At 50.5% G+C, this 54,477-nt stretch carries 62 protein-coding genes, 10 tRNA genes and 1 pseudogene (2 of these 73 running past the window's edge); 52 read left to right on the forward strand and 21 right to left on the reverse strand.

The features are described from left to right. The 11 genes from JW499_RS09040 to JW499_RS09090 form a co-directional block, all read left to right on the forward strand. Positions 1-200, forward strand: the 3' portion of a protein-coding gene (locus JW499_RS09040) for a HigA family addiction module antitoxin (protein WP_205210296.1). It extends 67 nt beyond the left edge of the window; the window shows 200 of its 267 coding nt (coding positions 68-267); its start codon lies off the left edge, out of view; it ends in the stop codon at positions 198-200. A gap of 201 nt (positions 201-401) precedes the next feature. Then, the gene (locus JW499_RS09045) at positions 402-1,064 is read left to right on the forward strand and encodes a HyaD/HybD family hydrogenase maturation endopeptidase (RefSeq protein WP_205210297.1); all 663 of its coding nucleotides are present in this window, start codon (positions 402-404) and stop codon (positions 1,062-1,064) included. Then, a complete protein-coding gene (locus JW499_RS09050; RefSeq protein ID WP_205210298.1) occupies positions 1,064-1,378 on the forward strand; it encodes a HypC/HybG/HupF family hydrogenase formation chaperone in 315 nt (104 codons plus the stop codon). The genes JW499_RS09045 and JW499_RS09050 overlap by 1 nt, the downstream gene beginning before the upstream one ends. Before the next feature lie 4 nt (positions 1,379-1,382). Further along, positions 1,383-1,811, forward strand: coding sequence for a thioredoxin domain-containing protein (locus tag JW499_RS09055; protein WP_205210299.1), 429 nt, complete (start codon positions 1,383-1,385; stop codon positions 1,809-1,811). A gap of 58 nt (positions 1,812-1,869) precedes the next feature. After that, a complete protein-coding gene (locus tag JW499_RS09060; protein WP_205210300.1) occupies positions 1,870-2,745 on the forward strand; it encodes a hydrogenase expression/formation protein in 876 nt (291 codons plus the stop codon). Further along, positions 2,745-2,975 carry a rubredoxin gene (locus tag JW499_RS09065; protein WP_205210301.1) on the forward strand — a complete coding sequence of 77 codons (231 nt, stop codon included), beginning with the start codon at positions 2,745-2,747 and terminating at the stop codon, positions 2,973-2,975. Before JW499_RS09060 ends, JW499_RS09065 begins: the two co-directional genes overlap by 1 nt. A gap of 12 nt (positions 2,976-2,987) precedes the next feature. After that, positions 2,988-3,572 (forward strand): [NiFe]-hydrogenase assembly chaperone HybE, encoded by a 585-nt coding sequence (hybE, locus tag JW499_RS09070; protein WP_205210302.1) that lies wholly within the window; start codon positions 2,988-2,990, stop codon positions 3,570-3,572. Further along, positions 3,565-4,782, forward strand: coding sequence for a nickel-dependent hydrogenase large subunit (locus JW499_RS09075; RefSeq protein WP_205210303.1), 1,218 nt, complete (start codon positions 3,565-3,567; stop codon positions 4,780-4,782). Before hybE ends, JW499_RS09075 begins: the two co-directional genes overlap by 8 nt. Next, complete coding sequence (gene hypA / locus JW499_RS09080; protein ID WP_175483463.1) at positions 4,783-5,124, forward strand: hydrogenase maturation nickel metallochaperone HypA; 342 nt, start codon at positions 4,783-4,785, stop codon at positions 5,122-5,124. A 2-nt stretch (positions 5,125-5,126) separates the two neighbouring features. After that, complete coding sequence (hypB, locus tag JW499_RS09085) at positions 5,127-6,056, forward strand: hydrogenase nickel incorporation protein HypB (protein ID WP_205210304.1); 930 nt, start codon at positions 5,127-5,129, stop codon at positions 6,054-6,056. Between the two features lie 2 nt (positions 6,057-6,058). Then, a complete protein-coding gene (locus JW499_RS09090; RefSeq protein WP_205210305.1) occupies positions 6,059-7,537 on the forward strand; it encodes a sigma-54-dependent transcriptional regulator in 1,479 nt (492 codons plus the stop codon). Between the two features lie 80 nt (positions 7,538-7,617). Here the strand turns inward: JW499_RS09090 and rimK are convergent, their stop codons facing one another. The 6 genes and pseudogenes from rimK to JW499_RS09120 form a co-directional block, all read right to left on the reverse strand. Then, the gene (gene rimK, locus JW499_RS09095; RefSeq protein ID WP_205210356.1) at positions 7,618-8,535 is read right to left on the reverse strand and encodes a 30S ribosomal protein S6--L-glutamate ligase; all 918 of its coding nucleotides are present in this window, start codon (positions 8,533-8,535) and stop codon (positions 7,618-7,620) included. Between the two features lie 75 nt (positions 8,536-8,610). Next, positions 8,611-9,021: pseudogene (locus tag JW499_RS09100) on the reverse strand (ATP-dependent zinc protease family protein); the annotation flags it as partial. A gap of 155 nt (positions 9,022-9,176) precedes the next feature. Beyond that, the gene (locus tag JW499_RS09105) at positions 9,177-9,482 is read right to left on the reverse strand and encodes a hypothetical protein (RefSeq protein ID WP_205210306.1); all 306 of its coding nucleotides are present in this window, start codon (positions 9,480-9,482) and stop codon (positions 9,177-9,179) included. Positions 9,483-9,663: 181 nt separating this feature from the next. Beyond that, positions 9,664-9,972 (reverse strand): hypothetical protein, encoded by a 309-nt coding sequence (locus tag JW499_RS09110; protein WP_205210307.1) that lies wholly within the window; start codon positions 9,970-9,972, stop codon positions 9,664-9,666. Between the two features lie 243 nt (positions 9,973-10,215). Further along, positions 10,216-11,283, reverse strand: a complete 1,068-nt coding sequence (locus JW499_RS09115) for a nucleoid-associated protein (RefSeq protein ID WP_205210308.1) — start codon at positions 11,281-11,283, stop codon at positions 10,216-10,218. A gap of 97 nt (positions 11,284-11,380) precedes the next feature. Next, positions 11,381-11,641 (reverse strand): YkgJ family cysteine cluster protein, encoded by a 261-nt coding sequence (locus tag JW499_RS09120; RefSeq protein WP_091355932.1) that lies wholly within the window; start codon positions 11,639-11,641, stop codon positions 11,381-11,383. 79 nt (positions 11,642-11,720) lie between these two features. Between JW499_RS09120 and JW499_RS09125 the strand changes: the two genes are divergently transcribed. After that, on the forward strand, positions 11,721-12,254 hold the full coding sequence (locus JW499_RS09125; RefSeq protein WP_205210309.1) for a YaeQ family protein: 534 nt from the start codon (positions 11,721-11,723) through the stop codon (positions 12,252-12,254). 294 nt (positions 12,255-12,548) lie between these two features. Here the strand turns inward: JW499_RS09125 and JW499_RS09130 are convergent, their stop codons facing one another. Next, complete coding sequence (locus tag JW499_RS09130) at positions 12,549-13,355, reverse strand: ferritin-like domain-containing protein (RefSeq protein ID WP_205210310.1); 807 nt, start codon at positions 13,353-13,355, stop codon at positions 12,549-12,551. 387 nt (positions 13,356-13,742) lie between these two features. Here JW499_RS09130 and JW499_RS09135 point away from each other — a divergent pair, with 387 nt between their 5' ends. Continuing rightward, on the forward strand, positions 13,743-13,913 hold the full coding sequence (locus JW499_RS09135; RefSeq protein ID WP_205210311.1) for a hypothetical protein: 171 nt from the start codon (positions 13,743-13,745) through the stop codon (positions 13,911-13,913). Between the two features lie 236 nt (positions 13,914-14,149). On the opposite strand, the gene JW499_RS09140 is transcribed toward JW499_RS09135, so the two are convergent. The 3 genes from JW499_RS09140 to JW499_RS09150 form a co-directional block, all read right to left on the reverse strand. After that, a complete protein-coding gene (locus tag JW499_RS09140; RefSeq protein ID WP_205210312.1) occupies positions 14,150-15,121 on the reverse strand; it encodes a hypothetical protein in 972 nt (323 codons plus the stop codon). 88 nt (positions 15,122-15,209) lie between these two features. After that, positions 15,210-15,698, reverse strand: a complete 489-nt coding sequence (locus JW499_RS09145; protein ID WP_205210313.1) for a thioesterase family protein — start codon at positions 15,696-15,698, stop codon at positions 15,210-15,212. A 19-nt stretch (positions 15,699-15,717) separates the two neighbouring features. Beyond that, entirely contained in the window at positions 15,718-15,921 is a 204-nt protein-coding gene (locus JW499_RS09150; RefSeq protein WP_205210314.1) for an oxidoreductase-like domain-containing protein, read from the reverse strand. A gap of 180 nt (positions 15,922-16,101) precedes the next feature. On the opposite strand from JW499_RS09150, the gene JW499_RS09155 reads away from it, so the two are divergent. Further along, on the forward strand, positions 16,102-18,357 hold the full coding sequence (locus JW499_RS09155; RefSeq protein ID WP_205210315.1) for a YgiQ family radical SAM protein: 2,256 nt from the start codon (positions 16,102-16,104) through the stop codon (positions 18,355-18,357). A 29-nt stretch (positions 18,358-18,386) separates the two neighbouring features. Here JW499_RS09155 and JW499_RS09160 read toward each other — a convergent pair whose 3' ends face one another. The 3 genes from JW499_RS09160 to htpX all read right to left on the reverse strand — a co-directional run bounded on the left by JW499_RS09160 (position 18,387) and on the right by htpX (position 20,192). Further along, positions 18,387-18,581, reverse strand: a complete 195-nt coding sequence (locus JW499_RS09160; protein ID WP_205210316.1) for a PA3496 family putative envelope integrity protein — start codon at positions 18,579-18,581, stop codon at positions 18,387-18,389. A gap of 198 nt (positions 18,582-18,779) precedes the next feature. Then, on the reverse strand, positions 18,780-18,965 hold the full coding sequence (locus tag JW499_RS09165; RefSeq protein ID WP_091355909.1) for a PA3496 family putative envelope integrity protein: 186 nt from the start codon (positions 18,963-18,965) through the stop codon (positions 18,780-18,782). Positions 18,966-19,307: 342 nt separating this feature from the next. Further along, positions 19,308-20,192, reverse strand: coding sequence for a protease HtpX (gene htpX / locus JW499_RS09170; RefSeq protein WP_205210317.1), 885 nt, complete (start codon positions 20,190-20,192; stop codon positions 19,308-19,310). A 162-nt stretch (positions 20,193-20,354) separates the two neighbouring features. On the opposite strand from htpX, the gene JW499_RS09175 reads away from it, so the two are divergent. Together JW499_RS09175 and JW499_RS09180 are read left to right on the forward strand one after the other, a co-directional pair. After that, positions 20,355-21,275, forward strand: a complete 921-nt coding sequence (locus tag JW499_RS09175) for a class I SAM-dependent methyltransferase (RefSeq protein ID WP_205210318.1) — start codon at positions 20,355-20,357, stop codon at positions 21,273-21,275. A gap of 42 nt (positions 21,276-21,317) precedes the next feature. Further along, a complete protein-coding gene (locus tag JW499_RS09180; protein WP_205210319.1) occupies positions 21,318-21,794 on the forward strand; it encodes a 3'-5' exonuclease family protein in 477 nt (158 codons plus the stop codon). Positions 21,795-21,890: 96 nt separating this feature from the next. On the opposite strand, the gene JW499_RS09185 is transcribed toward JW499_RS09180, so the two are convergent. The 3 genes from JW499_RS09185 to JW499_RS09195 form a co-directional block, all read right to left on the reverse strand. Further along, on the reverse strand, positions 21,891-22,715 hold the full coding sequence (locus JW499_RS09185; RefSeq protein ID WP_205210320.1) for an HDOD domain-containing protein: 825 nt from the start codon (positions 22,713-22,715) through the stop codon (positions 21,891-21,893). Between the two features lie 168 nt (positions 22,716-22,883). Beyond that, the gene (locus tag JW499_RS09190) at positions 22,884-23,252 is read right to left on the reverse strand and encodes a hypothetical protein (RefSeq protein WP_091355896.1); all 369 of its coding nucleotides are present in this window, start codon (positions 23,250-23,252) and stop codon (positions 22,884-22,886) included. 229 nt (positions 23,253-23,481) lie between these two features. Continuing rightward, a complete protein-coding gene (locus JW499_RS09195) occupies positions 23,482-24,699 on the reverse strand; it encodes a pyridoxal phosphate-dependent aminotransferase (RefSeq protein ID WP_205210321.1) in 1,218 nt (405 codons plus the stop codon). Between the two features lie 164 nt (positions 24,700-24,863). On the opposite strand from JW499_RS09195, the gene msrB reads away from it, so the two are divergent. Together msrB and JW499_RS09205 are read left to right on the forward strand one after the other, a co-directional pair. Then, a complete protein-coding gene (gene msrB / locus JW499_RS09200; protein WP_205210322.1) occupies positions 24,864-25,274 on the forward strand; it encodes a peptide-methionine (R)-S-oxide reductase MsrB in 411 nt (136 codons plus the stop codon). Positions 25,275-25,277: 3 nt separating this feature from the next. Continuing rightward, positions 25,278-25,946: a DNA-3-methyladenine glycosylase I gene (locus tag JW499_RS09205; protein WP_205210323.1), complete on the forward strand. Its 669-nt coding sequence runs from the start codon at positions 25,278-25,280 to the stop codon at positions 25,944-25,946. Positions 25,947-25,952: 6 nt separating this feature from the next. Here the strand turns inward: JW499_RS09205 and JW499_RS09210 are convergent, their stop codons facing one another. Together JW499_RS09210 and syd are read right to left on the reverse strand one after the other, a co-directional pair. Beyond that, on the reverse strand, positions 25,953-26,525 hold the full coding sequence (locus JW499_RS09210) for a YajG family lipoprotein (RefSeq protein WP_205210324.1): 573 nt from the start codon (positions 26,523-26,525) through the stop codon (positions 25,953-25,955). Between the two features lie 2 nt (positions 26,526-26,527). Then, a complete protein-coding gene (gene syd, locus JW499_RS09215) occupies positions 26,528-27,115 on the reverse strand; it encodes a SecY-interacting protein (protein WP_205210325.1) in 588 nt (195 codons plus the stop codon). Positions 27,116-27,327: 212 nt separating this feature from the next. Here syd and JW499_RS09220 point away from each other — a divergent pair. From JW499_RS09220 to JW499_RS09325, 22 genes are all read left to right on the forward strand, one after another. Beyond that, positions 27,328-27,403: transfer RNA gene (locus JW499_RS09220), tRNA-Val, on the forward strand. A 169-nt stretch (positions 27,404-27,572) separates the two neighbouring features. Beyond that, positions 27,573-27,649 (forward strand) — tRNA-Asp (locus tag JW499_RS09225). A 108-nt stretch (positions 27,650-27,757) separates the two neighbouring features. Then, positions 27,758-27,833 (forward strand) — tRNA-Val (locus JW499_RS09230). 214 nt (positions 27,834-28,047) lie between these two features. Continuing rightward, positions 28,048-28,124 (forward strand) — tRNA-Asp (locus JW499_RS09235). A gap of 107 nt (positions 28,125-28,231) precedes the next feature. Next, positions 28,232-28,307, forward strand: a tRNA-Val gene (locus tag JW499_RS09240). A gap of 188 nt (positions 28,308-28,495) precedes the next feature. Beyond that, a tRNA-Asp gene (locus JW499_RS09245) sits at positions 28,496-28,572 on the forward strand. Between the two features lie 108 nt (positions 28,573-28,680). Then, positions 28,681-28,756, forward strand: a tRNA-Val gene (locus JW499_RS09250). 214 nt (positions 28,757-28,970) lie between these two features. Then, positions 28,971-29,047, forward strand: a tRNA-Asp gene (locus tag JW499_RS09255). Positions 29,048-29,270: 223 nt separating this feature from the next. Next, a tRNA-Val gene (locus tag JW499_RS09260) sits at positions 29,271-29,346 on the forward strand. Between the two features lie 214 nt (positions 29,347-29,560). Next, positions 29,561-29,637: transfer RNA gene (locus tag JW499_RS09265), tRNA-Asp, on the forward strand. 644 nt (positions 29,638-30,281) lie between these two features. After that, positions 30,282-31,190 carry a sensor domain-containing diguanylate cyclase gene (locus JW499_RS09270; RefSeq protein WP_205210326.1) on the forward strand — a complete coding sequence of 303 codons (909 nt, stop codon included), beginning with the start codon at positions 30,282-30,284 and terminating at the stop codon, positions 31,188-31,190. Positions 31,191-31,388: 198 nt separating this feature from the next. Beyond that, positions 31,389-32,327, forward strand: a complete 939-nt coding sequence (locus JW499_RS09275; RefSeq protein ID WP_205210327.1) for a 1-aminocyclopropane-1-carboxylate deaminase/D-cysteine desulfhydrase — start codon at positions 31,389-31,391, stop codon at positions 32,325-32,327. Between the two features lie 129 nt (positions 32,328-32,456). Further along, complete coding sequence (locus JW499_RS09280; protein ID WP_205210328.1) at positions 32,457-33,338, forward strand: NAD(+) kinase; 882 nt, start codon at positions 32,457-32,459, stop codon at positions 33,336-33,338. A gap of 11 nt (positions 33,339-33,349) precedes the next feature. After that, positions 33,350-34,324 carry a metallophosphoesterase gene (locus tag JW499_RS09285; protein ID WP_205210329.1) on the forward strand — a complete coding sequence of 325 codons (975 nt, stop codon included), beginning with the start codon at positions 33,350-33,352 and terminating at the stop codon, positions 34,322-34,324. Between the two features lie 27 nt (positions 34,325-34,351). Further along, on the forward strand, positions 34,352-35,188 hold the full coding sequence (locus JW499_RS09290) for a rhomboid family intramembrane serine protease (RefSeq protein WP_205210330.1): 837 nt from the start codon (positions 34,352-34,354) through the stop codon (positions 35,186-35,188). A 75-nt stretch (positions 35,189-35,263) separates the two neighbouring features. Continuing rightward, positions 35,264-35,530: a YeaC family protein gene (locus JW499_RS09295; RefSeq protein ID WP_091355870.1), complete on the forward strand. Its 267-nt coding sequence runs from the start codon at positions 35,264-35,266 to the stop codon at positions 35,528-35,530. After that, positions 35,530-36,357, forward strand: a complete 828-nt coding sequence (locus JW499_RS09300; protein ID WP_205210331.1) for a DUF2797 domain-containing protein — start codon at positions 35,530-35,532, stop codon at positions 36,355-36,357. Before JW499_RS09295 ends, JW499_RS09300 begins: the two co-directional genes overlap by 1 nt. Before the next feature lie 100 nt (positions 36,358-36,457). Continuing rightward, a complete protein-coding gene (gene pepN, locus JW499_RS09305) occupies positions 36,458-39,103 on the forward strand; it encodes an aminopeptidase N (protein ID WP_205210332.1) in 2,646 nt (881 codons plus the stop codon). A gap of 44 nt (positions 39,104-39,147) precedes the next feature. Then, the gene (locus JW499_RS09310; RefSeq protein ID WP_205210333.1) at positions 39,148-39,534 is read left to right on the forward strand and encodes a hypothetical protein; all 387 of its coding nucleotides are present in this window, start codon (positions 39,148-39,150) and stop codon (positions 39,532-39,534) included. Between the two features lie 12 nt (positions 39,535-39,546). Next, the gene (locus JW499_RS09315; protein WP_205210334.1) at positions 39,547-40,362 is read left to right on the forward strand and encodes an AlbA family DNA-binding domain-containing protein; all 816 of its coding nucleotides are present in this window, start codon (positions 39,547-39,549) and stop codon (positions 40,360-40,362) included. Next, entirely contained in the window at positions 40,359-40,961 is a 603-nt protein-coding gene (locus JW499_RS09320) for an HAD family hydrolase (RefSeq protein ID WP_205210335.1), read from the forward strand. Before JW499_RS09315 ends, JW499_RS09320 begins: the two co-directional genes overlap by 4 nt. A gap of 77 nt (positions 40,962-41,038) precedes the next feature. Then, entirely contained in the window at positions 41,039-41,587 is a 549-nt protein-coding gene (locus tag JW499_RS09325; protein WP_091355849.1) for a hemerythrin domain-containing protein, read from the forward strand. Between the two features lie 16 nt (positions 41,588-41,603). Here the strand turns inward: JW499_RS09325 and JW499_RS09330 are convergent, their stop codons facing one another. Both JW499_RS09330 and JW499_RS09335 read right to left on the reverse strand, forming a co-directional pair. After that, positions 41,604-42,746: a DUF484 family protein gene (locus tag JW499_RS09330; protein WP_205210336.1), complete on the reverse strand. Its 1,143-nt coding sequence runs from the start codon at positions 42,744-42,746 to the stop codon at positions 41,604-41,606. Positions 42,747-42,955: 209 nt separating this feature from the next. Then, entirely contained in the window at positions 42,956-43,237 is a 282-nt protein-coding gene (locus JW499_RS09335) for a hypothetical protein (RefSeq protein ID WP_205210337.1), read from the reverse strand. A gap of 530 nt (positions 43,238-43,767) precedes the next feature. Here JW499_RS09335 and JW499_RS09340 point away from each other — a divergent pair. Beyond that, positions 43,768-44,145, forward strand: coding sequence for a hypothetical protein (locus JW499_RS09340; RefSeq protein ID WP_205210338.1), 378 nt, complete (start codon positions 43,768-43,770; stop codon positions 44,143-44,145). A gap of 4 nt (positions 44,146-44,149) precedes the next feature. Here the strand turns inward: JW499_RS09340 and JW499_RS09345 are convergent, their stop codons facing one another. Further along, positions 44,150-45,310 (reverse strand): GNAT family N-acetyltransferase, encoded by a 1,161-nt coding sequence (locus JW499_RS09345; RefSeq protein ID WP_205210339.1) that lies wholly within the window; start codon positions 45,308-45,310, stop codon positions 44,150-44,152. A gap of 141 nt (positions 45,311-45,451) precedes the next feature. Between JW499_RS09345 and JW499_RS09350 the strand changes: the two genes are divergently transcribed. The 11 genes from JW499_RS09350 to tolB form a co-directional block, all read left to right on the forward strand. Next, the gene (locus JW499_RS09350; RefSeq protein WP_205210340.1) at positions 45,452-45,907 is read left to right on the forward strand and encodes an HIT domain-containing protein; all 456 of its coding nucleotides are present in this window, start codon (positions 45,452-45,454) and stop codon (positions 45,905-45,907) included. 169 nt (positions 45,908-46,076) lie between these two features. Beyond that, the gene (locus JW499_RS09355) at positions 46,077-46,304 is read left to right on the forward strand and encodes an FmdB family zinc ribbon protein (RefSeq protein WP_205210341.1); all 228 of its coding nucleotides are present in this window, start codon (positions 46,077-46,079) and stop codon (positions 46,302-46,304) included. 58 nt (positions 46,305-46,362) lie between these two features. Further along, the gene (gene aspS / locus JW499_RS09360; RefSeq protein ID WP_205210342.1) at positions 46,363-48,126 is read left to right on the forward strand and encodes an aspartate--tRNA ligase; all 1,764 of its coding nucleotides are present in this window, start codon (positions 46,363-46,365) and stop codon (positions 48,124-48,126) included. A 111-nt stretch (positions 48,127-48,237) separates the two neighbouring features. Continuing rightward, positions 48,238-48,753 (forward strand): crossover junction endodeoxyribonuclease RuvC, encoded by a 516-nt coding sequence (ruvC, locus tag JW499_RS09365; RefSeq protein WP_091355829.1) that lies wholly within the window; start codon positions 48,238-48,240, stop codon positions 48,751-48,753. A gap of 118 nt (positions 48,754-48,871) precedes the next feature. Then, positions 48,872-49,498 carry a Holliday junction branch migration protein RuvA gene (gene ruvA, locus JW499_RS09370; RefSeq protein WP_205210343.1) on the forward strand — a complete coding sequence of 209 codons (627 nt, stop codon included), beginning with the start codon at positions 48,872-48,874 and terminating at the stop codon, positions 49,496-49,498. A gap of 30 nt (positions 49,499-49,528) precedes the next feature. After that, positions 49,529-50,545: a Holliday junction branch migration DNA helicase RuvB gene (ruvB, locus tag JW499_RS09375; protein ID WP_091355824.1), complete on the forward strand. Its 1,017-nt coding sequence runs from the start codon at positions 49,529-49,531 to the stop codon at positions 50,543-50,545. Positions 50,546-50,652: 107 nt separating this feature from the next. Then, positions 50,653-51,063 carry a TraR/DksA family transcriptional regulator gene (locus tag JW499_RS09380; protein WP_205210344.1) on the forward strand — a complete coding sequence of 137 codons (411 nt, stop codon included), beginning with the start codon at positions 50,653-50,655 and terminating at the stop codon, positions 51,061-51,063. A gap of 251 nt (positions 51,064-51,314) precedes the next feature. Next, positions 51,315-51,995 (forward strand): protein TolQ, encoded by a 681-nt coding sequence (tolQ, locus tag JW499_RS09385; protein ID WP_332873953.1) that lies wholly within the window; start codon positions 51,315-51,317, stop codon positions 51,993-51,995. A 19-nt stretch (positions 51,996-52,014) separates the two neighbouring features. Then, a complete protein-coding gene (tolR, locus tag JW499_RS09390) occupies positions 52,015-52,431 on the forward strand; it encodes a protein TolR (RefSeq protein ID WP_205210345.1) in 417 nt (138 codons plus the stop codon). A 7-nt stretch (positions 52,432-52,438) separates the two neighbouring features. Further along, a complete protein-coding gene (gene tolA / locus JW499_RS09395; RefSeq protein WP_205210346.1) occupies positions 52,439-53,380 on the forward strand; it encodes a cell envelope integrity protein TolA in 942 nt (313 codons plus the stop codon). A gap of 6 nt (positions 53,381-53,386) precedes the next feature. Further along, a protein-coding gene (gene tolB / locus JW499_RS09400; protein WP_205210347.1) for a Tol-Pal system beta propeller repeat protein TolB crosses the window boundary here: on the forward strand, positions 53,387-54,477 show its 5' portion. 196 nt of this gene lie beyond the right edge of the window; 1,091 of the gene's 1,287 nt are visible here — the first part of the coding sequence; its start codon is at positions 53,387-53,389; its stop codon lies beyond the right edge, outside the window.

The raw sequence follows: 54,477 nt of genomic DNA on the forward strand, positions 1-54,477 counted from the left end.
TTAATCCGTTAAAAATCAGTCAGTCTCAACTGGCAAAAGAGCTGGGGATCTCCCGGCGAAGAGTTAACGAGATAGTTAACGGACAAAGAGCGATTACCGCAGATACCGCTTTACGTCTGGCGCACTTTTTTCATACCTCTCCGATGTTCTGGCTGGAGAAGCAGCAGCTTTGGGAGCTCTATCAGGTCGGCCGGGACTAGATTGAGCTGATTTAACCACTTAATTCAATAACTGGAAGTTTACTTTTCACTTTGCTTGCTGCTTACCACTGTAACCCCCTCTGTAACACCCCTGATATGGCGCTTAGCCGTAAGACTCTGAGTTGGCATAAAGCTTGTAGTTCTAAAGTCAGTCCCGCTTAACCGTGGACACTTCTAAAACAGTAATGATGTGAGGGACAGATGTCTGAATCGATATCCCGGACGGAATCTGAGCTGAGAGTGATGATCCTCGGAATCGGTAACCTGCTTTGGGCCGATGAGGGGTTTGGTATCCGTGTTGTTGAGACTCTGCATGAACGTTATCGCTTCCCTGAGAATGTCGAACTGATGGATGGTGGCACTCAGGGGATCTATCTGGTGCAGCATGTGCAGCGCTGTGATCTGCTGCTGGTGTTTGATGCAATCGACTATGGTCTTGAGCCGGGAGCCATGAAGGTCATTCATGGCGACGATGTGCCCAAATTTATGGGGGCAAAGAAGATGAGCCTGCATCAGACCGGTTTTCAGGAAGTACTGGCGATGGCGGAGTTCACCGGTGATTATCCGCAGCATCTGCTGCTGATCGGGGTGCAGCCCGTTGAACTGGAGGATTTCGGCGGTAGTTTGCGGCCCGCGGTTCAGGCGCAGGTCGACCCCGCTATCCGTATCGCACTCGATTATCTTGACTCATTTGGTATCCATCCTAAGAAGCGCGATCAGCCGTTGCCACCGCAGGAACAATTAGCGCCCTCCGAATTACAGCAACGCCGCTATGAGGAGGGACGTCCCTCTGAAGATGATGCCTGTCGCCGTGGTGATGGGCGTTTTCTGAAACAGAGATCCGTTAAAGAGCGCAGTCACTGATGTGCATCGGTATTCCTATGCAGGTACTTCGCTGTGACGGATTTGTGGCACTGTGCGAGGCTGAGGGAGAGCAGCAAACGGTTGATATGAGCCTGGTGGGGGAGTTGCCCCCGGGCAGCTGGGTGCTGGTGTTTCTCGGTGCTGCCCGTGAGCAGATCACGGAACAGCGCGCCAGAGAAACCGCGGATGCGATCAGTGCGCTGCACAGTGTTATGCGGGGTGAAGCCGTTGATATGGATTCACTGTTTGCTGACCTGATTCAGAGCGAGCCACAACTGCCTGAACACCTGCAGATAACGACAGAGGAGCAATAGAGGCATGACTGCGTTGATAGACCGTTTAACTGAACAACTGGGATATCCATTACTGGATCAGGCCAGCTTTGACGACTTTATTCAGGATCAGCCATTTTCGGTGCTGTTCTTTACTGAGGATCCGGCACGCTTTCCCGAATCCCTCGATGTCGCTGTGATCCTGCCGGAACTGCTGAAACAGTTTCCTCAGCTTACCCCGGCGGTGATCAGTCGTGATGCCGAAAGGTCATTACAGGGACGCTATAACTTTACCGTCTGGCCGACGCTGGTGCTGTTAAAGCAGGGGCGTTATCTGGGGGCTATCAGCAAGGTGCAGGACTGGGATCTCTATCTCAGGGATATTGAGTCTCTGCTGCAGCGGGAACCCGGCCGTAATCCCGGCATCGGTATTCCCGTTGTGGTGAATCCGGACCAGACCCAGTCGTGCGGCTAAAAAAGACAGACTATAAAGTCAGACTGAAAAGACAGACTGAAAAGACAGGACAGAGAGTATGAACCAGGGTGATATTCCACTGATCAATATGCCGGTTGGCCCCGGCAGTCAGTCAAACGCTGAAGACAGTGTAGTGCTGGACTATATGCCGATGCCAAAAGAGATGCATACCTATGATATCCCGATGTTGCCAGAAGCTGAGCTGTTGGAGAGCTGTCCTGAGACGCTGGAACTGCTGGATAAACTTCAACAGCAGCTGGATGCTTATACACCGGAAAGAGCGGTTATCAGTCTGGGACTGGAAAAGCTCTCCGAAGCCGGGCTGGATCTGATCAATCAGATTCTGGGCGAGGGGGAGGTCAGCCTGATCTGTAAGACTGATGATCAGGATTGCCTGGAGGTGCATGCTCAGGAAACCGTATTAGCAGGGGTATGGCGGCTGCGCTATCTCAATGCAGATTCACATCTGATTAAGGAAACCCTGGAGATTGCGGATGTTCCTTCTGTTGCGCGTCGCTATGGATTTTCTCAGGCAACTCCGCTGGCGGTAGAAGCGGCTCAATGGCCTGCCGGTATTTTAAATGCACCACCGGTGCTGATTGAGCTGCAGCATAAAAGTGAATGCTATCAACCGGGTGATGAGCCCCACGTGATCAATCTGTCTCTGTTACCATTTTCCCCAGCGGATCATCAGTTACTGGATCACTATCTGGGATCGGGGTCGCTGGTGGTGTTATCACGGGGTTATGGTAACTGCCGCATCAGCAGTACCGGTGTCTGCCCCATATGGCGGGTGCAGTATTTCAACTCAACGGATCAGCTGATTCTCGATACCCTGGAAGTGGTTGAGATGCCCGCTGTCGTCTGTGCCGCCCCGGAAGACCTGCAGGATAGTGCTCTGCGACTGCAAGAGATAAGAGAGGTCTTGATCTGATGAGTGTTGAACCGGGACAGAAATTTGAAGGCAGCTATCTGGGACAGAACGACCAGCTCAGTGACGCGACCAGTCTGGAATGCAAAATCTGCTGGTATGTTTATGATCCCGGGAACGGGGATGATATCTGGCAGATCGCGCCAGGAACGCCGTTCAGTCAGCTACCGGAGCACTGGCGTTGCCCAATATGTGATGGCGATAAAGATCAGTTTATGGTGCTGGATAGCTGAGGTTTAAAACAGATGGTGGATATCGGTCTAATTGAATCCCGCTATGTTGAGATTCTTCATACCCGTATGGAGGGAGTGGCAGTAGTTAACCAGAAACTCCAGGTAAAGACATTGGGGTTTCAGTCGCTGGAAAATGAGCAGTTGGGTGTACTGATCACCCCCTGGTTTATGAATCTGATGCTACTGCCGGAAACTGACCAGCAATGGACTGAACGGGAGGCAGGCAGTAAAACTGTTCGTCATCTTCCCTCCGGGCCCTATGAGTTTATTCTGGGGTGGGATGAGGTTTTAGGTGGTTATGGCATGTGTGCACTGTTCTCTCCTATGTTTGAGTTTCGCGATCAGGCTGCTGCTGTTGCTACCGCAGGGGAGGTGATCAAGGCGCTGTTTGAACCCGATAATTTTGCGCCTACTGATCGACAGCGACAGCTGAGTGTTTCTGATCCGTTGATGAAAACCGCAGAGGCGACAGATACGACAAGGGTAGCCGATGCTTCTCAGGCCCCCATCGATGAGGACGAAGCGATCAGGCTGAGTCGCCGCCAGTTTCTGACCGGCGGGTGTAACACAACCGGCCGGTATTCGGGATATGGCTGATATTGCTGGACACATTACTGTCTCGCTGGACTGGAATGAGGGCAGAATTTCAACACTGAGTTTAAGCTCAAGTCGCCCGGCGCAGATGGGACGCTTATTTCAGGGCCGAACGGTTGTCGAGGTTGCGCGGATGATCCCCCTGCTGTTTACGGCTTGCAGTGTGGCTCAGCGACTGGCCTTTACAGAGGCTGTCGAGAACTGCCGTGGCGTTGTAGTTGCCAGCGAGGTAAGCAGGGGGCGTCGGCTATTGTTGCAGGTAGAAAACTGCCGCGAGCTGTTGTTCAGACTGCTGAGAGACTGGGTAGCGGCTGATCCCGGTCAGTCACTTATATTGCAGCAGATCCAGGGGATTTTAAGCAGATTGTTGAACCGCTGGGATTACCTGTTACAGCCACTGAAAAGAGGCGGTTTGAATGGCGATCAGGTTCGGCAACTGTCAACGCTGCTGGAGCAGGAGCGCAAACAGATTGCCGATCAGTTAACCGGGATGCTGACACCGTTACTGGGGATGCCTGTCGCGAGTTTCCAGCGCTGGCTGGACAGAATCTCCCCTGAGCATGGCTTCAATGCTCCGCTGCTGGAGCCGATCATGCATCTTCACCATGATTTTTCGGCAGTGACGCTCGGGCCGGATCTGCAACCACTGCCTGACTTGCAACAGAGGCAACAGCAGCAGATACTTGAAGCTGCTGCTGCAGAGGTGCAGCAAACATTATTTTGCTCTACGCCACGCTGGCAGGGCGAGTGTTGTGAAACAGGCAGTTACAGTAATTATCGTTATGAGTTACAGCACTTTAGGCAGCAGGGGTGGCATGAACTGAGTTGCCGTTATGCCGCAATGTTGATACAGCTGAGTCAGGTCCCCGGGTTGATTAATGCTGATGGCAGCGCTGAAATAACAGAGTCTGCCGGTGGTAATGCTAATAGCAACGCTGATGGTATTGGTCCCGGTATTGGTATGGGCATCGTCGCGACATCCCGCGGGCAGTTGCTGCATCGGGTAGTGATGATGGGGGAAAGAATTTTGAGTTATCACATTCTCGCACCGACTGAGTGGAACCTTCATCCCCGTGGACTGGTAGCGACAAAGTTGCAGGGTGTCAGAATTGAAACCGACTCCCAGGCGCTGTCACTGGGGCGGACGATGCTACTGCTGGCGGACCCCTGTGTTGCTTTCGATATCACTTTGAACCGATGGGAATCTGTCTGAATGCATGAGATGTCGATCTGCGAAGGGATCATTCAGGTATTGGAAGAGCAAGCGGCCAGTCAGCACTATCAGCGTGTGAAAACGGTCTGGCTTGAGATCGGCCCTCTGGCGATGGTTGAGAACGATGCCTTACGGTTTTGCTTTGATGCCGTCACCCGCAACAGTCTGGCTGAGGGCGCCCGGTTAGAAATAATCGAGTTACCCGGGCTGGCATGGTGTCTGGAGTGTGCCAGGTCTGTCACTATAACAAAGCGCTATGATGCCTGTAGTGAGTGTGGCAGCTATCAGCTGCAGGTCACTCAGGGCGAAGAACTAAGAATAAAAGAGTTAGAGGTGGAATAACCATGTGTACAGTTTGCGGTTGCAGTGAAGGCGAGGTTTCAATCGAGGGACACCAGCAGCATCATGGACATTCACACGATGATCATCAACACCATCATCACAGCCATCCCGAGGAAGACGAGCATCAACACAGCCACACTGACTCAGTGGTCGTTGCCGAGGGTAGTAACCTGCATTTTGGTCAGGGCGCTGCCCATGCGCACGCTCCCGGCTTAAGTCAGAGCCGTATGGTGCAGATTGAGCAGGATATTCTTGGTAAAAATGATCGCTATGCCGGGCAAAACCGGCAGCGTTTCGACGCCATGAATCTGTTTGCGCTTAATCTGGTGTCCAGTCCCGGCTCAGGAAAAACCTCATTGCTGACGGCGAGTATCGAGAAAATCAAGGGCCGCTGCCCGGTTGCGGTGATTGAGGGCGATCAGCAGACCGCTAATGATGCCGACCGGATACGTGCAACCGGCGTCGAGGCGGTACAGGTGAATACCGGTAAAGGCTGCCATCTGGATGCCCATATGGTTGGTCATGCGATGGAGCGATTCACTGATCTTTCCGGCGGCATACTGTTTATTGAGAATGTCGGTAATCTGGTTTGTCCCGCCGCATTTGATCTGGGTGAAGCCCATAAAGTGGCGATTCTCTCGGTTACTGAAGGGGAGGATAAACCCCTTAAATACCCTGATATGTTTTATGCCGCCGATCTGATGGTGCTGAATAAAACCGATCTGCTGCCCTATCTGGATTTCGATGTCGGGCAATGCATCGCTGCGGCAAAACAGGTCAATCCTGATATTGAAGTGATTCAGGTATCCGCCCGTTCCGGTGAAGGCATGGACGATTGGCTGAGCTGGATTGAGCAACGCCGGGTTGCCCGAATCCGAAAGCGAATTGAACAGCTGAATAGCCAGATCTCGCTGCTGCAGGAGATGGTATAAATATGCAGAACCCAAAACGGCCGACAGTACTCTGCGTTGATGATGAGGTTCGCTCACTGGAAACACTGGAACGAACGCTGGATGAGGAGTTTGATGTTCTGACTGCCAGCGGCGCAGAAGACGCCCTGAAGATCCTCGAGGAAAACCGGGTAGAAGCGATTCTGTGCGATCAGCGAATGCCCGGAGTGACGGGGGTTGAATTTCTCACTGAGGTGCGGCGGCGCTGGCCTGAACCGGCACGTCTGATACTCTCCGGCTATACCGATTCTGAGGATATCATCCGCGGTCTGAACGACGCGGGGATCTATCAGTATATTACCAAGCCCTGGCACCCGGATAATCTGCTGATGGTGGTGCGCAACGCCTGCAAACTGTGTCAGTTACAGAATGAAAATGAGTTGCTGACCATGGAGATGCGTCTGACCTCAGAGCAGGTGGAACGCAATATCAACCATAAGAAAGCACTGCTGAAATCCGGCTTTAAGATGGATGAGATCCGGCGTAGCGCGAACAGTCCGCTGAATCAGCTATGTGAGCAGGCTGCCCGCTTTTCCCCCTTTGATGTTTCCGTGCTGATCACCGGTCCTTCCGGCACCGGTAAAGAGTTATTTGCCCGGGCGCTGCATTACAACAGCCTCCGGGCCGATAAGCCCTTTGTGGTTGAGAACTGTGGCGCGATGCCAGATGAGCTGCTGGCCTCTGAGCTGTTTGGCCATAAGAAGGGCTCTTTCACCGGAGCGATCTCTGATCATATGGGGATGTTTGAACAGGCCGATGGTGGCACTATCTTTCTTGATGAGATCGGCGAAATCACCCCGGCGTTTCAGGTCAAACTACTGAGGGTTTTACAGGAGCGTGAGGTCCGCCCTCTGGGGGATTTTCAGCGCCGTAAGGTCGATGTCAGGGTGATCGCGTCTACCAACCGGGATCTGGAAGAGGAGGTGCGTGCCGGACGCTTTCGTCAGGACCTCTATTTCCGGCTGGCCGAGGTCACTCTGACGCTGCCGGAGCTGGCACAGCGCAAAGTGGATATCCCAATGCTGGCGCAGGGATTTCTGGATAAAGCGATGGCAGAGTTTGATAAGCCGGTAAAAGGGTTTACCGGTGAAGCACTGGCCTGCATGCAATCGTATTGCTGGCCGGGTAATGTCCGGGAGTTACAGAATGAAGTTCGTCGGATGCTGGTATTGTCCGATGGCGATTATCTTGGTGCCGATCTGCTGTCCCCCCGGGTGTTGAGGGCTGCGCCGCAGGAGGAAGGGGGCGAACTGGAACTGCTGGCGGGGCTGGATGGCAGCCTGAAGGATCGTATCGAAACCCTGGAAAAACGTATTCTCAGAGAAACCCTGATCCGTAACCGCTGGAATAAAAGCCAGGCGTCCAGAGAGCTGGGGCTTTCCCGGGTGGGCTTAAGAGCGAAACTCGAGCGTTATCAGTTGGAGCGCACAACGGTTGCTCAAAGCCCGGAGAAACATCAATAGCAAAACCCTCTCACGAGGGTTTTGCTATAGTCGTAACTGCTTCGTTACAGTGCTTTTTAACCCAATTCAGCAGCAACGGGTCAGGCCAATGGTTGCAAATCCACCCCTTTTGGCTTTTTCCAGTGCAGCTTCTTCTCTATAGCGTCAATCATCGCACCAGCGACATCGATATTGGTGGCGCTCTCTATCCCCTCAAGTCCGGGTGAGGAGTTCACCTCCAGCAGCAGAGGCCCTTTTCTGGAGCGAATGATATCGACTCCCGCTACTCTCAGCCCCAGCGTTTTGGCCGCCAGGAGAGCGAGTTTCTTCTCCTCGGGGGTTATCTTAACCAGGCGGGCACTTCCGCCCTGATGGATATTGGCACGAAACTCTCCTGGCGCTGCCACCCGTTCGATAGACGCCACAATCTTACCGTCGATCACAAAGCAGCGCAGATCTTTACCATCAGCTTCCTTTATAAACTCCTGAACCAGCAGGTTAGCCCGTAGGGATTTGATCGCATTGATTACCGATTCAGCTGCTTTACGGGTTTCCGCTAGCACCACACCACGTCCCTGAGTCCCTTCCAATAGCTTCACAATCAGCGGCGCACCACCGACCATCTCTATAAGGTCTGTGGTATCGATTGGCGAGTTAGCAAAGCCGGTAGTGGGAATATCAAGGCCATTTTTTTGCAGTAACTGCAGTGAGAACAGTTTATCGCGGGACTGAGTAATGGCGATTGAGCCGTTGAGAGTTGCTACCCCAAGGCTTTCAAAATGGCGTGTCAGGGCACAGCCATAAAATGTCATGCTCGGGCGTATGCGGGGGATGATCGCATCCAGGTCATTTAATACCGTGCCACCACGATAGTGAACCTCCGGTTGCTCCCTGTCCATTTTCATATAGCACTGCTTGATGTTAAGAAACATCATCTCATGGCCACGGGCTTCGCCGGCCTCAATAATCCGCTGGTTACTATACAGATCAGGATTACTGGCCAGTAGTCCGATTTTCAGACCGCTGGATTTGGTTTCTGTGACATCGTAGATTCTTTTCGCTTCTTCGATGGTCAGATTACCCTGACAGAAACTGGAAGAGGGATTGACGAGAATACCCTCCATCGCTTCCCTGCCAAGCAGCATCCGGTAGCCCATACTGTCCCGGTTGGTCAGTGTCAGCTCAATTTCCCAGATATCGCCACCGAGTTTCAGGGGAACGCGAATGACATAACGCTTCTCTGCATCTCCACTTGAGCTTTTCACTGTTCGGCGGTCAATCACCTTCGCTTCACATCTGACAGTGACCTTCAGATTTTTTTGCAAAGGGTGCATATCAAAGGAAACCCAGGGGTTGCCGTCCCGCTTAAATGGCTGGATGTTCACCGCATGTACCGAAGAGGTTTTAGCACCAGAGTCAACACGGGCTTTAATAGCCGGGATGCTAAGACTGGGGAACGCACACCACTCTTCACTGCCGACAACAATCATTTCGTTAAGGTTCATCTGCAAAGCCTGATAGGGGAAGGGGGTCACCTTCCATTACTGAATTGGCCCGCAAATGTACTACTTTTATATGACTGGGTGAAGTCAGAAAGAGGGATTTTAGATGCAAAAAAAAGCCCTGCATCAGCAGGGCTTTAAAGGGAACTAAGTGAAATTTACTTAGTTAATTTAGATACTTCAGCCATCGCTTCTTCACTTGCTGATTTAGCCAGCTCAGTGAATGCTTCGCCTTGTGCTTTCAGCAGCTCGAACAGAGTTGTGTTAGCTTCAACGTTGAATTTAACAACGTCTTCAGGGGTTTTCAGTTCTTTAGCTTTCTCAGCTTCAGTCTTGAAGAAAGCAGCCAGGTCTTCGCCAGCTTTTTTCTGCAGCTCAACAGACTTAGTGATAGTCGCAGCCTGCATCTCCATCAGAGATTTTACAGATTCGAATGATTTGGTGAAGTCGATTGTGTTAGTCATGGTGGTTCTCCAGTAAATTATGTTGCAGTGCACAATGAAGTCTATTGTAGGGATCTCAGCAGGGAAGTCAAATCTTTTTTTGTGCAGTGCACAAAAGCATGCAATGGCTGGCCTCTGTTTTGCCCGGATATAAAAAAACCCGGTAGCGTTCACTACCGGGTTTCTCAGAGGCGATTCGCTATTAACTAGCCAGTTTCTTGATTTCAGCCATTGTCTCTTCGCCAGACTCTTTAGCCAGAGCGCTGAATGCTTCGCCCTGAGTCTTCAGCAGCTCGTACAGAGCTTTGTTAGATTCAACGTTGAACTTCAGAAACTCTTCTGGAGTTTTCAGTTCTTTAGCTTTCTCAGCTTCACCTTTGAAGAAAGCAGCCAGCTCTTCAGCGGACTTCTTCTGCAGTTCAACGGTTTTAGTCAGTGTAGAGGTTTGCAGACCCATCAGAGTCTGAGCAGATTCGAAAGGCTTTTTGAAATCAAAAGTTGTGTTGATCATCGTAGTCTCCGTTAGGTTATGATGCGGTGCACAATGGAAACTATTTTAGTTGAAAAAGTAACACCGTCAAGTCTTTTGTGCGGCGCACAAAAAAATATTTATCGGATGCAGATTAGCAGCCTGAGATGACTGTTTGGTGACAGGAAGAATAAAGGGGCGTGACCGTTCAAGGGACTGCCGTTATTATTGATGGGGAGGGTAACAGCAGAGGGAATAATCTGGTCATCAGAGCGGAGGCCCAGGCTAGTCATCCAGACCGAGTGCCTGTTTCAGTTGCTCTATCACCTTAGTTGACAGCCGGTTTATCCGTATCGAGTTGCTGTTTGGGTCAAACTCAATTTCACTGTTACTGTTCAGCGTCCCAAGAGAGCGCCGGGAAAAATCCAGTTGCCAGTTGTCCATCTTTGCTTTTACCTGAGTATAGGCATTGATGGTGCTGGTATGGGGCTGAAACTCCTGACTGACCTGATAGTTTTCGGAATTAGCGAATTTGCTGAAGCTGCCGCTGGCCTGTTGTGCCTGTTCAGGAGGCATGTGGCTGTCAAAGATTTTTTCAACATCAGGCAGGTAGGCGGACTGTTTATCATCGCGTTGACGGGAAAGGTAACTGACGACATCCTCAACAATCTCTTCCTGTTTTTCCTGCAACTGATAATGGCGGCAGAAATCTTCGCTTGCCTTGATCAGGTCAGAAGTGGATTTCTTCGAGGGCACGACATCGGTGCACCCCAGGGCGTTGGAAAAATAGTGAGTAATATCGCCTTTTCGCCGCGAGCCAATAAAACTCAGATAGCTGTCGCTGCCCTCCTTATAGGTAGTGATGTTGATCTTGGCGGCCTGATGCAGTTTTTCCAGATCAACTTCGATCACTTTGGTTGGGTTGAGTTCCTGATCAAAGGCAACACCGGTTTTATCGCCAACCAAACCGATCAGCAGATAATCAAATACATCTGATGAATAGTAGATGAAGATCACATAGCCGCCTGTTGCCGCACGGGCGGAGGGCTGCTGCAGTGACGCTGCCAGCTGGGCCAGGGCCTGATCGCAGAGGTTCAGAAAACTCGTTTCATCCGGAGTACTGTCGATAAATTTTTTGAATCCTGAGATAAAGGGGTAACCTTCACTGTTTTCATCATTAAAAGAACCATGGGTCAGTGCTGCACGACGTCCATAGGCTGATACCAGTGCATTGAATAGTTGTTGTGCCATTGGATCATTTACGTTTATAGCACCACCCTTGTCACTGATGGTCGCTACGCTGTCGTCGACTTCTTTTATCAGTTCACGGATAGCGAGAAATTTAAGATCCATAGCAGCAGTTTCCGATGATATTAATGTAACAGTAAACTCAGGAGTCAGTCCGGGCTTATTTCAGAGGTGGGCTAGTGTAGCCTATTGGCCGTTGTGGTCAAATATCCGGTGCGGTTTCCCTCTCCATTTGGATAAGCGTGATCAGTGCCTCTTGCCTGTTGTCACCGCAGTGCTCTTCAGCCGCTTGAAATGCCCGGCACAGCGATGGGTAGTCAGTGCTGTTCCAGATGGTGCAGTTAAAAGATTTATCCAGATTGACACAGGGAACCCCCGCTGGTTTGCCATTGGGCATATTCGGAATCGGAGTGCTGATCTGGGGGGCGATACAGCAGGCGCCACAGCCTGAACGACATTTCATATAGCGATATTATCCTGTGAGTAAACCGCTATAATAGCGCATCAGAGCCAATAAATGCCCCACGAAAAGGTTAAATCCTATGGCGCTTAAGCCAACCATCTATAAAGTTGAACTCCAGTTAAGTAATACGGACCGCCACTGCTATGAAACCTGCCATCTGACCCTGGCACAGCATCCCTCAGAAACATTACAACGGATGATGGTGCGCCTGCTGGTCTATGGCATTAATTATCACCCGGATCTGAGTTTTACCCGGGGGTTGTCCAGCACTGATGAGCCGGAACTCTGGCAGGTGGGGCCTGACGGAATGGTTGAGCACTGGATAGAGTTGGGGCAGGCATCACCCGAACGGTTACGAAAAGCGGTAAGCCGTGCACCTAAAATCTCGCTGTATGCCTACGGCAGGGAGGTGGATATCTGGTGGGACAAACAGGGGCGGCAGATTAATGAGTTGCCCAAGGTTCAGGCCTGGCGTTTTCATGATAGTGACGTTACCCGGCTTGATGATTTTGTCAGCCGGAGTATGCAGCTTTCACTGACCATCAGCGATGGGGAGTTGTTTCTCAGTGATAATATCAATCATCTGAGTTTGAGGGTCAGTTCTTTAAGCTAACGGTTTGAATTTAAATATATTTTCGGTGACAGTCTTGATCTGAAAGAGGGGAGGGTCCGGGCCCACCTGCAAGGGTCAGGCTCTGCTGGAAAGAACCTAGCGTCGGTATATAGAGGGGCCCGGATATAGTTCAGTGTATACTGTTTTAATCGTGGTGCAATTTATCCAGATCAAAGGAGTTTGAGAAAATACTCAAACTGGGTAATGGTAGGAGGATTAAATAATCACTAAATTGATTATGATTTTCAGGATATTCCACCATCATTTACTTAAAATTGGGTAAACAGATCTGTTTTAGCCGGTTTTACCCATGCTTTCAATCATCTTCATCTCTTGCGCTGAGAAGCCTGCTTTTATTCTTACTTCGTGATTGAAAGGACCTTTTAACGGCCCCTTCATATATTTCCACAGTAGATCGATAAAGGTTTTATCCGGATCCAGTTGACGTTGTTGGCATTGGTGATGATACCAGCGGGTGCCGGAACTGACATGGCCGACCTCTTCGTTGGCAATCATGGTGAGGATATCAACCATTTTTTTATCGCCTAACTGGTCAAACCTTTGAATGGTTTTTGGCACTACATCCAGGGCGCGGGCTTCAAATACCCGGTGAACGATCCCCATCCTTTCGAGCATATCATCGGCGGTGTCGACCGCCATGCTCCAGAGTTCACCATGGGCTTTAAAACTGCCGTAGTCATAACCCATCTCTCTCAGACGACCACGCAGCGCGATAAAATGGTTGGCTTCCTCGCCAGCACACTGCATCCAGTCTGCGTAAAACGCTTCGGGCATTCCCCGGTAACGGTAGACCGAATCCAACGCCAGATTAACCGCAGTCAGCTCAATGTGGGCGAGGGCGTGGATCAGCGCTGCGCGCCCCTCCTCTTTACCAAACTTACGTTTGTTGACTTCAGAAGGAGCGACTATTTCCGGTTTATCCGGCTGACCGGGCTGATTCAGTTGCTCTGGTTCATCGCCTTCGCGCCACTCCAGTTCACCGGCATTCCAGCGGCTGACGGTTTGCCGTGTCAGTTCGATCTTCAGATCAGGATCTGCTGTGAGGAACGCTTGTTTTGTGTGCTTGTATAAGTTCTGCACTTAAATTACCGCCGGGCTGATGAAAACGGCAGTCATTGTACCTTTTGCAGGCCCGGCAGTGGAGGGCAAAGCGTTTTTTTATGATCTGTATCCTGAACGCAACCGGTAGCCCGGGTTTGCAAACTGAGTTGCGATAGCTGAGTTACCGTGTTACCAGTCTCCGTATGATCGTCGATGGTGGAACCTGCGGTTGTCATGATGACGGTAGATTTTTCTGTGCTGGTGTGAATGTCTGTCAGAATGATATCTGTGACCGGGTTCAACAACGTAAGAATGAGAGTAGCGTCCCGGGATCACAATGGTTGAATATGATCTCAAATGTGATCCTGCACCGAACCGCTCAGACCTGTTATAACCCGGCCGGTGATAGCCAGACCGGTAATCCGAATGTCTGTGGTGGCGGTCATTATAACGATAAGTGCTGAGATGCTGGTCACCGATATAGAGTCGCAGATTACCGCTGTCGATTGTGATCCCGCTATGGATAGTGACCCGGCTATCAGCAGAACTGCTGAGGGGCAGACCAAACAGAGTCAGCGAGAGCATCAATACGGGTAACGTTTTTAAATTGCTCATAATATCACCTCTTTTACGGTTAAATATTAGTGCAATAAACCCTTACCTAAGCTGAACAGAGGGGGTGTGTCAGTGGATGATTTTTCAGCATAAATGTCAGTCTGATTCAGCTGTGATACATATTGCAGATGTTAAGACCCCTGTTATCTGACTACTCAGATACCATCGAAGGTATCTGAGCTAACCATTTGACTTAGCTCAGTTCTCTGTTTCCGGTTTCATATCTCGGGCACAAAGCGGGCAGGCCAGCTACCCCGCAGCGGGCGGAATAGCAGGCGCCTCAGTTTGTACCAGTAGGTGCCGAACAGGACAATAAACACACCAAAGCCAATAAAGATCACCAGTGGCAGGTTGTTGCTGTCGAGAATATTACTGCTGACAACCTTGAAGATTGCATAGATCGCATAAGAAAGGCTGGAGACCAGCATTGCCCGGCGGTCAACAAACAGGGCGGTCAGCAGAAACAGAATGAAAAACAGTAATAGTGCAATTTCGCGGTTGCTGCCTGCATCAAGCACCCCTGCATGGCTGAATAACAGGGTGGTCATCATGCCGTGGACAATCAGTGGGGATGCCAGCAGGTGAAGCCAGAATCCGCAATCACTGGCGCGCCGTTGTCGTTTGCGATCCTGTGCATCAAAGCTCATTGCCACCAGGAAAACGATCAGGCCCATCGCCGTGAAGAGTAGCTGGTGTCTGAACATATCGATGCCGACACTGCTGACCGTGGCAGCCACCAGTCCCGTCGCCACAGGTAACAGGCTGAATGGCATACGGTAACGCAGGTAGAATAGCAGCGAGCAAACGCTGAGCGTCAGAAACTGCAGGGTTGCGGTTTCAAACTGCGAGACCCCAAGTGCTTTGCTCAGAAAGTAGAGTGTCGATATGAGAATGGCGATACCTGGCAGCGCCAGCCTGCGAACCCGTACCAGCCACTCAGCAGCACCCAGAAACAGCGCTGCGGGAAGCAGCCACTGGATCTGACTGAGATGCAGTGCAGCGATAGAAAAGGCGACAAACAGAACGCCTAAGGTGATGAAAATATCGCCGAAGTTACGGATAAAGCGCAGTTGTTCTTCGCTTGTGGGTTCGTCGTTATCCTGCGCGGCACTGAACGCGATCAGTTCCTGCAGTTGTTTGTGGGAGATAATGCCGCGCTGAGCGGCTCTCTCCAGGGTCTCAATATCCACGCTGTCTCCATTCCAAATGGCGTAGCTTAGCGCTATTTTGCCAGCGGGGTAAGAGGAAGCTGGCCCGGCGGGTGGTAGTGACAGGGGATTAGCGGCGCCGGATTCCGATTTTACGGCCGATATTGGCGGGTTTGGGCAGATCCGCCTGCAGCTGTGCTATTGCATCTATCTGTTCGGTCACTCCCGCAGGAAACTCACAGCTACTACGGCTGTTCAGATCAACACACATGGCCATCTGCTCCAGAGTTGCCGCGAGGTATTCAACCCCCATATCGGTATGGGCGTACATCTCAAAGTAGAGGTGCAGGCGCTTGCTGTCGTGATCGATCAGCTGGCAGCGGATCTCAACAGGCTGATCCAGTATAACTTCGTTGTTGTAGGTAATGTGGTTCTCCAACACCATCCAGGATATTCCGGTTTGTTCAGTGACCGCTTCACTTAACCCCAACTGACTCACCAACTCTACGCCCGCCAGATCGAAAATCAGAACGTAATAGGCAACATTCATATGATTGTTGTAATCAAGCCACTCTGGTTTGATCCGGGTGCGGTAAATAATCGGTGCTTTTGGCGTCATCAGTTCAGCTTCCTGTGTGCTATTGGCTCTGTTCTGTTTCACTGTGATGTTGGGCCGCCTCTTTGAGGGCTTTCTGTTCGGCTTTCCAGATATTCAGCTCCTCATAATAAGTGTCCCAGACACAGGGAGAGCATTCGCTTTCACAACATTCGAAGTCGGCAGGTGGCGTTGGTTTCTCCCGGGTCATAACGGTAACGGGCTGGGAGGCGTTTTCTTGCTTCATATGGGTCAATGCTTTTCTGTTCGCTTTCGTTTATTCCTGACTATTTTACTATGATTATCCCTCTACGCCCATCCGATATGGGTAGGGCATAATAGGCAGGGCGCAACTTTTATACTATATGTCAGCGGTGCTTTCTGCGACAATGTGTCCCCGATTTTAAGTTGTCTCGCTGATATCTCCATGAAAAAAACCGCTCCAGGCCTGTTCTCCTACCCCCGCTACTGGGCTGAATGCTTCGGCGTCGCGCCCTTTTTGCCGACCAGTCGTCAGGAGATGGAGCAACTCGGCTGGGATAGCTGTGACATTATTATCGTGACCGGTGACGCCTATGTTGACCACCCCAGTTTCGGTATGGCGGTTATGGGGCGTCTGCTTGAGGCGCAGGGATTCAGAGTAGGTATTATCGCTCAGCCTGACTGGCGCAGCGCGGATGATTTTATGGCGCTGGGTAAGCCTAATCTCTATTTTGGTGTGACAGCCGGCAATATGGATTCGATGATCAACCGCTATACCGCCGATCTGCGGCTACGCCATGACGATGCGTATACCGCGGGTGGTAAAGGTGGCAGCCGGCCAGACCGGGCGGTTATTGTCTATAGCCAGCGCTGTAAAGAGGCCTGGAGTGATGTGCCGGTGGTGCTGGGCGGGATTGAAGCCAGTTTACGCCGCATTGCGCAGTATGATTACTGGAGCAACAAAGTCCGTCGGTCGGTATTGCTGGATGCGACCGCCGATATTCTGCTTTACGGCAATGCGGAGCGGGCGATTGTTGAACTCAGTCATGGGCTTGCTGCCGGCAAAAGTGTTGATGACCTTTGGGATCTGCGGGGTACGGTACATATCCGCCAGAAGCCACCGGCAGGCTTTGTTGAACTGGATTCAACCCGCATAGACTGGCCCGGAAATATCGACAAACTGCCAAACCCGTACGATTTCGGAAATGATCAGAGTGGCGTCGATAAGCTGCTGGATCCCACGACAAAGCGGTGCGGGGCGGATAGTTCTGTAGCTGCTAACAGTGATCAGACGCGTGATGAGGCGACACCCATTCGCATCATCCCTATGCCCCTTAAACGTAAAGAGAAACTCCAGCCGGAAACAACCTATATCCGTCTGCCATCGTTTGATAAGGTCGCTAAGGACTCTGCATTGTACGCGCATGCATCCCGGGTGTTACATCAGGAATCCAATCCGCATAATGCCCGGGCGCTGATGCAGAAGCATGGTAATCGTGAGATCTGGGTGAATCCGCCGCCCATCCCTCTTGAAACACCGGAGATGGATGGGGTATTCGGTTTGCCCTATCAGCGGGTGCCGCATCCCCGCTATGGTAAACAGAAGATCCCTGCTTACGATATGATCCGCTTCTCAATCAATATTATGCGCGGCTGTTTTGGCGGCTGTACCTTCTGTTCGATCACCGAGCATGAAGGACGGATTATCCAGAGCCGATCCCATGAATCGATTTTGAATGAGATAGCAGAGATACGGGATAAGGTACCTGGCTTTACCGGATCTATTTCTGATCTGGGGGGGCCGACCTCCAATATGTATTTCCTTAATTGTAACGATGATGAGATTCAGTCAAACTGCAGGAAACTCTCCTGCGTCTATCCTACCATCTGTAAAAACCTGGATACCGACCATAGCCGGACCACCGAGCTGTATCGCAAAGCCCGGAAAATGGAGGGGATTCACAATGTCGCGATCGCTTCCGGCCTGCGCTATGACCTGGCGGTTAAAGACCCGGAATATGTGCGTGAGCTGGTGACCTACCACGTCGGCGGTTATCTGAAAATTGCTCCGGAACACAGTGAGCAAAATACCCTCAGTAAGATGATGAAGCCGGGTATGGATACCTACTACGACTTTAAAAAGATGTTTGACCGCTTCTCTCAGGAAGCGGGCAAGAAGCAATATCTGATCCCCTATTTTATCGCCGCTCACCCGGGCTGTGAGGATGAAGATATGCTCAATCTGTCTCTGTGGCTGAAACAGAATGACGTTAAGGTGGATCAGGTACAGAATTTTTATCCGTCACCTATGTCCCTGGCGACAGCGATGTACCACTCAGAGAAAAACCCTCTGAAACAGGTGACTTATAAAAGCGAACCCCTTTATATCCCCCGGGACAAAGATCAGCGCAAGGCTCATAAAACGCTGCTGCGCTACCATGACCCTGAGAACTGGCCTGCACTGCGGGTTAAGCTGAAGGAGATGGGACGGGAAGATCTCATCGGAACCCGGCCTGGACAACTGGTGGCGCCCGCTGAGGAGCCTAAACGCCGGGAGAATGGCAGAGGGGCGGTCAAATCTGCTGACCGCCCACGGGCAGCTGTAAGAGCCGCAGTGAGAGGTAAAAAAAGCGCTGCTTCACGCCCGGCTAAAAAACGTAAAGGGGCAGGGCAAAGCAGCGTTAAAAAGCAGCAACACTGATTGTTGCTGCGGGCTGGGTGGAACTTAGTTCAGAACAGTTCGTAAGACTCCGTGATGCGGCGCTTCAGGGAACGTTCCTCCATATAGTCTTCTATCATCTGACGTTTACGGTTTCGACGTCCGCCCTTTTTTTGTCGTTCTGGTTCAGGGTTTTTAAAAAAATCGTTGTCCATCTCATCAAGAGCTTCGGTTGACAGGTCGTCCAGACGGATTTTGCTACTCATCGATAGTTACCCGGGTTGCGTTTTTTATGATGGGTAAATAAAAACCTTTAAGGGTGACGATAGCGTGACGTCTCTATTAAGCTTTGTTAACAGGGATATTACATACGGGCATGTGTTTGCCGCTGGCGATTATCGAGGCGATGTGAATGGGGGCTGGTGTCGCAACAGAGAAACTGAAAAGGGCAGCGGATGCTGCCCTTAGTCGTCGTAGAATTCACGTAGTTCGCGTTCGAGTCTGCGTTGTTCCATGAGTAGCTCTATACGTCTTCTTTTCTCAGCATCACAGCAATACTTTTTCTCTTTAGCATCGATCTCAATCTCATCATCTTCCCAGTCATCTGCTAGATCGAGAAGTTCTGTGTCTTGTTTTTCTTTCTCTGTCATGGCTCCGCTCTTCACATGCAAGTTGGCTTTAGATAGTGCTTATCAAAATTAGCCAATACTGATTAATTACATGATCAAACCCGCCTGCCCTGCAGGTTCGCGTCTAACCAGATTATGGGACAAGATTCGCAGGCGTAAAATGAATTTTTATACACCAAACGATTGTTTATATGAATATTTTTGAAGAAAGAAAAGATGGTAAAAGGCATAAAGAATGCTAAAGACTCATTTGAGCTGGCAGGATGTCCGGGGCGCAGCAAGGGGGAGTAGGTGGTGGTTGTGATATGACAAAAAAAACGCCCCGTGTGGGGCGTATGGCAGGTGGTTTTTAGCCTGAACGGGTTAGCGCTTTTGCAGGGCGGCAATACGGTCATCCAGGGGTGGGTGGGTTGCCAGTAACGCCATCAGGCCGCCTTTAAGATGACTGCTGATACCAAATGCAGTGAGCGTTTCCGGCATCTGATCAGGCACATTATATTCGGCTTTCAGGCGTTGCAGAGCTCCGATCATGGCATGTGGGCTGGCCAGCTGTGCTCCCATCTCATCCGCCCGGTATTCTCTTCGACGGCTGAACCAGGCAACAATGGTTGAGGCCAGGATGCCCAGCACTATTTCAGCGACAATCGTTGTAATGAAATAGCCAATGCCGTGACCCTGTTCATTTTTCAGGATTGCCCGGTCGACAAAATGACCGATGATGCGCGCAAAGAACATTACGAAAGTATTGACGACGCCCTGAATCAGGGTCAGGGTGACCATATCGCCATTGGCAACATGGCCTATCTCGTGTGCCAGAACGGCCCTGATCTCCTCCCGGCGAAAGCGCTGCAGCAATCCCAGACTGACGGCAACCAGGGCATCGTTTTTATTCCAGCCGGTGGCGAAAGCGTTGGCCTGTTGGGCTGGGAAGATACCGACTTCCGGCATGCCAATACCGGCCTGATCGGCCAGCTCTTTAACGGTGTCCAGCAGCCACTGTTCATCAGCACTGCGTGCCTGAGTGATCACTTCAGTTCCGGTGCTGTTTTTTGCCATAAACTTAGATAAAAACAGCGATACAAAAGAGCCCGCAAAACCAAACACGGCGCAGAAGATCAGCAGATTGCCCAGATCAAGATTGACGCCGTTTGCCTGTAGCATTGACCCCACACCAAACAGGCTGAGGGTCACGCTGGCAAGTGCTATGACTGCAATGTTGGTTAACAGGAAAAGACCGATTCGCATCATGATTCAGTTAGCTCTTATTAATTAAGTTGATGATATAGATATAGGCGAAGGGAAATAGTTTCAACCACTTTGCTGATTGGGGGGGATAAATAACTGGCCCTGTCGTCAGTGCGTCTCTATAATCGCGACTTTTTACGTAAAATGTACCTCGGCGGATCTCGGATGCAGGCAATTTTTGATTCTATCTCAACGCAGCTCGATCTGTCTGCGGGAGAGGTCAGGCGGCTGTTTCATGGCCGGGGTCGCTGTTACCCCGGATATGAGCAACTGGTCATCGATCTGCTGCCTCCGGTCGCGATAATCCGCTTATTCAGCGAGCACCCGGTTGAGTTGATTGAGGCGCTGAATCGCTATTTTCAACAGTTACAAAGTCCCTTTAAACCCGATGCGCTGGTGGTGCAGCACCGCTATCGACGGGAAAATAGTATCGAGGTACTGTGGAATACCGGGGATGAGGCGCTGGATCAGCGTTTGATGGTGACTGAGCTGGGGCTGAAGTATGTTGTGCAGCCATTAAAAAACCAGAACAGTGGTCTGTTTCTGGATATGCGAGAGGGGCGTCGCTGGGTTAAGCAAAACAGTCAGGGCAAGCGGGTACTGAATCTGTTTTCCTATACCTGCGGTTTCTCGGTTGTGGCTATGGCTGGTGGAGCCGAAGGCGTTGTTAACCTGGATATGAGTCGTGGCGCACTCAGTAGCGGACGACAAAATCATCGTCTTAATCAGCTGTCTGTGGAGCGGGTGAGGTTTTTAGGCCACGACCTGTTTCGTTCCTGGGGTAAGCTCAGGCGAGAGGGACCATACAATCTGGTGATTATTGATCCCCCAAGTTTCCAGCGAGGGAGTTTTGTTGCCACCGATGATTATCGAAAAGTACTGAAGCGTCTGCCTGATCTGACTGCTGATAAAGGCGAAGTGTTGCTGTGTCTTAACTACCCTCAATTGGGTAGTGACTTCCTTATGCAGCTGGTTAAGGATTGTTGTCCTGAATTTAGTTTTTGTGAACGTATTGCAAATCCGGATGATTTTCCGGATAGGGATCCAGAGCAATCGCTGAAGGTTTTGTTATTTAAAAAAGGCTGACCGAACAGTCTGCAAGTAAAGTGTGTTTGAAGCGGGAATGTTATGAATCTGATCTGCCTGGATCTGGAGGCGAGTGGCCTGGGGCCGGACTCCTATCCTATTGAAGTCGCCTGGAAAAGTACTGCTGATGAGAGCGATAGTTTTTTGATCAACCCTGATTCAGTTCCTGGCTGGACCTTCTGGGATGAGTTTGCCGAAGAGATACATAGCCTCTGTCGTACTGAGCTGCGTCAGCAAGGGGTGAGTGCTGAAGCGGCCTGCAACCGACTGAATGATGCATTGCAGGGGTGTGAAGTTATTAGTGATGCCTGGGAATTTGATTATTTCTGGCTTAAGCGTCTGTTTGTTGCTGCGGGACAGAAAATGGCGTTTCGCTTAGTGGGGTTACGAGAGTTGCTCAGCCCTGAAGAGTTGATTCAGTATCAGTTTATCAGTAAGGCGCAGTTGCGCCAGCACCGGGCGATGAGTGATGTCGATCATATATTACAAGCTGTTTACAGTGTGCGGTTCCAGGAATAACGTTTCTGTCGTCAACTAAATCGCTTGTTAAAAGGCAATCATTGGATTGCCTTTTTTGTGTGCCTGAAACACTGGCTACCGTTCTATCCCTGTTCCTTATATCAGCACCTCAAGGCCCGATTGCAACTGCATCGCGTCTTCTGATATTGATGCGCTATGCGGGGGTAATCCCGCCAGCTCGGCTTCTGCGGCGGGGAACATCGCAATCACCTCTTCGGTGGTTAGCTTTTTACGCATGCAGGTGTTGATATAGCAGGCGATATTCACAATCGCACTCAAAGGGGTAGGGGGATCGGCGTCGAAAGGCTGTTTGTGGTAACGCACCGCTTCGCCCAGGCTGGCGGGGAACTGCCAGTAGCGCAACAGTGCTTCGCCGGCTTCTGCTGTGGTGAAGTTCAGCCTGACTCTCTCCGCTTCAGAGCGGTCGCAGTCGGTTTCATCAACCAGTTTCTGTATTGCTTCGGCGAGCTTTGGTTTGGTCAGGTGTAGTAGCAATCTGCCAATATTATGGATCAGACCCACGGTAAACGCAGTATCGGGATCCACCGCCGTGCTCTTTTCTGCCAGCCATTTAGCCAGTGCCGCAACCTGAAAGGATTCAGCCCAGAACTGTTTGAGATCAAGACCTTCAACCTGTTTGACTGAACCGGCAAAACCAGAGGCAATCACCATCGTTTTCAGCTGCGCCATGCCCAGCATGATGATAGCTTCATGGATTGAGGTTACTTTCCGACTCAGGCCAAAGTGTGCAGAGTTAACCAGGCGCAGAAGCTTCAGCGACAGTGTCTGATCATGGATCACTTTTTCCGCGATCACGCCGTAATCGGCTTTTGGGTTGTTGAGTTGCAGAATTAGTTCGCGTACGACATCGGGAACATTTGGCAGTTTATGGGTTTGTTGTAATAGCTCACTGACTTCCATGGCCTCATCCTCTTGAGTTCGGGGTAACAGCAATTCTGTTATTTGACGAACTGAGTAACAATGCTTTCAGAATCAGGCTGAAGTTGTCATTTTGCAATAACAATGGACCTCACTATGGGAGGTACCGATCCGGTAGAATTTTTCCTGCTACCGGATCAGTTGGTGGGATCAGAGGTTGAGTACGTGTTTTTCGATATGAGAGCGAAGCTCTTCGTACTGTCCCATCTCTTCGGGCTTGAAGTAGAACTTGTAAAAGTTGCGTTCAACAACGCTGCCTTTGGCATCGCCGATCTTCTCTTTTGTGCTGGAATAGCGGTAAGCCATCTGCAGGTGAATAACACGGGTGTGCGGCGGCACGGTGATCTGGTGGTTTTCAAGATCGAAGCGGGTCTTGGTCTCTTTGATGGTGTAGAAAGAGATCTCAGCTGCATGACCCAGATTGATCAGAAAGTTACTGGTGACTGGCATGATATGGTTTTTTTCCATGCCGTTGTGTTCCATGTAGATACCGCAATTTTTCTTGATCTTAATAAACATACTGATTCCGCGAGAGTGAGTTATTGTTAAGGAGGATGCGACCAGTTCTCTTGCGTCTCTGGCTGTTCAGTATCAACACAGAATCAATTAAACCTATTCAGATCTTCCTTCGCACTGGAAAGCTGCAACGCCGCCAGATTATATGTCTGTTTTATAACAGAAAGATGACTAAGTATAGAGCCTGATTCAGAAATAAAAAAAGCGATCATCAGATCGCTTTAGAAAAGGGTTATTCCTGTGAGTAGTTTTTCAGAAACATCGCAATACGATCTATGGCTTCGCAGAGTTCATCCTCCCGTGGCAGGAATACCAGGCGGAAGTGCTGGGTGTCCGGGACATTAAAACCACTGCCCTGAACAATCAGTACCTTCTGCTGCTGCAGCAGATCCAGTGCCAGCTTTTCATCGTTCTTAATCGGATAGATCTCCGGGTCAAGTCTGGCAAACAGGTAGAGCGCCCCCTGAGGTTTGACGCAGGAGACGCCAGGAATGTCGTTGAGCTTCTGCCAGGCAAGCTGACACTGATCGTGCAGGCGTCCGCCGGGCACTGTCAGTTCGTTAATGCTCTGGTATCCCCCCAGTGCTGTCTGGATCGCATGCTGGGCTGGCACGTTAGCACAGAGGCGCATACTGGCCAGCATCTCCAGGCCTTCAATATAATCTCGGGCGTGATGCTTAGGGCCGGTCAGTACCATCCAGCCAGAGCGAAAGCCAGCGGCCCGGTAAGCCTTGGATAATCCGTTAAAGGTGATGCAGAGAATATCGTCGCTCAGCGAAGCCATCGGGATATGCCGGGCGCCGTTGTAAGTTATCTTATCGTAGATCTCGTCCGCAAAAACGATCAGACCAAACTCTTCTGCCAGCGCAATAATCTGGCGCAAAACCGCTTCCGGGTAAACAGCGCCGGTGGGGTTGTTCGGGTTAATAACCACAATCCCCTTGGTGCGTTCGGTGATTTTGCTGCGGATATCATCAATGTCCGGAGTCCATCCTTTCTCTTCATTGCAGAGGTAATGGACCGGGTTACCGCCAGCGAGGCTGGCTGCGGCGGTCCAGAGTGGATAGTCGGGGGCTGGGATTAATAGCTCATCGTTATCGTTCAGCAGTCCCTGCGTCGCCATAACAATCAGTTCGCTGACGCCGTTGCCCAGATAAATATCTTCAATGGCGACATTACGGATACCGTTCTTCTGGCACTCCTGCATCACCGCTTTGCGGGCGGAAAACAGCCCTTTGGAATCACAATAGCCCTGTGCTGAAGGCAGGTTGTAAATAACGTCCTGAACAATCTCTTCCGGTGCATCAAAACCAAACGGGGCCGGGTTGCCGATATTCAGTTTTATAATGCGTTGGCCCTCTTCCTCAAGACGTTTGGCTTCCTGAAGGACGGGACCACGGATGTCATAGCAGACGTTGATCAGTTTATTTGATTTTCTGATAACGGACATGGATTAATCCTGTAGTGGTGTCCTGTAATATTCTATTATCGATAAGAGGTAATAAATAACAGTGATAACAGCTTATCGAAGGGCCGGAATAATACGCTGTTTCACAGAGGTTGCACAGAGACAGATTGATCTTTTCGTTTAGGGTGTTTGTATTGGAGTTTTTTATGGCTGGTGATGAATTTAAAGTGAAAAAAACTGAGGCAGAGTGGCGTGAGCAGCTGACTCCCGAGCAGTTCTATGTCTGTCGACAGAAGGGTACAGAACGGCCTGGAACGGGCCGGTATGATCAGTTTTTCAAGGATGGAAAGTATCATTGTATCGCCTGTGGGGAGCAGTTATTCAACAGTGATAATAAGTTTGATGCCGGATGCGGCTGGCCCAGTTTTGATGCCCCTGCGGTGGCTGAGAATATTACCGAAAACCGGGATACTTCACACGGCATGATCCGCACTGAGGTGGTGTGCAGCAACTGTGGCGCACATCTTGGGCATCTGTTTCCCGATGGACCAACCGCCACCGGTATGCGTTACTGCATCAATTCGGTCGCTATCGATTTTCACTCAGAGGAGGACTGACAGGTGAAGTCTTTTAAATGGCTCTATGAACATGTGGAGGCCCATAAAGTTGGCCAGGATGTTGAAGCCCTGCTGCCACAGGTGAAATCTGCTGAAGAGCTCAGGGCGATGGGGGATGACCGGTTGTTATCGCAAATCTGCCTGCGGGTCTTTCGTGCGGGAATCAAGCATTCGGTGGTCGATGCAAAGTGGCCTGCGTTTGAGCAGGCTTTCTATGGTTTTGATCCCGATAAGATTGTTTTGATGAGCGATGACCAGTTGGAAAACCTGATGCAGAATGATCAGATTATCCGACACTGGGGAAAGATTAAATCGGTGCGTACAAATGCGATGATGGTGACTGAGCTGGCGGCGCAACATGGCAGCTTTGCTAATTTTATTGCGGACTGGCCAGTGACCAATATTATCGGGTTATGGCAACTGCTGAAGAAGCAGGGGCAGCAGTTGGGAGGGAAGTCAGGCGCTTATTTTTTGCGCCAGATTGGAAAAGATACCTTTATTATGACTGATGATGTTGTTGCGGCGCTGAAAGCTCAGGATATTATTGATAAAGCGCCTGCTGCACAGCGGGATCTGCAAAAAGTGCAGGACTGTTTCAATCAGTGGCAGCAGGAGTCAGGCCGGCCGATGGCGCAGATCAGCCGGCTGTTGTCCTATACGGTAGGCTGGTGAGCGGTCTTAGCGGGCCAGGAAGTTGACTAGTTTGGTATCATTAAATGCCCGGCTGATAGTCATCAGCAGGATTTCGTTGACCATTTTCTGGTTATCCGCCAGAGAGGGCGTGGTTGCATACTGATACTCTTTCTCCGTGCTGTAATTTCCGCTCAGAAATTCACTGTTTTTCTCGGCAGTTACTTTAATGGTGGCGTTCAGCTTCACGGACTGTAGCGCACTCTGAGTCGCACTGTATTCCAGGTGAGTCAGTTCCACAGTGAGTTTGGTATCGGCCGATGGTGCGGGTATGGCCCCCAGTTTGACGATCGCCACCCGGGCTCCCTGCTTCAGTGCTTCAGAGGCCGGGACGGGGAGAGTTACTTCAGCCCGGTCGCTGAAGCGACTGATGCGGTAACCAATAACATCTGAGTTGCGTATATCTTTGCTCTGGACTTCGATCTGAAGATTAGCAGGCAGAGTCGATTGGGCGGTTACCGTTGGGTGTAGGGGTTCAACTGATACCTGATGGGGCTTGAATGTACTGCACCCTGACAGCAGGAATATGCTGGTAAAGATCGTAATTATTACTTTGCGCATGGTTATTGCTCCATATCGGGGATCGTTTTGGGCGTTAGTTTTTCCAGAAAAGCTTCCAGCGAGTCAGCTAGTTTCATAATGGGTTGTTTGCCCGGTTGTTCCAGCCAGATCTCGCCGGTCTGGTTATTGATCGATAAAAATTTTTCGCCATCAGGTTCGGTGCAGGCAAAAAACAGGGTAGCAGGTTGTTTCTGCTTCTGCTTAGTCAGCAAGTGGCCTATCAGGTTCCCGCGAAGACGCTCACTATCTTTTTCACTCCAGAGAAACAGCAGGCTAAGGTCGCCCCACTCAGAGGTTGCCGGAAGGGGATCAGACCAATAACGGCTATACCAGAGACGAAGGTCTTCATGGATGCTATAGCCCAATGCCTGCTCCAGCCGGTCTAACATATCATGGCAGCTGTTGTTACTCTGTGACTGAAGAACCGGCTTCCAGGGGGTTTGCTGGCCTGGCTCTGAGGGCTGTTGGTGGCACTCCGAGGGCCAGTCAGGGTCATAGATTGTTAATGGTAGCCGTCCAGTCTGACGGAGGTGCAGATTAATAGCTGCTGCTACAAATGAATCGATTTTTTCAATCAGAGGCTGGGGCATCTTAGTCTGGTCCGTTACAGCAATATTAGGCCTGTTACGCGGTAAGGCTTTTTATAGGTGTCGAGTGTACCAGAGTCAGTGCGGGTTGGTGAAAAACATCAGGGTATATGGTTTCTGCCCTGCAGGGGCGGGCGTTAATAGATGATGAAAATATTTTAAGATAAACGTTTGACATGCCAAGCAAAATCCTTACAATTCGGCTCTCGATTTGAGGGCGTGTAGCTCAGTTGGGAGAGCGTCGCCCTTACAAGGCGAATGTCGGGAGTTCGAGCCTCTCCACGCCCACCAAGTCGAATATAAACCGGTAGTTTAGTTGGTTCGATTACCGTCTGGTACATATGTGGGGATGGGTGGTCGCGGGTTCGAGTCCCGTACAATGCGGTAGTTTAGTTGGTTCGATTACAGTCTGTCACATATGTGGGGATGGGTGGTCGCGGGTTCGAGTCCCGTACAATGCGGAGTGGTAGTTCAGTTGGTTAGAATACCTGCCTGTCACGCAGGGGGTCGCGGGTTCGAGTCCCGTCCATTCCGCCACCATTTAAAGATGAAGGGTTTATATAGTCTTGCATCTTGGATGTTCCGGATTATCCCGGAGCTTTCTTTTCAAAGTGCTGAAAAGATCGTAGCAGGCCATTGCTTAGTGGGCGTGTAGCTCAGTTGGGAGAGCGTCGCCCTTACAAGGCGAATGTCGGGAGTTCGAGCCTCTCCACGCCCACCACTAAGCTGAAGTGAAAGCTTCAATTCTGAGTATTTTTCTCGGGATAAACCACTGCGGAGTGGTAGTTCAGTTGGTTCGATTACTGTCTGTCACATATGTGGGGGTGGGTGGTCGCGGGTTCGAGTCCCGTACAATGCGGTAGTTTAGTTGGTTCGATTGCTGTCTGTCACATATGTGGGGATGGGTGGTCGCGGGTTCGAGTCCCGTACAATGCGGAGTGGTAGTTCAGTTGGTTAGAATACCTGCCTGTCACGCAGGGGGTCGCGGGTTCGAGTCCCGTCCATTCCGCCACTATTTAAAGATGAAGGGTTTATATAGCCTTCATCTTGGATGTTCCGGATTATCCCGGAGCTTTCTTTTCAAAGTGCTGAAAAGATCGTAGCAGGCCATTGCTTAGTGGGCGTGTAGCTCAGTTGGGAGAGCGTCGCCCTTACAAGGCGAATGTCGGGAGTTCGAGCCTCTCCACGCCCACCACTAAGCATGTTAAACGTTTTAACCACTGCGGAGTGGTCGTTCAGTTGGTTCGATTGCTGTCTGTCACATATGTGGGGATTAGTGGTCGCGGGTTCGAGTCCCGTACAATGCGGTAGTTTAGTTGGTTCGATTGCTGTCTGTCACATATGTGGGGATGGGTGGTCGCGGGTTCGAGTCCCGTACAATGCGGAGTGGTAGTTCAGTTGGTTAGAATACCTGCCTGTCACGCAGGGGGTCGCGGGTTCGAGTCCCGTCCATTCCGCCACTATTTAAAGATGAAGGGTTTATATAGCCTTGCATCTTGGATGTTCCGGATTATCCCGGAGCTTTCTTTTCAAAGTGCTGAAAAGATCGTAGCAGGCCATTGCTTAGTGGGCGTGTAGCTCAGTTGGGAGAGCGTCGCCCTTACAAGGCGAATGTCGGGAGTTCGAGCCTCTCCACGCCCACCACTAAGCTGAAGTGAAAGCTTCAATTCTGAGTATTTTTCTCGGGATAAACCACTGCGGAGTGGTAGTTCAGTTGGTTCGATTACTGTCTGTCACATATGTGGGGGTGGGTGGTCGCGGGTTCGAGTCCCGTACAATGCGGTAGTTTAGTTGGTTCGATTACTGTCTGTCACATATGTGGGGATTAGTGGTCGCGGGTTCGAGTCCCGTACAATGCGGAGTGGTAGTTCAGTTGGTTAGAATACCTGCCTGTCACGCAGGGGGTCGCGGGTTCGAGTCCCGTCCATTCCGCCACTATTTCAGATGAAAGGTTAGAATACCTGCCTGTCATCTATCGTGGTAACGGATCGCAGGTTTAAGGTCTGTTGATTCTGCTACTATTTTGTGGATGAAAGGTTAGAGTACCTGCCTGTCATCTATCGTGGTAACGGATCGCAGGTTTAAGACTTGTTGATTCTGCCTCTTCTAAAGCCAAAAGTGCCTGGCTGAGAAGTAAAACGATAAGCCATTGCTTAGTGGGCGTGTAGCTCAGTTGGGAGAGCGTCGCCCTTACAAGGCGAATGTCGGGAGTTCGAGCCTCTCCACGCCCACCACTAAGCTGAAGTAAAAGCTTCAATCCTGAGTATTTGTCTTGGGATAAACCACTGCGGAGTGGTAGTTCAGTTGGTTCGATTGCTGTCTGTCACATATGTGGGGGTGGGTGGTCGCGGGTTCGAGTCCCGTACAATGCGGTAGTTTAGTTGGTTCGATTGCTGTCTGTCACATATATGGGGATGGGTGGTCGCGGGTTCGAGTCCCGTACAATGCGGAGTGGTAGTTCAGTTGGTTAGAATACCTGCCTGTCACGCAGGGGGTCGCGGGTTCGAGTCCCGTCCATTCCGCCACTATTTCAGATGAAAGGTTAGAATACCTGCCTGTCATCTATCGTGGTAACGAATCGCAGGTTTAAGGTCTGTTGATTCCGCCACTATTTCAGATGAAAGGTTAGAATACCTGCCTGTCATCTATCGTGGTAACGAATCGCAGGTTTAAGGTCTGTTGATTCCGCCACTATTTCAGATGAAAGGTTAGAATACCTGCCTGTCATCTTTCAGTATCTTTCATGGTGACGAGTCCTGGGTTTAAGGCCTGTTGATTCCGCTACTATTTTGTGGATGAAAGGTTAGAGTTCCTGCCTGTCATCTTTCATGGTAACGGCTCGCGGTGTAAGTCATCCAAGTCAGCCATTTCCTCTTTTAATCTTCAGAATTATGTCTGCCGCTTCTCATCGCTGTATCTCTTTGTCCCGCTTGAGTTTTCTTTAGTTTTTCTATCTCTTGTTTGTTTTATTTTAATTCCTATCCAGCTGAATTTTATGGGCTTCAGCTTTTCTGTATGTATAGTGTATCTGTCATTTTGAGTAATGAGGGCGGGTACTTGTCTGACATCCGTGATATAAATGCCAGTCATTTTTATCCTCTGCCTTATTGTCTATAGTGAAATCATCAGTTGGGCGTTGGATTATCCTAGTGGCTGTGGGCCTAATCAGATGCATTTGAATATTAATCAGGCGGACTTGATCTCAATCTGTCCTGATCCGGTTATTGCAATCAATCGTCGCGGAGTGATATCCGTGTTTAATACGTCAGCAGAAAATTTGCTGGGGTATTCGGCTGATCAGGTAATTGGCGTTATGAATATTCGTCAGATATATCCCAGTGATGCTGAAGCACGGAAGATTATGCGGCTGATGATGGATGAGTCGTTTTGTGGGCCAGGGCGGGTAGAGGGGTATGAAACTTATGTGCTCAACAGCAGTCGGGAGAAGGTTCCTATTCGTTTGTCAGCGGCAATGCTGATGAAGCAGGGGGAGTATCGTGGGAGTGTTGGTTTTTTTCATGATATGACGCGGCAGAAAGCGCTGGAAACCACATTGCTGAAACAGTCGATTACCGATGACCTGAGTGGCCTGTATAATCAGCGTCACTTTTATGTCCAGGTTGCCAGTGAGATGATGCGTGTTAAGCGCTATGGTGGTGAGTTGAGCCTGGTATGCATTGATCTGGATGGCTTCAAACAGGTCAACGATAAGCTGGGTCATCTTGAGGGTGATCAGATTGTGCGTCTGATTGGTCGGGTGCTGCGGGATGGGCTAAGGGATTCCGATCAGGCTTTTCGCTATGGTGGGGATGAATTTATGTTGTTGTTACCGAATACTGTCAAGGCTGATGCCTGTCAGTTGGCAGAAAGAGTGCGGCAGCTATTTAATCTGGAATGCAACTATTCTCCCGGTTCACATCATAATCAGGCTGCTACTGTGTCCATGAGCCTGGGGGTGGCGTCCTGTAGTGGCGCTGAACCGGTCGATTTTTTTGTTCAGAGGGCTGATATGGCGATGTATAGCGCAAAGCAGGCGGGCGGTGACTGTGTAAGGCAGTTTTCTACCGGCAATAACTGAATCTCATTTTTCAGCTGCAGTGATTGGTTAAACTACATCTCCTCGCCGTCATCGTGCTCGTTATCGTCTTCAAACTCTTCGTTTAGTCTTTCCAGTAGCAGCTCTTCTGTGTACTCTTCCATTTTATTCCCCTCTGTTTTATGGCAGCTATCCTATTCTGTCTTCATGAAAGAGATGTGACAGGTTTTTTAACGCTTTATGAAAACGCTCCCAGTCGTCTTGCTACAACAGCCCGAAATCCCTGTTGAAAAAGTATTGCTGCCAGAGTTTGAGCAGGCTGGGGTTCAGCTTGACCTGTTGCGTCTGGATCTTATTCATCCGCTGATCAGTGGTAATAAGTGGTTCAAGTTAAAATATGCTCTTGAAGCGGTGCAGGCTTCTGACTGTCACCGGGTGCTAAGTTTTGGCGGTGCCTGGTCAAACCATCTGCATGCTCTCGCCTATGCTGGTTATGAGTTGGGTATTGAAACGATCGGGGTTATTCGTGGTGAGCGTCCCGCTCAGCTATCCGCAACACTGATGGATGCCGTTGGCTGGGGGATGACACTGGAATTTGTCTCCAGAAATCAGTATCGCAATAAATATGATGAGCAATTTAATACCGCGTTACAGCAAAAGTATGGTGATTTTCACTGTTTGCCTGAAGGGGGTTCGGGTGAGTGGGTGGTGGCGGGCTGTCGCGAGATTATCTCTCTGTTTAAGGCGACTGATTATCAACTGATCTGTTGTGCCTGTGGCACGGGGGGGACGTTGGCAGGGTTGATCGCAGAGAAGCCGGAGGGGGTGGAACTGTTAGGCGTACCGGTTCTGAAAGGGGCAGAGTTTCTCTATCACGATATCAGACAAATGCTCGCCCGGGCTGAAGAGCGGGACCCGGGCGGCTGGTTGCTGGATCTGAGCTCTCATGAGGGCGGCTATGCCCGGGTTTCCGTTGAGCTGGTTGATGCGCTGCGACATTTCCGGGAGTGTAGTGGAATTGAACTGGAGCCCGTTTACAGTGGTAAAGCCTTTCTGGCCCTGCAGCGGAAGCTGGCGCGGGGTGAGTTGCCTCCGGGGAGTCGGGTTATGCTGATCCATACAGGCGGAATGCAGGGGTTAAGAGGCATGCAGGATCGCCTGAGCAAAACGTTACGTTAATGGTTCTGGACTTTATCCCATCTCAAAAGCGTATGATCGGCAGGTAAACCGTTAAAAAATGAGTATAATCTTTAAAAACAATCGGATAGGTGTGGTTGCGGTGTAACCATCAGTTTCAGTGGAGTGGTAATGGATAACTTTCGTAATATTGGTTTGATCGGGCGTCTGGGTAGCACCAAGGTTATTGATACCCTGAAACATCTGATCCGCTTTCTGGATGAGCAGGGGCTGACGCCTATTCTTGATGAGAAAATTGCCGCGGTGATGCCGGGTCATGGCCAGCAAACCAGCTCGTCCCGTTTGATGGGGGAGATATGTGATCTGGTTATCGTTGTTGGCGGAGATGGTAGTTTGCTTGGGGCGGCCAGAAATCTGGCGCAGTCGAATGTGCCGGTTTTGGGAGTAAACCGGGGTAATCTTGGTTTCCTGACCGATATTTCACCGGCAGAGATCGAAGAGAAAGTCGGTGAGGTATTAAATGGACATTACACTGTGGACCGCCGCTTTCTGATCGATGTTCTGGTGAAGCGCAATGGCGAGCCAATCGGCGAGTCAACCGGCTTGAATGATTGTGTCTTACACCCGGGTAAATCTGCCCGAATGATTCAGTTTGAGCTCTACATTGAAGGCCAGTTTGTTTATACCCAACGTTCTGATGGTTTGATAGTCGCCACGCCGACAGGCTCCACCGCTTATGCGCTGTCAGGCGGAGGCCCGATTATGCATCCGCGTCTTGATGCTTTGGTACTGGTACCGATGTTTCCCCATACGCTGTCCAGTCGACCGATTGTGGTGGATGGCAATAGTGAGCTTAAATTGGTTATCAGTGGCAACAATGAGACCTATCCAACGGTGAGTTGTGATGGCCAGAAACATATAAACTGCGCCCCGGGGGATACCATTACGATTCATAAGAAACCGCACAAACTGAAACTGCTGCATCCTTTGAGTCATAACTTCTATCAGACCTGTCGGGAAAAACTTGGCTGGGCTACGAAGTTAGGAGAATAACCGGGGTGCCTATGGCGAGTGCTTACCAGGGGTATGACCTGATCGGGGATGTGCATGGCTGTGCGCTATCGCTGCAACTGCTGTTGCAGAAGCTGGGGTATAGTAAACAGGCGGGGGTTTATCAGCATCCAAAACGTCAGGCCATTTTTCTGGGTGATATTGTTGACCGGGGACCGCGCATCCGCGAGGCGCTGCATATTGTCCGCGATATGGTGGATGCCGGACATGCCCAGATCGTCATGGGAAATCATGAGTTTAATTACCTTTCCTATCTGACGCCGGGGTTGCCGGGGTCGGGTATGGAGTATCTCAGAACGCATAACCGGCGACATCTGCGCATTCTTAATGAGACACTTGAGCAGTTTGCAAACTACCCTCAGGAGCAGAAGGCGTTTCTGCAGTGGATCAAGGAGATGCCCCTGTTTCTTGAACAGCAGCAGTTTCGTGTTGTCCATGCCTGCTGGTCTCAGCAGCATATAGACCAGTTTTTACTCACACAGGGGGGGAATCAGATCGATGATGATTATCTGCACCGTTCTGCTTATCACGGTACCCTCGAGTGGGAAACGATGGATCGATTGTTGCGTGGTACCCACCTGAAGCTGCCCAACGACGAAGTCATGGTGAGTAAAGATGGATACAAGCGCCGTTTTTTTCGCACCAAATTCTGGTCAGAGAGACCGCAGTATTATATCGATGTGGTGTTCCAGCCCGATCCGTTACCTGAGCATGTGGCGCGTATGCGTCTGACACAGCAGGATTATGAAGATCTGCTGTACTACAGTACCAATGAACCGTTGCTGTTTGTCGGGCACTACTGGTGTGATGGCGAGCCCAGGCCGGTGGCTCCGAATGTTGCCTGTATTGACTACAGTGCTGTTAAATTTGGTAAATTGGTGGCTTACCGGCTCGATCAGGAAACAGAGCTCAATCCGAACAAGTTTATCTGGGTTGATGTATTGAAGGAGATCAGCGATGAATCATGAATACCATTCGCGGGTTATTGTGATCGTATGAATGAAGTGTTTCGGGTTCCTCTGGATCAGGATCTGTCCGGATTTACCGCCATACTCTGGCAGCATAAGATTCCTCACCGGGTGCTGGAACAGGGACAGGAGCAGCTGTTGTTAGTGCCCTACAATGTCAATGGAGAGCAGATAGCTCAGCTGTATCAGATGTGGCAGCAAGGCGCAGACCTTTCCGGATTGCGGGTGCAGCAGGCAGGTCAGGGTGGTCTGCAGACGGTTTTTAAAGCCTGGCTGACGCTGGCGCTGATCGCCGTGAGTATCATCATTACTCTGATTGTTTCGCTGGGTGATAATATTCAGATGATGGGCTGGTTTACCATTGTTGAATTTTCTGTACAGGGAAATAAGGTCTACTACTCAGATCTGCTGACATCGGTTGCCGGTGGTCAGATATGGCGATTATTTACACCTGCTTTTATGCATTTTAATCTGCCCCATATCATCTTTAATCTGCTTTGGGTGTGGGTCGTTGGCAGGCGGATTGAAAGCTATCTGGGCTGGCCCGTACTGCTGGGGCTGTTTCTGTTTTCTGCGTTGGCATCTAATATTGCCCAGTTCTGGGTCAGTGGGCCGATGTTTGGTGGAATGTCGGGCTTCGTCTTTGCGCTGCTTGGGTTTGCCTGGCTTTGGGATCGGCTCAGACCCGCGCAGATGATCGGTATGCCGCCAGCGCTGATGGGTTTTATGATGTTCTGGCTGGTATTGGGGTTTACCGGCGCGCTGGAAACGCTGGGGCTTGGTTCTATCGCCAATACTGCACATCTGGCTGGGCTTATAGCGGGGCTGGTGGTGGTCCCTGTGGTGAGAGTGATCAAACGATAAAGCTCAGGACGGTCAGCAGCATCGAATCGCCGCCGGACTCTGTGATAATATATCAGCCACTTTGGAGGCTAATGAATGAACTTTAAAAAGATGATTGAGGCGATGACACCTGAGGTGTATCAGAGTCTGAAGCGGGCTGTTGAATTGGGCAAATGGCCGAATGGTGAGCGGTTGACCGAAGAGCAGCGAGAGACCAGCCTGCGGGCTGTGATTGCCTATGATGAGACCAAACTGCCTGCCCATGAGCGTACCGGGTTTATCGACCGGACGAAGAAAGATGGCAGTCAGCACGGTTCCGATCCACTGGAGCCTCAGGTTCTGAAAATTCTGAACGATAACTGATGGAGGTTATCGCTCAGGGGACGCTGGTTAAAATGCCAGCGAAGATCGCCCCTCAGATATGTTATCAGCTTAAGCTGGGAGATCATCTGATCGACCTGAACAGCTATCTTGGACAGCCTGTAAAACTCAGCTTTCTGGGACAGATCAACTGTACCCACTGCGGTCGCAAGACCAGTAAAAGTTTTGCCCAGGGATATTGTTACCCCTGTTTTAAAAAACTTCCCCAGTGTGATCTTTGTATTATGAGCCCCGAAAAGTGTCATTATGAACAGGGGACCTGCAGAGACCCGTCCTGGGGTGAGCAGTTCTGTTTTCAGAGCCACTATGTTTATCTGGCTAACTCTTCCGGGGTTAAGGTGGGAATAACCCGGGGCACCCAGATTCCAACCCGCTGGATTGATCAGGGGGCGATTCAGGCACTGCCGGTTCTGCGAGTGGATACCCGTTTTCAGTCTGGCCTTGTGGAACAGATTTTTGCCGCCCATGTTACCGATAAAACCAACTGGCGGGCTATGCTTAAAGGGCAGGTAGATCGCCTGGACCTGCAGGCGGAGCGCGATCGGCTGATGACGCTGTGTCAGGAAGAACTGACATTGTTAGAAAATCGCTTTGGGTTACAGGCAATTCAGCGTCTGCCCGAGGCGGAAGTGGTGGAGCTGGATTATCCGGTGCTCAATTTTCCGGCTAAAGTGACGAGTCTGAGCTTCGATAAAACCCCGGTAGTTGAGGGGGTTTTACAGGGAATCAAAGGGCAGTATCTGATTCTCGATACCGGAGTTATCAACCTCAGAAAATTTACCGCTTATCAGGTTGAGTTCAGCGCCTGAGATGTGTGCAACCTTTGAACCGTTATCACCGCCTGAGTAACAAGGCGATTCAAAGGTTTGCTTATTGTTAATTGTTTGAATGTTATCGCAGGGTGAATGAATGAACCAGTCAGCTACAGAGCAGCCGAGTGTTATCTATCTAAAAGATTATGAGGTTCCTGCATTTCGGGTGGAGCAAACTGAGCTGCGCTTTGAACTGGAAGAGGAGCAAACCCTGGTTCGCTCGCAGGTTCGATATGTCCGTAACCCTGACTCCGCTAACCGCCAGCATCCTCTGGTGCTGGATGGACATGAGGCACTCGAGTTACAACGGTTGAGTATCGATGGCGAAGTGCTCAGCGATAAGGATTATCGCCGCTCAGGCGAGCAGCTGTTGATCCCGAATCTGCCGGACCATTTTACCCTTGAATGTATTACCCGCATCGAGCCGCAAAATAATACCGCCCTTGAGGGACTGTACAAATCGGATGGCATGTTTTGCACTCAGTGTGAGGCAGAAGGTTTCAGGCGTATTACTTTCTATCAGGACCGGCCCGATGTCATGGCGCTGTTTGAAACCACGATTGTGGCGGATAAACAGCGTTATCCGGTGCTGCTGTCAAACGGCAATATGGTCGATGCCGGTGAAGAGGACGATGGCAGACACTGGGTTAAATGGCAGGATCCATTTCCAAAGCCAGCTTATCTTTTTGCCCTTGTCGGGGGGGATCTGCAGTTTATCGAGGATCGCTATACCACCAGTTCAGGGCGTCATGTGGTCTTGAAAATCTTTGCCGAAGCGAAAGATCTGGATAAGCTTGAATACGCCATGAACTCTCTTAAACACTCCATGCGATGGGATGAACAGGTCTACGGACGAGAGTACGATCTGGACATCTTTATGATCGTCGCTGTTGATTTTTTCAACATGGGGGCGATGGAGAATAAAGGGCTGAATATCTTTAATACCTCCTGTGTGCTGGCGCATCCGGAAACTACTGTTGACGCTGGCTTTCAACGGGTTGAAGGGGTTGTCGCCCATGAATATTTCCACAACTGGTCCGGTAACCGGGTCACCTGCAGAGACTGGTTTCAGCTGAGTCTGAAAGAAGGTTTTACGGTGTTTCGTGATTCGCAGTTCTCTGCGGATATGAACTCAGCTACTGTAAAACGAATTGAAGATGTTACCCTGCTGCGTACGGCGCAGTTTGCTGAGGATGCCGGCCCTATGGCGCATCCGGTACGGCCCGCCTCTTTTATTGAGATCTCGAACTTCTATACGCTGACGGTGTATGAGAAAGGCTGTGAAGTGGTGCGAATGCTGCACACCCTGTTAGGCGCGCAAACCTTTCGCAAAGGCTCCGATCTCTACTTTGATCGCCATGACGGTCAGGCGGTGACCACCGATGATTTTGTCCAGGCGATGGCCGATGTTTCTGGTCGTGATATGAGTCGCTTTAAGCTCTGGTACAGCCAGTCAGGTACGCCGCAGGTCTCTGTGACCGGTGAGTATGATGCGCAGAGCCAGCGTTATACCCTGCATATGCAGCAGAGCTGTCCGGCAACACCTGATATGGCGACAAAACAGCCGTTTTTGATTCCCGTTGCGGTGGGCTTGCTCGACCCTGGAGGTGAGGATATTCCGCTGCAGGGAGGCGAAACCACTGAGGTGTTGGAGCTGATTGCCACAGAGCAGAGCTTTGTCTTTGAGAATATCCCGGTAGAGCCGATCCCCTCATTGTTGCGTGGATTCTCGGCACCGGTGAAGCTGAAGTTTCCCTACAGCCGTGAGCAACTGGTGTTTCTGATGCAGCACGACAGCGATGGTTTTAATCGCTGGGATGCCGCACAGCAACTGGCCGTTGGTATTATGAGCGAGTTGATTGCTGATCATCAGCAGGGACGGGAGCTGATACTGGATCCGGCCCTGGTTGATGCCTATCAGCAGGTGCTGAGCGATACAGAACTGGATCGGGCGATGGTTGCAAAAGTGCTGACACTGCCCTCAGAAGCCTATCTGAGTGAACTGGCTGAGGTGATTGATGTAGATGCGATCTACCGGGTGCGTCGTTTTGTCAGAGATTCAATCGCTAACCAGCTCGAAACGCTGTTCCTCAGGGTTTATCAGGATAATAATACCGCTGAACCCTACAGTCCCGATGCGGCTTCTGTAGCCCGCCGAAGCCTGAAGAACCTTGCGCTGGCCTACCTGATGGCTACTGAGAAGCAGGAATACCTGCAGCTGGCGCTGCAGCAGTATCGTCAGGCAGATAATATGACTGACAGCCAGGCGGCACTGACACTGATTGTCCATTCGGGATTTGTCCAGCAGGCCAGTGAGGTGTTGGACGATTTCTATCAGCGCTGGCAGAATGAATCGCTGGTGGTTAATCAGTGGCTTGCGGTGCAGGCCAGTGATCCTAAAGAGGGGGCGTTGGCGCGGGTGCAGGCTTTACAACAACATCCGGCGTACGATGGTGCCAATCCGAATAAGATCCGTTCACTGATATCGATCTTCTGTGCGCAGAATATGCTTAACTTTCATAATACTGATGGTAGTGGCTACCGTTTTCTGGCGGATCAGATTATTGTATTAAACAAACAGAATCCTCAGATTGCTTCGCGATTGCTGACACCACTAACGCGCTGGAAGCGTTATCCGCAGGAACGCAGTGCATTGATGAAAGCGGAACTGGAACGGATCAGGAGCAGTGGTGATCTTTCCCGGGATGTATTTGAAGTTTTGAGTAAAAGTCTGGTTGGCTAAGCCGGGGCTTAATAGATTAAGACCGGTAGAAAAAGGGTATTAAAATGGAACGTACTATCCCCGAGCAGGATAAATTTGAACTACAGCAGAATTATCGTCGTTATCTGAAATATCAGGATCAGTATGATGACGCATTCAATAATTTAAAACAGTCCAGAGCCAGTCGGGTCTGGCTAGCAGGGTTGGTGGCGTTGCTTTTCAGCCCTGGTTCCGACTTTTTTCTGGGGGCTGCTGCTGCACTCTTCGGGCTCTATTTTTACCGTATAGGTTCCGCCTGGTATACCAGCTTTCAGATCGATGAAGGCCGGGAAGAGGTGTTGCGCTGGTTTTCCTCGAAAGGGCTGACCTTTGAAGGGCGGATTCTCTATTTTCGGGATGACCGCTTGCTGGCTAATCCTATCGACCCATTTGCTGATGAGATCTATGGCTAAAGGGCTTTCCTGATGCCGGTTAAACGCGAATATCAGCAGATCAGTCAGCGGGCCAGGAGTCTGCTGGCAAAGCCTGAAGGTGTCGATGTCGATTTCAAACGTGAAATCAACGGCATTAAAAGCCGCGATCTGGTCTCTTTCTCTAATTCATCTCAGGGGGGGGCTATTCTGGTTGGGGTCGATGAATACACCAACAAAGCGGGCCTGCAACGGGGGCGGGTGGTTGGCTGTGATGTAGATGACAGTGCCCGCCTCAGCCTGATCAACAAAGCGACCGACTGTTACCCGATTGTTGATATTGAACTGGTGGTTGAAAACATCAGCAATAAACCCTTTTTCCGTATCGAAATCCCACCTGGCGGAAAACGCCCCTACTGCACTCAGCGGGGCGAATATGCTATCCGGGCCGATGCCCGCTCCCGTGCACTCTATCCCGAAGAGCTATTGGCGATGTTTATGGATCGCGAAGGAGAGCTGTTTCTGACCCGCTTCCGTGAAGCTGTGGCACAGTTAGAGCAGCGGCTGGGTCAGATGGATCATGCATTTGGTTCGGGAATGGAGCAACTGGTAATTCATCTTGATGAGCTTGATAGCCAGGTGCGGCGAACCCTGACCCGGGTTGATCAGATGACCGACAGCGCTAAGAAACGTTCCCGCAATATGTTGCAGGCATTGCGCGATTCGCAGGATAGTATTGCCGGGCTTGAAGCACTGCTGGTGGCGCAGAACGGCAATCCTTCCGGGCGGTTGGAGATTATGCGTGATATTCGCACCCGGCTGGATCAGTTGACCGAAAACCTCAATCCGGGCGATGGTCAGAGCGAATGATTGAGACAATTTGTCAGGCAGGTTACTGGGTGTTTGATCTGGATGGTACGCTAACCCATCCGGTTCATGATTTTGAACGGATCCGCTCGGAGCTGGGGCTTCCTGCAGGCTGCGATATTCTGGCGACTATCGCTGACAGACCAGAGCCAGAACGGCAGGCGCTGAATTATCAGCTTGATCAGTGGGAATATTTCTATGCTGATCAGGTGCAGCCTGCCATTGGCGTGAATGAGTGTCTTGAGTTTTTGGGATCCAAAGGGTGTCTGCTGGGGATTCTGACCCGCAATAAGCGCGAGGTGGCGCTGCACTGTCTTGAGGTTATCGGTGTCAGTCATCTGTTTAATCCCGCTGCAGTTCTGGGGCGGGATGATGCGCAGGCAAAACCGGATCCCCATGGGGTGAGGCTGTTACTGGAGCGTTGGCAAGCCCGACCGGAACAGGCGGTGATGGTGGGGGACTTTCGCTACGACCTGGAAGTAGGGCGAGCGGCGGGTGTCGCGACAGTTCATGTTGACGCTCGTTGCGACAGACAGTGGCCCGAACTGACCGATCTCAGAGTTGGGACACTGTCAGAGTTACACCAATTGCTAAGAGCGTGAAGGGGGGTCTGATTGATTCCCGTCAAGACCGTTTAACAAAGCTGAGGTATAGTGTAATTATCTCACAGGAGGTCGTTATGACAGTATTGAATGAGTTGCACCAGGATCATGTCAACCTGAATAAGTTACTGGCTGTGCTGGGAAATAAGCTGGAACAACTGAAGCAGGGTGAAATGCCAAATTTTGTATTGCTGGCAGATGCTGTTGATTACATCACCAGTTATGCGGATGCGTACCACCATCCACTGGAAGACCAGATGTATGCTTTTTTCAAAGATTCAGGTTGTCCTGAGCTTGATGAGGCCATCAGTCAATGTGTAGAGGAACATAAACAACTGAAAAAAAGTAGTCAGGATATTATCGAAGCGGTTGACTGTATTCTGAGTGATGCTGTGGTACCGATGGACCAGTTTATCGAAAAACTGGAGTGTTTTCTGGATGAACAGATTGAACACCTGAACCTGGAGGAGGGCACGCTGTTTCCGTTGTTAGATGAGGTAGCCACTGACGAACAGTGGGAAGCGCTGAAACCCGAGCTGCCGACGATGAGCGATCCTCTGTTTGGTCAACAGCAAAGACAGCGTTATATCGATCTTTATTCTGAACTACTGCGGGATATGCAGTAAGTGTTTATCGAGAGTATTAAATCGACTTCAGGTCGCCACTTAACTGACTGAACAGTTCCGGTTTCATATCGGGCAGGGAGCGGTACTCAATCCGGTTCCTGCCTTTTTCTTTGGCCAGGTAGACCGCTTCATCCGCTGCTTTTAACACGGCGTGAGCCTGAGCATCCAGATTATCGAAGGCAAAACTGCCGTGACAACAACTTGTTACCCCTATTGATGCGCTCACTCTGAAGGGCTCATTATCGTTATTATGGACCACCATGTGGAGAATTTTATGGCGTAGCTGGTTGCCAATCTCAATCGCCTTCTCGCTATCGCAATTGGGTAGCAGGATGGCAAACTCCTCACCGCCATAGCGGGCAACAAAATCAGTTTTGCGCAGGTTTTTGTTTAATAGTAAGCCCACTGATCGGAGTACTTTATCGCCGACCTGGTGGCCGAAACTGTCGTTCACCAGCTTAAAATAGTCCAGGTCTATAAACAGACAGCTCAGGGGCGTTTTGTTCCGGCTGGCTCTTGAAAGCTCGCGGATGATCTCCTGATCGAATGCCCGGCGATTATTCACTTTGGTGAGCATATCGATAATGCTGAGTCGCTTCAGGTTCTGCTGATTGATGCAGTTTTCAAAACAGACTGCAATGACCGAAGCCAGGTGGCCGATATAGTCATAGTCGAAGTGTTCGCTGTAGCGGGCAGGGTCGTTACTACCCAGGTGCAGGCTGCCAATCAGGCAGTTGTGGCGGATCAGTGGTAGCAAGGCGCTGCTGAGGACATAAGGGTTACTGGGAAAGGCGATGCTTTTAAGGGGGGCACTCAGTTCTCCTATTCTTAATTCAGACGAGGGAAACAGGCTTTTTAACAGACGTTGATTGGTGACAAAGCGAAGGCTGTGCCCCGGTTCTGGAGGAGTATAGTCCTCCAGTAAGCAGCGGGCTGCGGATTCCGGGTCGAATAGAATCAGGTTGACCGCGGTGAGCCGGAAGTGCTGTTTAAAGTCGATCAGGATAAGGTCAAGCAGCTCTGCCAGATTACTGCAACTGAGGAGTCTGAGCTCTATCTCAAAGAATGAGCGCAATATCGCTTCATTCCGCTCTACCTTACTGGCCAGCAGGTGAAGAGATCTGCGCAGATCTTTGTTCTCTTTGTCGATTGGTCCCATAAACGCCTGCTTTGCGCCTTTAGTATGAAAGAGTTATCGGCCATCCGTGACAACTATAAAGGAAAAGCAAGCCGGGAATAATAAAAAAAATAGGCAGCAGCGGGGAAGGCGGCGCAAAAAGGCAGAGAGGCCGCTAAGGATAAGGGCTTAAGCTTAAAAAACCGGCTACCCATATTGGGTAGCCGGTTTTTTTATTAAGATCGGATAATTCAGCTTGCTTTGGCGATATTGCCATGTTGTTCCGGGTGGGTACTGATAAAGTGACTCAATACCTTTCGCAGAACCTTTTCGTGGGCTGAATCTCCTTTGCGTTGTGCTTTGGCGATATCATCCAGGATGATCCTTTTTACTTTGCTTTCGCCATTATGGCAGCATAGGTAATGACCTATCGCCATGGCGATTATCGGGTCCGTGTGCTCATGCTCTGCTATGGCCGCAACTTCATCCTGGGTGAGGTCGCTGAGGTCAAGGCATTCATTGTAGGTTAGCATTGTTGTGTCCCCTTATTGTTATCATGCTTTAAATCAGTCTGGTAGTAACATTTTAGGCAAGAGAAGCGGTTTTCTCTAATTTAAACAGGGGATTTTCTTATATGACTTTATTATTACTGATACATTATTGATATATCTCAGGGTTATAAATACGCAGCCTGTTTTTGTATCATAAACAGCTACGGCGAAGATCACCGTTTTGCGCACCGGTAAGGGGTATATTTACCAGGGGAAGAGGTGCGGCTATCTAATCTAAATAATTGTTTTTTAATGCTTAATTCGCGTGTTTGTCAGGTTGTCCTGTTCCCGGGTAGTTATTCTCTTCTCTTGCTTTTTTCAAACCTGCACATCGAGACCGTTTCTGATGTTGACTAAGTTTGCAGTTGCCTGACTGAGATCAGTGTGAGTCATCCGGGTGATAAGCGATGATCCCCGATTGATGTATGGGGGCTGATAAGTTCCCTTTTCAATAAGATCCCGCAACAGTGACAGGTGGAGTGGGATTTTGTCAGGCTGACGCAGGGTTGTTGATGATGGATACAGAGACAAAAGGTGCTATTGCCCGGCTGCCTGGGCGGTGGTGCTGGGGCGTGGCGCTTCTGTTGGTGTTGTTAACCGGGGTAGTGACTGCCCGGATGAGTGAAGTAAAACAGGGCATGGTGGTTACTTTTCACAACAGTAGCCAGGTGGTGATCGAGTCGGTTCAGCTGGACTTTGGCAGTGCTGACACACAGTCGCGCATTCAGGCGTTTCGTATTCCGCCGGGGCATGAGCGACAGCTGTTACTGAATCATGAGCCAGGTATGGGGTTTAACGTTGCGGTGCATTACCGTGGCGGAGAAGAGCAGACTTTTTGTGCTCTGCATGGTGATGACCGAAGCGATCCTGTGATCTATCTCCAGCCCTGAACCGCTATTCAGTCTGCCTGAATGGCAGACGCTGGCGCAGATAGTTCATCTCCTGGCGTAACATCTGCTCCTCTTCTTCGGTAAACCGTTCAACGGCCTGGTGGAAGCCCGGGTGAGCCAGCCAGTGGGCTGACCAGGTTTCTATCGGTTCAAAGCCCCGCTGGATCTTATGTTCACCCTGGGCTCCGGGATCGAAACGCTGTAGCTGGTGTTGAATACAGTACTCAATGCCCTGGTAGTAACAGGTTTCAAAATGGAGGCTGTCGTATTCTGCCAGAGCGCCCCAATAGCGACCGTACAGGGTCTGCTGGTCCCGCAGAAAAAGGGCCCCGGCGACCGCTTCTGTGTCGCTGTAATTCATATCATAAGCAAAGCAGATGATAATCTGACCGGTCAGGGTATCTCTGAGTTGATGGAAAAACGCTTCTTTAAGATAACCGTTACGGCCCCTTTTCAGGTAGGTTATCTGGTAGAACTGATAAAACTGGCTGAGCATCTCATCGGTGAGCTGGGCACCAGTGATAAAGCGGTGTTGTATATTGTGCTCAGTAATCTTATTGCGCTCCTTGCGCAGATTTTTACGCTTACGGGAGCTGAATGTTTCCAGAAAACTATCAAAGATCTGGTAGTTGCGATTAAACCAGTGATATTGAGTGCCCAGACGATAGTGCAGTTCTGGATGGCTCGCCTTATCAAGCAGGCTATCTTCAAGAAACAGGCCGTGCCAGCCGGACGCTTTGTACTGGGATGCCAGTTGCTGTATGGCTGCCAGTATCTGTCGGGTAAGCGCGTGTTGCTGATCACTGTTGCAGCTGGCGTGAAACATCAGGCGTGGGCCATAGCAGGGAGTGAACGGTATCGCTGTCAGTAGTTTCGGGTAGTATTCGAGACCATTGCGCTGATAGGCATCTGCCCAGCTCCAGTCAAACACATATTCGCCATAGGAGTGGCTCTTGAGATACAGCGGCATCGCTGCATGTATCTGCTCTGCTTCCGTGACCACCAGATGGCACGGCTGCCAGCCAGTCTGCGCGGTAACGCTGCCTGAGTGTTCGAGGGCATGGAGAAATTCATAGCTGATAAACGGGTAATCGTCGCGCCTCAGGCTGTTCCAGGGTTCGGCTCCGATCTGTTCTATTGCGCTATAGAAATTGAATTGCGGCATATTGTCCTATACTGTTCAGAGCGGTATATGTTATCTAACTATCCGATAATAAAGCATTATATTATTAAAGATGGATGGCTCTACTGAGCCGTTCAGTTTGTATATTAAGTTTGCATCTGTATTTACGCTAGGAGAATAAAAATGGATGAGCTGGAGTTTGAGTTTGAACTGGATTCCCGCCTGGATAATGATTGTATCACCCTGGGCGACTTCCCGCTGTGCCGTTTATTGCTGATGAATGATGCGAACTACCCCTGGTTTATACTGGTGCCCCGCCGCGCCGAGGCCAGCGAGATCTACCATCTGTCGCCCGCCGATCAGGCCCAGTTGCTACACGAATCCTCATTTCTATCGGAAAATCTGCACGATGTGTTTGATGGCGATAAGATGAATATCGCCGCCCTGGGGAATATGGTTAAACAGCTGCATATCCATCATGTGGTTCGCTTTGAGGATGACCCTGCATGGCCAGCCCCTGTCTGGGGAGCGGTCACTGCAAAACCCTATACTGAGGATCAGATTCAGGAGATTCATCAGAAGTTACAGATGATGATGCCTCAGGAGGTAAATTTTGTTGCCCGTGATCTGCTCAACTGATTTCTCATCTAAAATCCACTAATTGGCCCTGTCAGGAGCTAATTATTCAGGTATAATTCGCCGTTTTCTGAGCAAGGCGGCTGACGTTGTCGGCTTTTGTAAAAAACAGGGCTGAAACGGGTCAGGTTGCTTTGCGGTTTACTCTATTTTTCTGGGGAAAGCTGCGACTATGCCGATCTTCGATTTTGAATGCCGTCATTGTGGTCATGAATTTGAAAAACTGGTGTTGAAATCTGATGCACCAGCACCGGTTTGTGCTGGTTGCGATTCTGCTGATGTGGTGAAAAAAGTATCCGCACCAGGGTTCAGATTATCCGGCACCGGCTGGTACGAGACTGATTTTAAAACCGGTAAGAAAAAGAACCTGGCGGGTGGCCAGAGTGAATCCGGTAACTGATTTTTAATTGTCTGAATAAACACTGATTCAGCTTGCTAAGTAACAGGAACATTTAACTATGCGCAGTCATTATTGCGGTGATCTCAGAAAAGAGCATATCGGCGAAGACATTACTCTGACGGGGTGGGTTCACCGTCGTCGCGACCACGGCGGGGTTATCTTTCTGGATCTGCGCGACCGTGAGGGTCTTACCCAGGTGGTGTTTGATCCTGATCGTGAAGAGAGCTTCGCCCTGGCAGATAGCTGCCGTAGTGAGTATGTTGTTGAGGTCAAAGGTACTGTTCGCGGTCGTCCGGAAGGCACTGTTAACGCGGATATGCCTACCGGTGAGATTGAAGTTCTGGGTAAAGAACTGGTTATCCTCAACAAGTCAGAAACTCCGCCTTTCCAGCTGGATGAGCATCAGCAGGTGGGTGAAGAGGTACGTCTGCGTCATCGTTACATCGATCTGCGTCGTCCTGAAATGCAGGAAAAACTCCGTTTTCGTTCTAAAGTGACCAACGCTATCCGCAGTTATATGGACGAGCATGGTTTTCTGGATATTGAAACACCGATTCTGAACCGTGCAACGCCTGAGGGGGCCCGTGACTATCTGGTACCCAGCCGGGTTCATGAAGGACATTTCTTTGCGCTGCCGCAATCGCCTCAGTTGTTTAAGCAGTTACTGATGGTGGCAGGCTTTGACCGCTATTATCAGGTTGCTAAGTGTTTCCGTGATGAAGATCTGCGGGCTGACCGTCAGCCAGAGTTTACCCAGATCGATATTGAAACCTCATTTATGAATGAGGAAGAGATCATGGGGATCACCGAGAAGATGATTCGCAAGCTGTTCCTTGAACTCAAGGGCGTTGATCTGGGTGAGTTCCCGCGGATGCCATACTCTGAAGCGATGCAGCGCTTCGGATCCGATAAACCTGACCTGCGCTACCCAATGGAACTGGTCGATGTTGCCGATCTGATGGCCGGGATCGAGTTCAAGGTGTTTGCCGGTCCGGCGAAAGATCCGAAAGGTCGTGTTGCAGCGCTGAAAGTGCCTGGTGGTGCTCAGCTGACCCGTAAGATTATTGATGAATATACCCAGTTTGTTAGCATCTATGGTGCGAAAGGTCTGGCCTGGATTAAGGTCAACGAACTTGAAAAGGGTGTTGAAGGGTTACAGTCTCCCATTGTGAAGTTCCTCGGTGCCGAAGTGGCAATGGCAATAATGGAGCGTCTGGGTGCGGAGAACGGTGATATCGTGTTCTTCGGTGCCGATAAAGAGAAAATTGTTTCTGAAGCGCTGGGTGCTCTGCGGATTAAGGTCGGTGAAGATCTTGAGATGGCTCAGTGTGAATGGGCGCCGCTGTGGGTGGTTGATTTCCCGATGTTTGAAGAAACCGATAACGGAGGTCTGACCGCATTGCATCATCCGTTTACTGCGCCTAGCTGCACGCCAGAAGAGCTTAAAGCGAATCCGCTTGAGGCGTTGTCCCGTGCTTACGATATGGTGTTGAATGGCTGTGAGCTGGGTGGTGGTTCGATCCGTATCCATAATCGGGAGATGCAGGCGTCAGTCCTGGATATCCTCGGTATTTCAGACGAAGAGGCTGATGACAAGTTTGGCTTCCTGTTAAATGCATTGAAATACGGTGCGCCGCCTCATGGTGGTCTGGCGTTTGGGCTTGACCGTCTGATCATGCTGATGACCGGTACCGATTCGATCCGTGAAGTGATCGCCTTCCCGAAAACCCAGAGCTCTGCCTGTATGATGACTCAGGCTCCGGGAGAGGTCAGTGCGGCTCAGTTACGTGAGCTGAATATCAAGCTGCGTAAGACTCCTTAAGTTATTTTGCAGTTATTGATCAAGCCGTGCTCTGCACGGCTTTTTTTATGGTGGAATCTGCGGTATTGTACTCTGTATAAATAAACAGTACTTTGAGTTGATAATCCAGCAATGTTGATTTTGGGAATAGATCCGGGATCCCGGATCACCGGATACGGTATTATCAATTCCGTTGGCGCGAAGAACGAATATATCGCCAGTGGCTGTATCAGGATAAAAGGGGATGACCTTTCTCAGCGTCTGAAGCAGGTTTACGCCGGGGTGACCGAGATTATAGAACACTACTGTCCCCAGGAGATGGCGATAGAGCAGGTGTTTATGGCGCGTAACCCTGATTCCGCGCTGAAGCTGGGGCAGGCCCGTGGCGTCGCTATCGTGGCGGGTGCCAATCAGGGACTTGAAGTAGCCGAATATGCTGCCAGAAAAGTTAAGCAGGCGGTTGTAGGTAATGGCTCTGCGGATAAGTCTCAGGTGCAACATATGGTTAAATCCATTCTCAGGCTGCCAGGTCTGCCGCAGGCGGATGCCGCAGATGCGCTGGCCATCGCCCTGTGTCACGCACATACCCGTAGCAGCCTGATTATGATGGCGGGGGCAAAGAGCAGTCGGGGAGGACGGTTGCGGTGATAACGTCAGGCTGTGTGGCTATATTATGGATGGCGAATTATTGGCCATTGTCGTCTGAGTAAAAAGAATATCAATGTAAGCCCCGTGATTCACGGGCTAATCGGGAGTGTGAAGGGCTGTGATAGGACGACTGAGAGGCGAGTTGCTGGAAAAACATCCGCCGCAGCTGGTGATCGATGTAGCGGGTGTTGGCTATGAGGTTGATGCCTCAATGAACACCTTTTATCAGTTGCCGGAGGTTGGGCGACAGGTAACGCTCTATACCCATATGGTGGTGCGCGAAGATGCTCAGCTATTGTACGGTTTTTATGAACGTACTGAGCGTTCGCTGTTCCGCACGCTGATAAAGGTCAACGGTGTGGGGCCTAAGCTGGCCCTGACCATCTTGTCGGGTATCAGTGTTAACGAGTTTGTTCAATCGGTGCAGCACCAGGATACCGCGGCGCTGGTACGTTTACCCGGAGTAGGTAAGAAGACCGCTGAAAGACTGATTATTGAGATGAAAGATAAGCTGCAGGATTTCCACTTTAGTGATCTCGATGAATTTACCCTGACCGATGGGCTGGGGCCGGTTGTCAGTGCGCCGTCAAGCGATAACCGTGCGGAAGCGGAAAGTGCACTGGTGGCACTGGGATATAAGCCGGTGCAGGCAACTAAGTCGATCGCTCAGGCTGAAAAGAGCAACCCAGGCGCGTCCAGTGAAGAGCTGATTCGGGCGGCACTGAAAAGTATGGTGCAGGGGTGATAACTCAATGATAACGACAGGGTGCAGTCTATGATCGAAGCGGACCGCTTTATATCTCCGGTTGTCAGTGCGCCTCAGGAGGAGGTGCAGGACCGCGCTATCCGGCCAAAATCGTTGCAGGACTATGTTGGTCAGCCGGTGGTTAAAGAGCAGATGGAGATCTTTATCGGTGCGGCTAGAAAGCGGCAGGAAGCCCTTGATCACACGCTTATTTTCGGCCCTCCCGGGCTGGGGAAAACCACGCTGGCTAATATTATTGCCAATGAGATGGGCTGCGATATTAAAACCACCTCGGGGCCGGTACTTGAAAAGGCCGGTGATCTGGCCGCGATGCTGACCAATCTTGAGCCGGGGGATGTGCTGTTTATCGATGAGATACACCGCCTGAGTGCTTCGGTGGAGGAGGTACTCTATCCGGCGATGGAGGATTATCAGCTGGATATTATGATAGGAGAAGGGCCTGCGGCCCGCTCTATCAAGCTTGAGCTGCCACCGTTTACGCTGGTGGGGGCAACCACCCGTGCGGGGTTGCTGACCTCGCCATTACGGGATCGTTTTGGCATTGTGCAGCGGCTGGAGTTTTATAATATTGATGACCTTACCTCTATTGTTGAGCGCTCGGCAAGGTTGTCAGGAAGTGGTGTGGATCGCGAAGGCGCTATTGAAATAGCCCGGCGTTCCCGCGGGACTCCGCGAATTGCAAACCGGCTGTTACGCCGGGCCAGAGATTATGCGGAGGTGAAAGGCGATGGGCGAATCTCCCTGGAGATGGCAGACCTTGCATTGAATATGCTTAATGTTGATGAACATGGTTTTGATCATATGGATCGCCGGCTTCTGCTGGCGATGATAGAAAAATTTGGCGGTGGTCCGGTGGGGGTTGATAGCCTGGCGGCGGCTATCAGTGAAGAGCGGGATACCATTGAAGATGTGCTGGAGCCCTATCTGATTCAGCAGGGGTTTATGATGCGTACACCGCGAGGCCGGGTGGTGACCGACAACGCTTATCGCCATTTTGGCCTTGATTTGCCTGACCGGGATCAATAGATAATTGATCAGCCAGTGATAACTGATTTATATCAAAGCAGAGTAATGGTTTAGGGGTTAACTTTTAAGTCGTGAACATAAAACAATAATGTTTAAGGCGCTAAAGTATGAACACTATGAAACTCTGTTGCCTGAATCAGTCGCAACTAAAAGGTCTCAAGCGAGAGTTGCAAATATTGCATGAGCAGTTACAGGCGGATCTGAAAGCGGAGCAGAGCGATCAGCAGGAAGAGCTTAGTCAGCTAAGCTGTTCTGAAGTACATGATCGTTGTGAAGCGGCGGCAGCTACCGAACTCAATCAAACCAGCTTATCGCATATCAAACAGCTCGAAGAGGAGATTCGCGAGTGTCAGAGTGCTTTGCAGCGGATAGAGAACGGAGGTTATGGATGCTGTGAAAAATGTGGTGAAGAGATCGAACTTAACCGCCTGATGGCTAACCCTGCAGCTGTTTTGTGTGTTGGCTGTCAGTCCAGAGATGAACTGCACCGGGTCCGGGACTGCGGGGCAGCTTTCTGAGTGGTTTTTCTGTTTGTTTTTGGCCGCCTGTTGAGGCGGCTTTTTTATGTCTGCAGCTTGCCTGGGTTGAACTTTTATCGCCTCCCGGCATCCAACCGTCGGCTGCTGTTCAGGTGCGGTTTATCAAACTCAGGATAAAGTACTGAATCAGGGTAAATATGTTTTTTTGTCAGAAAAAGAGCAGATTTTAAACGCTGATCTCGCTACTATCAGAGCCAGTTTTTCAGATTTCTACAGAAGGGGTTATAAACGTGCCGGATAAAATGTCGATCTGGAGTCTGGTAGCTAATGCCAGTTTTGTTGTCCAGTTGGTAATGTTGCTGCTACTGCTGGCATCACTGCTTTCCTGGGTTATGATTTTTCAGCGTCATTTTGTTTTGCGCCAGGCGCAGCGCAAATTAAGGGCTTTTGAAGATCGCTTCTGGTCCGGGGTGGATCTCAGTCAGCTGTTTCGTGAAGTGAACTCCGATCCCGATAGCAGTAACGGCGCTGAGAATGTTTTCCGTGCAGGACTGAAAGAGTTCAGTCGGCTCAGTCAGCAGTCGGGCGCGGACCGGGATGCCATTATGGATGGGGCGCAACGCAGCATGCGTGTGGCGCTGGCCCGGGAGGAAGAAAAGCTTGAGATGCACCTGCCATTTCTGGCAACGGTTGGGTCAACCAGTCCCTATGTCGGTTTGTTTGGCACTGTTTGGGGAATAATGAACTCATTCCGGGGGCTGGCAAATGTCCATCAGGCAACGCTGGCTTCGGTTGCTCCGGGGATATCTGAAGCGCTGATTGCAACAGCTATCGGCCTGTTTGCCGCGATTCCCGCGGTTATTGCCTACAACCGTTTTTCAGCAAAAACCGAATCGCTGATGAACAGTTATGAAACCTTTGCCGATGAATTCTCCAGTGTATTGCATCGCCGTGTGCACACCTCAAGCTGATCTGTAACAGGCTGGTATTATGATTCGCAGAGTGAAAAAAAGACGCAAGCTGAACGCTGAGATCAACGTTGTTCCCTATATTGATGTGATGATGGTGTTGTTGGTGATCTTCATGATTACCGCGCCCATGCTGACTCAGGGAGTTGATGTTCAGTTGCCAAAGGCTGGTTCCGATCCCGTTGATACCGAGGACAGTGAACCGCTGATTGTGACTGTCGATAAAGAGGGACTTTATTACATTGATGTCGGCGGCGATCCCCTGAAAGCGGTCACGGGTGATGTTGTCGGGGAACGGGTTAGTAAAGTTCTGAGTAACAATCCGAAGAAGTTGCTGCTGGTGAGAGGTGATAAGGGCGTCGATTACGATCATGTCATACAGCTGATGACGTTGTTGCAGCAGGCCGGTGCTGAAACTGTCGGACTGGTAACAGAGTAGTTTGATTGTGAATTTGAGAAGTTACCTGTTTCCTGCATTGCTGGCCCTGATTCTCCATTCAGTGATTCTCAGTGCACTCTTTTATAGCTGGTTCGGTTATGCCGAAGAAGAGAAGCATCTCGTGCCGCGACATGTCAAAGCCCAGATGGTTGATCTTAAGTCCCAGCTGAAAGCTCATCAGCAGGATAAACAGGCTGAGGCGCGCCGTAAGCAAGAGGAACAGAAAAAAGCTGAAGCTAAGAAACGGGCTGATGAGCGTAAAAAAGAAGCGCAGAAAGAGGAAGCACTGAAAAAAGAGGCTCTTAAGAAAGAGCAGGCGCGCAAGAAAGAGGAGGCTTTGAAACAGGCGGAAGCTAAAAAGAAAGCGGAAGCACTGAAGCAGAAGACTCTTAAACAAGAGGCGCTTAAGAAAGAGGCGGCGCTGAAGAAAGCGGAAGCACAAAAGAAAGCTGAAGCCCTGAAGAAAGCGCAAGCGGCAGAAGCCGCCAGGAAAAAACAGCAGGAAGAAGCCCGTCGTAAAGCTGAGGCTCAGAAAGAAGCTGAGCGTAAACAGGCAGAGAAACAGCGTCTGGAGCAGCAGCGCCGAGAGGCTGAATTAGTCGCTGCGATGGCCGCCGAAGAACAGGAAATGCAGAGGCAGGCAGATCAGAGGGCTATTGCCGGGTATAGTGACTATATTGCAGCCGAAGTGGAAAGTAACTGGAGTCGGCCACCCAGTGCCCGAAATGGCATGAGGGTTGTTCTGTCACTTCACCTGTTACCCACCGGAGAGGTTGATAACGTTTATGTCGTTAAAAGCAGCGGTGACAGTTATTTCGATGAGAGTGCGGTCCGGGCTGTTAAACGGGTAGGGCGATTCTCCGAGCTGCAAAATATGGATCCGGTATTGTTTGATCGGAGCTTTCGTAAATTCAGTCTTAATTTTAATCCGTCAGATCTTCGCAGGTAATCAGTCATGAAACGTACCTTATTTTTCATATTTTTATTCTTTTTCAGTGTGCTGGCGCGGGCTGAACTGACCGTTGAAATTACACAGGGGGTTGATAAGCCTACACCTGTTGCTGTCGTTCCATTTGCTTTCAGTGGTGTTCAGGCGCTACCTGAAGACGTTGCGAAGGTGATCAATGATGACCTCTATCGCAGCGGTATGTTCAAGCTTATGCCGCGGGAAAATATGCTCAGTTTCCCCTCCGACCGCAGCTCACTCTATTTTCGTGACTGGCGAATCAGCGGTAGTGATTTTATTGTTATTGGGCGGATCAAGGAGATCGAAGGGCAACTGAGTGTTGCTTTTGAACTCTACGATATCCTCAAAGAGGAGCAAATTCTGAGAGAAGAGGGGATTAAAGCAAACCGAACTAACCTGCGAGCAGTGGGGCACTATATCAGTGATAAGGTGTTTGAGGCGCTGACCGGTGTCCGGGGTGCATTTTCCACCCATATTGTTTATGTCACCGCGAAACAGCTGGCACCATCTAAACATAGTTATCGTTTGATGTATGCAGATTCAGATGGACACAATGCCAGAGAAATTCTTAATTCCAATGAGCCAATTATGTCGCCTGCCTGGTCCCAGGACGGTACTAAACTCGCATATGTCTCATTTGAATCGGGCCGGCCAGCGGTCTACATCCAGTATCTGGCTACCGGTAAGCGTGAGAAGGTCCAATCATTCCGGGGCCTGAACGGTGCACCGTCCTGGTCGCCGGATGGTCGTCAACTGGCGCTGGTGCTCTCTAAGGATGGTAATCCTGAGATCTACGTGCTGGACCTGCAGCAGCGCCGCCTGACCCGCATAACTCACCACTTTGGCATCGATACCGAACCGTCCTGGTCGCCGGATGGTCAATCGCTGATCTTTACTTCGGACCGCGGTGGTCAGCCACAGATCTATTCAATCTATCTGCCAACCCGTGATGTCACGCGACTGACATTTGAAGGGCAGTATAATGCCCGTGGACGTCTGACCCAGGATGGTCGTTTTCTGGCGATGGTGCATCAGAGCAATGGATCGTTTCATATTGCGGTGCAGGATTTGCGCACCGG

The organism is Amphritea pacifica (assembly GCF_016924145.1).
Classification (GTDB): domain Bacteria; phylum Pseudomonadota; class Gammaproteobacteria; order Pseudomonadales; family Balneatricaceae; genus Amphritea; species Amphritea pacifica.

Excerpts from the sequence above, each read along its gene's own strand:
- JW499_RS09090 (WP_205210305.1), top strand. The coding sequence starts at position 6,059 with ATGCAGAACCCAAAACGGCCGACAGTACTCTGCGTTGATGATGAGGTT.
- JW499_RS09180 (WP_205210319.1), top strand. The coding sequence starts at position 21,318 with ATGAATCTGATCTGCCTGGATCTGGAGGCGAGTGGCCTGGGGCCGGAC.
- JW499_RS09155 (WP_205210315.1), top strand. The coding sequence starts at position 16,102 with ATGAAAAAAACCGCTCCAGGCCTGTTCTCCTACCCCCGCTACTGGGCT.
- JW499_RS09185 (WP_205210320.1), bottom strand. The coding sequence starts at position 22,715 with ATGGAAGTCAGTGAGCTATTACAACAAACCCATAAACTGCCAAATGTT.
- JW499_RS09075 (WP_205210303.1), top strand. The coding sequence starts at position 3,565 with ATGGCTGATATTGCTGGACACATTACTGTCTCGCTGGACTGGAATGAG.
- hybE (WP_205210302.1), top strand. The coding sequence starts at position 2,988 with ATGGTGGATATCGGTCTAATTGAATCCCGCTATGTTGAGATTCTTCAT.
- JW499_RS09330 (WP_205210336.1), bottom strand. The coding sequence starts at position 42,746 with ATGGGACCAATCGACAAAGAGAACAAAGATCTGCGCAGATCTCTTCAC.
- JW499_RS09285 (WP_205210329.1), top strand. The coding sequence starts at position 33,350 with ATGGCGAGTGCTTACCAGGGGTATGACCTGATCGGGGATGTGCATGGC.
- JW499_RS09340 (WP_205210338.1), top strand. The coding sequence starts at position 43,768 with ATGATGGATACAGAGACAAAAGGTGCTATTGCCCGGCTGCCTGGGCGG.
- JW499_RS09270 (WP_205210326.1), top strand. The coding sequence starts at position 30,282 with ATGCATTTGAATATTAATCAGGCGGACTTGATCTCAATCTGTCCTGAT.
- JW499_RS09345 (WP_205210339.1), bottom strand. The coding sequence starts at position 45,310 with ATGCCGCAATTCAATTTCTATAGCGCAATAGAACAGATCGGAGCCGAA.
- pepN (WP_205210332.1), top strand. The coding sequence starts at position 36,458 with ATGAACCAGTCAGCTACAGAGCAGCCGAGTGTTATCTATCTAAAAGAT.
- JW499_RS09110 (WP_205210307.1), bottom strand. The coding sequence starts at position 9,972 with ATGATCAACACAACTTTTGATTTCAAAAAGCCTTTCGAATCTGCTCAG.
- JW499_RS09320 (WP_205210335.1), top strand. The coding sequence starts at position 40,359 with ATGATTGAGACAATTTGTCAGGCAGGTTACTGGGTGTTTGATCTGGAT.
- JW499_RS09105 (WP_205210306.1), bottom strand. The coding sequence starts at position 9,482 with ATGACTAACACAATCGACTTCACCAAATCATTCGAATCTGTAAAATCT.
- msrB (WP_205210322.1), top strand. The coding sequence starts at position 24,864 with ATGGCTGGTGATGAATTTAAAGTGAAAAAAACTGAGGCAGAGTGGCGT.
- syd (WP_205210325.1), bottom strand. The coding sequence starts at position 27,115 with ATGCCCCAGCCTCTGATTGAAAAAATCGATTCATTTGTAGCAGCAGCT.
- JW499_RS09335 (WP_205210337.1), bottom strand. The coding sequence starts at position 43,237 with ATGCTAACCTACAATGAATGCCTTGACCTCAGCGACCTCACCCAGGAT.
- htpX (WP_205210317.1), bottom strand. The coding sequence starts at position 20,192 with ATGATGCGAATCGGTCTTTTCCTGTTAACCAACATTGCAGTCATAGCA.
- JW499_RS09175 (WP_205210318.1), top strand. The coding sequence starts at position 20,355 with ATGCAGGCAATTTTTGATTCTATCTCAACGCAGCTCGATCTGTCTGCG.
- JW499_RS09055 (WP_205210299.1), top strand. The coding sequence starts at position 1,383 with ATGACTGCGTTGATAGACCGTTTAACTGAACAACTGGGATATCCATTA.
- aspS (WP_205210342.1), top strand. The coding sequence starts at position 46,363 with ATGCGCAGTCATTATTGCGGTGATCTCAGAAAAGAGCATATCGGCGAA.
- JW499_RS09300 (WP_205210331.1), top strand. The coding sequence starts at position 35,530 with ATGGAGGTTATCGCTCAGGGGACGCTGGTTAAAATGCCAGCGAAGATC.
- ruvB (WP_091355824.1), top strand. The coding sequence starts at position 49,529 with ATGATCGAAGCGGACCGCTTTATATCTCCGGTTGTCAGTGCGCCTCAG.
- JW499_RS09310 (WP_205210333.1), top strand. The coding sequence starts at position 39,148 with ATGGAACGTACTATCCCCGAGCAGGATAAATTTGAACTACAGCAGAAT.
- JW499_RS09135 (WP_205210311.1), top strand. The coding sequence starts at position 13,743 with ATGTCTGTGGTGGCGGTCATTATAACGATAAGTGCTGAGATGCTGGTC.
- JW499_RS09065 (WP_205210301.1), top strand. The coding sequence starts at position 2,745 with ATGAGTGTTGAACCGGGACAGAAATTTGAAGGCAGCTATCTGGGACAG.
- JW499_RS09050 (WP_205210298.1), top strand. The coding sequence starts at position 1,064 with ATGTGCATCGGTATTCCTATGCAGGTACTTCGCTGTGACGGATTTGTG.
- JW499_RS09190 (WP_091355896.1), bottom strand. The coding sequence starts at position 23,252 with ATGTTTATTAAGATCAAGAAAAATTGCGGTATCTACATGGAACACAAC.
- JW499_RS09150 (WP_205210314.1), bottom strand. The coding sequence starts at position 15,921 with ATGAAGCAAGAAAACGCCTCCCAGCCCGTTACCGTTATGACCCGGGAG.
- JW499_RS09160 (WP_205210316.1), bottom strand. The coding sequence starts at position 18,581 with ATGAGTAGCAAAATCCGTCTGGACGACCTGTCAACCGAAGCTCTTGAT.
- JW499_RS09275 (WP_205210327.1), top strand. The coding sequence starts at position 31,389 with ATGAAAACGCTCCCAGTCGTCTTGCTACAACAGCCCGAAATCCCTGTT.
- JW499_RS09165 (WP_091355909.1), bottom strand. The coding sequence starts at position 18,965 with ATGACAGAGAAAGAAAAACAAGACACAGAACTTCTCGATCTAGCAGAT.
- JW499_RS09325 (WP_091355849.1), top strand. The coding sequence starts at position 41,039 with ATGACAGTATTGAATGAGTTGCACCAGGATCATGTCAACCTGAATAAG.
- JW499_RS09210 (WP_205210324.1), bottom strand. The coding sequence starts at position 26,525 with ATGCGCAAAGTAATAATTACGATCTTTACCAGCATATTCCTGCTGTCA.
- JW499_RS09280 (WP_205210328.1), top strand. The coding sequence starts at position 32,457 with ATGGATAACTTTCGTAATATTGGTTTGATCGGGCGTCTGGGTAGCACC.
- tolR (WP_205210345.1), top strand. The coding sequence starts at position 52,015 with ATGATTCGCAGAGTGAAAAAAAGACGCAAGCTGAACGCTGAGATCAAC.
- hypA (WP_175483463.1), top strand. The coding sequence starts at position 4,783 with ATGCATGAGATGTCGATCTGCGAAGGGATCATTCAGGTATTGGAAGAG.
- JW499_RS09295 (WP_091355870.1), top strand. The coding sequence starts at position 35,264 with ATGAACTTTAAAAAGATGATTGAGGCGATGACACCTGAGGTGTATCAG.
- JW499_RS09115 (WP_205210308.1), bottom strand. The coding sequence starts at position 11,283 with ATGGATCTTAAATTTCTCGCTATCCGTGAACTGATAAAAGAAGTCGAC.
- JW499_RS09145 (WP_205210313.1), bottom strand. The coding sequence starts at position 15,698 with ATGACGCCAAAAGCACCGATTATTTACCGCACCCGGATCAAACCAGAG.
- JW499_RS09350 (WP_205210340.1), top strand. The coding sequence starts at position 45,452 with ATGGATGAGCTGGAGTTTGAGTTTGAACTGGATTCCCGCCTGGATAAT.
- ruvC (WP_091355829.1), top strand. The coding sequence starts at position 48,238 with ATGTTGATTTTGGGAATAGATCCGGGATCCCGGATCACCGGATACGGT.
- JW499_RS09380 (WP_205210344.1), top strand. The coding sequence starts at position 50,653 with ATGAACACTATGAAACTCTGTTGCCTGAATCAGTCGCAACTAAAAGGT.
- JW499_RS09195 (WP_205210321.1), bottom strand. The coding sequence starts at position 24,699 with ATGTCCGTTATCAGAAAATCAAATAAACTGATCAACGTCTGCTATGAC.
- JW499_RS09315 (WP_205210334.1), top strand. The coding sequence starts at position 39,547 with ATGCCGGTTAAACGCGAATATCAGCAGATCAGTCAGCGGGCCAGGAGT.
- JW499_RS09355 (WP_205210341.1), top strand. The coding sequence starts at position 46,077 with ATGCCGATCTTCGATTTTGAATGCCGTCATTGTGGTCATGAATTTGAA.
- JW499_RS09290 (WP_205210330.1), top strand. The coding sequence starts at position 34,352 with ATGAATGAAGTGTTTCGGGTTCCTCTGGATCAGGATCTGTCCGGATTT.
- JW499_RS09120 (WP_091355932.1), bottom strand. The coding sequence starts at position 11,641 with ATGAAATGTCGTTCAGGCTGTGGCGCCTGCTGTATCGCCCCCCAGATC.
- JW499_RS09060 (WP_205210300.1), top strand. The coding sequence starts at position 1,870 with ATGAACCAGGGTGATATTCCACTGATCAATATGCCGGTTGGCCCCGGC.
- JW499_RS09045 (WP_205210297.1), top strand. The coding sequence starts at position 402 with ATGTCTGAATCGATATCCCGGACGGAATCTGAGCTGAGAGTGATGATC.
- JW499_RS09125 (WP_205210309.1), top strand. The coding sequence starts at position 11,721 with ATGGCGCTTAAGCCAACCATCTATAAAGTTGAACTCCAGTTAAGTAAT.
- hypB (WP_205210304.1), top strand. The coding sequence starts at position 5,127 with ATGTGTACAGTTTGCGGTTGCAGTGAAGGCGAGGTTTCAATCGAGGGA.